This window comes from Bacillus sp. RC252 (assembly GCF_044909215.1).
GTDB classification, from domain to species: Bacteria; Bacillota; Bacilli; order Bacillales; family Bacillaceae_G; genus Bacillus_A; species Bacillus_A mycoides.
In genome coordinates, this window is the sequence record NZ_JBIYDV010000007.1 from 230,687 (window position 1) to 285,928 (window position 55,242).

Sequence of the window (55,242 nt, forward strand, 5' to 3'; positions counted from 1 at the left end):
GTACTTCTTTCATGAAGAAGCTCGATACTATTAACAAACATAGCACCTACTTTTACAAGTGCCATATGTTCGCCGTCACTATTTACTTCTGTAACAGAGCGATAATTTTTTGACAATGGTTCTTTCCCATACTCCATACCCGCTGCATTTACCGGATATGATTTTCTACCGAGTACAAATCTTTCAGTCACAGAGCCAGAAAGCGGGCTATGAATACGATGATAATGACTTGGGCTCAAATAAATTACCATATATGTACCGCCTGCATATCTCTTTGCACGCTCTTCATTACCTAGCATATCCACAATTGAATAACGCTTTCCTTTTATATCGAATGTTTTTGTATCCTCAATAGGACCTTTATCAGCAAAAACACCATCAACAGGACTAACGATACTCGATGCATCAGTATCAATACTACGCTTTCCTTCTTTTAGCCTACGTGTAAATAAATCATGCAATGTTCGATATTCCTTCAAACCCTTTTCCATCTCATCTTGATTAATTTGAAAAACTTTCACATACGATGGAATAATGATAGAGCTCAAACGAGATTGTGCAAATTTACGTAATATATAAGAAGTAAAACGACCATTTGTAAGTTCGATCATAAGTCGATATAATGTCCGTCGCAAATTACGAAACCTCCTAATCAGCCTATAACTTTAGTTTCCCCTTCTTTTCTCTCTATATCATATGTAAAATTGGTTCTTATTCCCACATATAGAATGGAGCCGTCTCGTTATACACGAAGAAAAACTAAGTATAATTTTTATTCTTAAATTGTTTAGCACCTTCTAATATTACAGATAGAACCCGCCATTTTCAACAGTGAACATGTATTTCTTCTTAGAACAGCTCGTTTTCTTTCCGTTTTCCCGAAAGAAAAGCAGCCACTTTTAAAGTGTAGCTGCTTACAATACACATTATTCTTTTGCTTTTTTCTCTTTCTCAGCCCGCACAAATTCATGGAACATTTTCATTAAAGCACGCTTTTCAATTCGCGATACGTAGCTTCTTGAAATACCGAGTGCCTTCGCAATCTCCCTCTGTGTTTTCTCTTTATCAAGCCCAAGTCCAAAACGCTTCACAATTACTTCTTTCTCTCGTTCGTCCAAAATATCGATATACTCTTTAATTTTTTCTAACTCCATACTAAGCTGAATCATATCAATTACATCTTCAGATTCTGATTTTAATATATCAATAAGTGATATTTCATTACCCTCTTTATCTTGCCCAATCGGATCATGAAGTGAAACGTCTTTTTTCGTTTTCTTCAGCACACGTAAATGCATCAAAATTTCATTTTCGATACAGCGTGCTGCATATGTTGCAAGCTTAGTTCCTTTCCCTGCTGAATAGCTTTCAATCGCTTTAATAAGCCCAATGGTACCAATTGAAATTAAATCTTCTGCATCTTCACCAGTGTTTTCGAATTTCTTAACAATATGAGCTACAAGCCGTAAATTATGTTCAATTAAAAGATTTCTCGCTTGAGCATCACCTTGCTCCATTAACTCTAAGTACTTTCTCTCATCATCTGATGATAACGGCTGCGGGAACGCATTGTTCTTCACATAAGAAACAAATACAAACACTTCTCGAACCATATATCCAATTGCGGCGAATAGACTCAAACCTTTCACCTCCGCCAAAATAGTGGTCTTTACTATGTGTATGTGGGCATGAGGTTGTTTGTGTCTGTACGATGTAAATATGGAACTCTTAACTTAATGGCATTCTTAAACCACTCAACGCTAATCATTAAATTTTTCTATAAACATAGTAAAAGCCAATCGAAACGTATCGATTGGCTTTTACTAATATTCACTCCAAATTTTCTCTCCAGTATGCGCATCTATGTAACGAATTTTCCGACTACAATCGACGGATTCTTTATGATTTTCACTCATCGTTTGTTTATACAGCAGTTTATATTTCATTTCCTCTGCATCATGATCTATACACCATTCTAATTTTACTCGAATGACCTCTTTATATATTTCTAACGCTTTTTCTTTTGTTACTTTTGGTGTTGTTTCATATGCAAGTAATTCTTTTATAAAGTTGCTAGATTCTCCTGAGTAGTGCATCACAGCACCATTTTCTGTATTGATGTTGATCATAAATTGCATATAGTCTATTGGAATCCCATTCACATATACGGAAAAGGTAAATCTTTCAATCCCATCTTCTGCTTCTTCACGTTCTTCCCAAAGACGAAGATATTGTGTGATATCTGGAATAACTCGTTCTAAAAATTGAAGTGCTTTTTGTAAACATTCCTCGCTAGACAGTATTTGTTTTACTTCTTTATCGTCTGCCAGTTTTATAAAACCAATTAATTCATTGGTTGATTTATCAATCGTAATGCCAACTAAATTATTATATTTTAACATCGGTAAATGCTTTTTAAAGAATTCATTCATTATTACAATTTAAGGTAATTATAACAAACAAAACCAAAAATCATTAGCAAAAAGACAAAAAGCTGAAACAATTAGTTCATACGAATTTCACATGAATCTATTACTATAAGAATTGTACATAGTGAAATTACTAACAATGACGTTTATTCATATATAATTTCATTTGAAAGGGGGTTGAAAAGATGAAAACTAAATATCGCTTTATGATCTCATCATTTGCTGCTTGCGCCTACATGATTTGGTGTTTAGTATAATAACAACTTCACTTGTAAATAAGAAAAGGTGTGTATATAAATGGAATATAACCAATCAACCGTTAACTACTGGAAAGCTTTTGTATTACCTTATACATTTGCTTTAGAAGAGTTAAAAACTAAATTTGAAATTATGAACCGGGAAGCTCAATTTTTAGAAGACTACAACCCGTTTGAACATATAAAAACAAGACTTAAACAACCCGAAAGTATCATCAGGAAGCTTGAGCGTAAAAACTTATCACCAACAGTTGAAAATGCTCAAACACAATTACAGGATATTATTGGCATCCGTATTACATGTTGCTTTGTAGAAGATATTTATCATTTAAAAGAAGTTATTGAAAATCGTGGAGATATGGAAATTGTAGAAGTAAAAGATTATATTGCTAATCCAAAAGGAAATGGCTATAAAAGTTTGCATATGATTATTAAATATCCATTGTCACTAAATTCTGGTACGAAAGATGTCTTTGCAGAAATTCAATTACGTACACTTGCGATGGACTTTTGGGCAAGTTTAGAACATAAACTTTACTACAAATATGAAGGAAATATACCTGATTATTTGAAGGATGAACTACATGACGCTGCTATGAAAGCTGAAGATCTCGATAATAAGATGGCAACAATCCGTCAAGATATTGATGACATTGAAGCATGTTCAAACCAAATTTTATTACCACTATAACAAGGTTCTCTCCTATGAGAACCTTGTTTATCCCGATTGGTGATGGCTAATAATCAGTGGGGGATGGACAAAACCCCCACTGATTAAAGTTTCACTTTATTTCTTCTCTATCGTACGAACCTCTTCAATCTTCCACCCTTCGTCTTCTTTTCCAAGTGCATACCGCATTTTCTTTTGAAGAGTAACCCCTCCATCTACTTCTTTTTCCTCCGTTTCAACAATAACAAGCCCACCTTTAAGAGCTTTCATATTCATACGTTCTAACTCTATTTTCTTATTTCCCTTTTGAAATGCCGCTTCCTTTTGTGTTTTTAAGTCTTCAGCACCAGGCATCTTCTTTGAAAATAACTCCATATGTTCAGCAAGATTTTTTTCATTCGTCGTCCGTACAAATGCCTCAATAACATCTTGAATGAATTTCTCTTCTTCTTTCGTTATATGTACCTTTCCCTCAGTTTTTCCAGCAGATTTTTGTTCTATATTATTCTCTTGAGATTGACATCCAACTAGCAATAATACAAATACTAGAAGGAATCTTAATTTCCCTAAAAAAACGCTCATCTTTCCATCTCCTAAAAAGAAAAGTGAGGCATTTCGCCTCACTTTCATTTATAATTAGCGTCTTCCTTTATTTGGATCGCCGCCGCCAATAATGTCAAAGACACGTTTAGCTATATTTGTATTCTCTTGAACGCCAGAGAATAAGTATTTACCTGGTCCGAATGCATATACGTTCACATCTTCACCTGTATGTCCACCCGTTGTCCAACCTGTAACCGAACGCTTATTGAAGATATCTTCAATTGCATTATCAATCTTTGTTACATCTTTTGATGGAGCTATATCATTTACAGCTTTAATTTCTTCTGGTGTTAATTGTAGATCAATATACTTTTTCAATGTTTCTTCTACATTTGCACCTTTTACAATCTCACTTGCCATAAAGTCTGGCGTACGTTTCGCAGCTTTAATCGGATCTACTTTAAAATTATACTCACCATTCGCACCTAAAGATAATCCGCCAGTAGAATGATCTGCAGTTGCAACAACTAATGTGTTCTTATCTTTTTTCGCAAACTCAATTGCTGCTTTAAACGCTTTTTCGAAGTCTTCCATTTCACTCATTGCACCGACAATATCATTATCATGTCCAGCCCAATCAATTTGACTACCTTCGACCATTAAGAAGAAACCGTCTTTATTTTTGTTCAAGCGCTCAATCGCTGCATTTGTCATCTCTTCTAATGAAGGTGTTTTGTCAGTACGGTCAATCATTTTGTCTAAACCGCCTGGTGCAAATAAGCCAAGAACTTGATCGCTTTTATCATTTAATAATTGATTACGATCTGTTACATAACTATAACCAGACTTCTTAAATTCTTCTGTAAGATTGCGGTCTTTTCTAACAAAGTTATTTACACCACCGCCAAGCATAACATCTATTTTATGCTTACCTTTAATTTTCTCATCAAAGTAATCATTTGCAATTGCGTCCATATTTTTACGACTAATATCATGTGCACCGAATGCAGCTGGTGTTGCATGCGTAATTTCAGAAGTTGCAACGAGTCCCGTTGACTTCCCTTTTTCTTTCGCTTGCTCCAATACTGTTTTCACTTCAGCTTTATCATTATCTACTGCAATAGCTGCGTTATATGTTTTTATACCTGCTGACATCGCAGTAGCTGCCGATGCAGAGTCTGTAATATTTTCATGTTCATCTTCTGGATATGTTTTTTGTGTTCCTACAAGATGCTTATCAAATTCTGTAGATTCCATCTCAAATGTTTTTGGATTATCTTTCATATAACGATGAGCTGTCATATATGAAGGCCCCATACCGTCCCCAATTAATACAATGACATTTTTAATTTTTGCATTGTTTCCGTTCTCATCTGCATTAACCTCACTAGAACGCGTAAAATTCCATGTTGCTACTGAAGTAACTGCTAACGACGCCACAACTGCAAATGGCCATGCTTTTTTTACAAACTTTTTCACTGTCTTGTCCCCCTAATTAGGTTATTCATTTCCCACTATCAAATTTAATAGAAGACTGTTAAGAGAAAATGAGTTATATGTAAATTTTTTGTTAACTTATGTAAATTTAAGTTATAATTTGTATAAGTTTGTCTTTTCATATCAAGCATACTCCCCTTTACAAAGATAAATATAAACATGTTGGATTTCTTTTAATACGAACCTATTATTTTACATTTCGTAATATTATTCTTATTTTTTCTAATTTAAATAGAAATATGGTGAACTTTATGAAAACAGTAAAACTAGACGAATCTTCCATTCCAGCCTTACTCTCTCTTTGCAAATCAGTCGGGTGGTTACAGCATGAGAGTTTTATGAAAGAGCAATTCCATATGTACCTTTCCATTGGCACAATTTTTGGCTATGTACATGAGAATAAACTTATTGCAGCGGGCGGGGTCTTTTCGTTTGCCCCTGGATATTCTTCTATCGGTATGTTAATCGTGCATCCTGATTTTCAAAGAAAAGGAATTGGCCGTATTTTGTTAAACAATAGCTTAAAAGTAACTTATCCATCGCTCCCTATTACGCTCATTGCAACAAAAGCTGGTGAATCCTTATATGAATCTTATGGATTTCAATCAATAACAACAATTCATCGTTTCGAAAAACAAGCGGCTCATATAAGTATAAATTCTTTTCCCATAAAACAAATTCAGCAAGCCGATCTTCAATCTCTCATTTTTCTTGATCAAACTGCGACTGGTGCAGATCGTTCTAATCTTTATTTATCACTACTATCGAGAGCAACTTACTCCTTTAAAATAGAGCGGGATAATCAAATAGATGCTTTTGCTTTATGCATACAAAAAGGAGATGTACTATGTATCACTCCACTTATTTCAAAAAAAGAAAAAGACGCTATTCAGTTATTAGAAATAATTTGTAACTCGTGGAATGGGTCAATACGCATTGATGTTCCGCACTCACAATTCATTTTCCGTCAATTTCTTCAAACAGAAAATTTCCAGGAAACGCTCCTTTCACCTCTTATGATAAAGAATGGTAATCAACTTCCTGGAAATCGTAATATACTATTTGCTATGATAGATGCAGCATTATGTTAGAAAGGAGACACCTAATTGAAGCAATTTAGCTATTTTATGGTAGGTTGTCTTACTCTTACACTATTAGTAGGATGTAGTGCAGCAGAAAAGCCAGTAGAACAAGTAAAACAAGTTAAAAATACAATTACAGCGAAACTAGCTACCGAGGAAAAAATGGTAGAGATAGATGGTCAAACGATTTACTTTAAAAAGATTGGTGATGAAAAACCACCTTTACTTATGATCCATGGATTTGGAGGATCATCCGATGGTTTTCAAAAGGTTTACTCAGATTTAGCAAAAGATCATACGATTATTTCTGTTGATGCTTTAGGATTCGGACGTTCCTCTAAACCGATGGATTTTTATTATTCTTTCCCAACTCATGCAAATTTGTATTATAAGTTAATGAAAAAACTAGGGTATGACTCATTCGCAATACTGGGACATTCTATGGGCGGAGAAATTTCTCTTAATTTAACATATTTATACCCCGAAGCGGTTACCCACCTTATTTTAACTGATGCTACAGGCGGCCCTCATACGTTCGTTAATAAACAAGGTTCACCAAAACCAAAGTTGTCGACTGATTTAAGTACCGTTTCTTCTATTGCAGATTATGATGAGAGCAAAGTTAAATTCAAGCGTAATGATGAAGAGCATTATAATAAAATGAAATTATGGCCTAGGCGTCTTCAAATCAATGCAACTGAAATCAAGCAACCAACTTTAATTATATGGGGAAGAAATGATAATAGCGTTTCTTGGAAAGAAGGAGAAACTTATCATCAATTCTTAAAAAATAGCAATTTCCATATTATTGAAAAAGGTTATCATGCTCCATTTCGTCAAGAGCCACAAGAATTTGTAGGGTATGTAAAAGATTTCTTCGAGAAAAATCCTATAAGTGCTGAAAAATAAACGGGTATCTCATTTTGAGATACCCGTTTTCATATATTAAGCAGCTTGCTTTTGGCGTTTTTGAATTTTTGATCCTAGTACTTTTGGAATAACTAAGCCATCAATTCCAAGTTTTCCAGCATTCATACCAGAAACAAGAACGAACATGGATAAGATAACCATTTCAGGGTTTACACCAATTGACCCACTAAACATATAGGAAAAGTTCATTAAAAGACCGAAAAAGACCGCTGTTTTTGTTAAACAGCCTACAATTAAACCAATTCCGACTAAAATTTCTCCCCACGTCACAAGTGTATTAAATAAGTCAACGTTTGGAATTGCAAAATCTTGTAAGAATGATGCCCACCAAGATTGAACAGCTGGTTGTGCTCCTTTAGATTTTTCAATTGCACCTTGTAAATAACCAGTTGCATCGAAGCCTTTTCCTTGTAGTTTACCGATTCCAGCCATTACCCATGTGTAACCAAGATACACTCGAATTATCGCTAATACAAAAGAAACTGCTTTGTTTTCTCTTAAAAATTGAATAATCATATCTTCCTCCTAAAGTTGTAATTAAGTCAGTTACAGATAATATAATAACATTAGTTACTTACTTTTAAAATGTTAATTGTGAATAATTCGTGACATGTGTACAAAACATTAAATACTAACGTATATATAGTAACTTTTATTACCTGTAAAAACTTGAACATATCATACCACAGGTGATAATCATTTTCATTGAATAAAGTGTAAAAAAACTGTGAGTTAAATGTGAAAAACATTTATTCGAATATAGAATAAATGTTTTTCACGCTATTTATATAATCGAAATGTATGTGTCTCCTCATCGATTAATCTAGCTTCTTGAACAGCTTCTTCTAACATTTTGTCATGGTTAATAAGCCTGTAAAATAAGCGTATTGTAAACATAAGTGCTACATTTCCATCTACATAATCTATCAATCCAACATATGATTTTACACCACTATGTAAAAAGGATTCTACTAGTTTCAACTCCCCAAACTTATACCAACCATTTACAATATGTGTAATATGCAATTTTGCATATTACTTAATTTCCGCTACGCTAAAGTATACTCTCGGCCCATTTAAGTCGTACACATCTTCTCCTAACTCTTCCATTACAAATTTTCTCTCCTATAAGTCCATTTCATATATACCCGTTTCTTTCAAAAAATCAGCTCTAGTTAAAGCGACTTTCTGTAAATATTGCCTATACGCTGTAATTGTTCCATCGTGTGCAACGATACAAATTTTTTCTGCTTTTAACTGATAGCACCAATGCAGAAATTCATCTACTATTTGCTGAAATTCCTTCTCTGAGATGATATTGATTCCCTCATTCCATAACAATTCATTTGTACTTTCTTCTAATGAAAAATGTGAAAATAAATTTTTCATTATCTTTCGATCTAACAATTGATCGCATGGCAATGTTTTGGCGGATTCCCGATAAGGAAAAATACGCGGGGATACATATGGATGAACAATTTTTTGACAAGCGACTTCCGCACTCCATATTGTCGCAGTTTGTAAAGTTCGAAGTGTAGGACTAACGATTAATATATCCTTTTCTTGTAATGGTACATCGCACTGAAGCAATTTAGCCTGCTTCTTTCCCACACCCGTCAATGACGGATTCGCCGCTTGTAAACTTAATGGTAAATCTTTCGTATGCTCACCTTCACCATGCCGAACAAAGACAAGTTTCATTCTCCTCTTCCTCTCACTAGAAAATGGTCTCACATATTTCTTCCCTATTTTTTTCTTTACTCCTGCTATTTTTAAAAGAAGAATGTAAAAAGTGTTTGACATCAACATTTGGAAAACATTACAATTATATATGTAAAAAACTTTTTACAACAAGGGGAGGAATACAAATATGAAATGGATTATCATCTTTATCGGAATAATCATATGGGGATACATAAATGGCTTTTTTATTAGTGATAAAACTGCTAATCCTTGGATTACAGATGATGAACGTAAAACGAAAATTAAGCAAAAAGCAATTATCGCAAGCTGGTCCGGTGTTTTCATATTTTGTATCATGAACCTCTTAAACAAATGGTTAGGTTTAGGAACGAGCGATACATCACCTTATTTACCAGATCCTGTCGCAACTATTTTTAAAGAAAATGTAGAGTTACAAATTTTATTCATGTTATTCATTACGTATGGACTATTTTACTTATACTACCGAAGAAAACTAAGCGCTTAACTTTTATCTCATGATTATCCTCCTAAATGGTTATAGTAATTAGGACGCAATGAAAAAAGGAGAGATATAAAAATGAGTAACTCAAATGACTTTTTAGATACATTACATGAAAAACAAGCAAAAGATGAACAAAATAGAAAGCGCCAAGGGAACGGAAACCCTGCGAAAAAAAAGCCAAATAAAACACATAAATAACATTAAAAAACCTGCCTAAAAATTATATTTTAGGCAGGTTTTTTACTCATCTTTAACCGAAAGGACATCTTCCCAATTCCATTTCTCATAATACCACTCTGGCACATCTATATTTTCAATCCACTTCTTTTCATATTTCCCATCGCTATGAGCAAGCCATGCATCAGCTTTCTTACGATTCGAACGGATCCACATTAATTGGTTACTCTTCTTAATAAAAATAGGATTATAATCACCTTGGCTATTAGGTGGCTTTGTAATTCGATGTTGTTCATCATTTATACTATTTATCTCATATAAAGATGGTAGTGGTCTTTTTTCTAGAGGTAAAGATAAATCTGCTTCCTTTGCCCTTGAAATGATAATTACATTATCGTTCTTCCATGTGAAATCCCAATCAACATATCCTTTTGGAGTAAATGTGTTCTGCTGTAATGCCGGCAGTTCTTTTACTTTTAAATGTTTATTCTCTAATGCAACTCTCCCGCTTCCTTCAATATATGCTAATATATTTTTTGATGGCGCCCATTTGAACCATTGTGTGTTTAACAGCATTTGATCTATATTTTCAAAACGACTGCCATCTGCTCGTATTAAACAAAGTGTATTACTATCAGCTGACCGTGAAGCTGTTGGCACCGCTAAAAATGAGATCCATTTTTGATTTGGTGACCACTTAAATCCACTTGCGACTAACGCTAAAAAATCATCGTGCTCATTTGGTAATGCATATATATGTTTCATTTTGTGCGGATTCATATTTGCATCCTTTTGTATTTCATATAACTGAGCACCTGTCCACCCTGTTGGAAGCAAGTACGCTTCAGAGGAAACAAAAAACCTCTGTCCGTCTGGGTACCAAGCATAATCCCCTACACCATTGGCTACATTTTCAAAATCGGCAATCTTTTTTTCTGCATCAAATATGTTTAATGTACCTGTAAATATAAATGCAATTATATTCTCTGTTGGTGACCATCGATAATTCGATGCTTCTGATTGAGATGGTGTAACTTTCTTTCCATCTTTCAGCCGATACAGTTCAAAATGATTTCGCTCCTTTCCTTTTGCATATGCAAGCCATTCTCCATTATGGGACCATTTCGGCCCTGTTATGTACTCTCCTTTTGTAATTTGTTTTTCTTTCTCACCGACTTTAATTCATAGATTATGATTACGAATAAAGGCAACTTTCACTTCATTATTTTCTGCGCTAGTAATAGTAACTAAGCATAAAAAAATGAACAACAATACGCTACCACTTACTATGAGCCTTTTCATAACACCCCTCCATTTCCCTCATAGCATTCCTCACTTCCCACCTACAATATGTGAAAAATATCCATTCGACATAATCCCAAAAAATTTCCCAAGAAATTTTCAATTCAAAGAGGATTGGTATGAATTATGTCGAAAATATAGTTTAGCCAACATTCGTTTTTATATTTAATGATAAAAATGTAAGATAACTTTTCGGAATATTAGCACTTTTTATTAGGGGGATTTTCAATGAAAAAAACTACATCTACACTATTAAGTATGGCGCTCGTCTTTTCGAGTTTTGGAGCTTTAAGCGCCCATGCTGAGTCACTGCAAAAAGAGAAGCAATTTAGTCCACAGTTAAAAGCGAATATTGAACAATGGGGCGAAAACAAAATCGCGCAAAATGTTGAAACAAAAACATCAAAAGAAATTTCAGTCATTGTAGAATTACAACATGCTCCACTCGCTTCACAAAGTAACATTCAGCATGCTCCGGACCTAAAAAATAGCAATGTGCAATCATACCATGCACAACTAAAAAAGGCACAAGAGGATACAACAAAAAAAATTAAAGAAAAAGCACCGAAGGCAACGATAAAAGAAACATATAGTACATTATTTTCTGGGTTTTCTATTTCTATCCCAGGAGATCAAATTGCTGCTTTAGCTTCTTTACCTGAAGTAAAAGCAATTTATCCGAACTTAACATATAAATTACATGAGACATCAAAAAGCGCTACTAACGAAGAAGCACCAAATATCGGTGGACCGACAATTGGTGCACCTGAAGCATGGAATTTAAAAGATCCAACTGGCAAACCCCTTGATGGAAAAGGAATGAAAGTCGCTATTATCGATTCAGGTGTAGACTATACCCACCCTGATTTACAAGCAAATTATATTGGTGGCTACGATACAGTCGATGAAGATAACGATCCGATGGATGGAAACGTCCACGGTACCCATGTTGCTGGAATTATCGCTGGTAACGGAAAAATAAAGGGAGTCGCTCCTAATGCTTCTATACTCGCTTACCGTGTCATGAATGATGGTGGTACTGGTACGACCGAAGATATTATTCAAGGTATTGAGCGCGCTATTCAAGATGGTGCTGATGTTTTAAATCTATCTCTTGGTCAAGATTTGAATGTACCTGATCAACCTGTAACAATGACGTTAGAACGCGCAGCAAAACTTGGTGTTACTGCAGTCGTCTCAAATGGGAATGATGGACCAAAGCCTTGGTCTGTTGACGCTCCTGGTAACGCAAGTAGTGTCATCTCTGTTGGAGCATCTACAGTTTCTATTCCATTTCCAACATTCCAAGTAGCTGGTTCCAATAAATCTTACCAAGGATTACCGTTATCAAAATCAGATTTCCAAGTAGGCAACGATGCTCAGCTTGTATATGTTGGCTACGGTAATTCAAGTGATTACGCTAAACAAGATGTGAAAGGTAAGTTCGCCCTTGTTTTACAAGGAACTTCAAGCACGTTAGTAAAAGCAGAACAAGCGAAACAAGCTGGCGCTCTTGGCGTGCTACTAATTTCTAACGAAAAAGAAATTAATCTTATGCCCGAATATTTTGTACGTGAAGATGTAGCTCTTCCAGTTATGCAACTATCAAATACAAATGGCGAAGAGTTAAAAACTTTAATTACAAAACGAAAGAAAAATATAAAAATTGGACAACCAAAGCAAACAGAACTTATTGGTAACTTTAGTTCAAGAGGACCATCACAAGGTAGTTGGCTAATAAAGCCTGATATCGTTGCACCTGGAGTACAAATTACTAGTACAGTGCCGATAGGTGGCTATGAATCTCACAACGGAACAAGTATGGCTGCGCCACAAGTGGCGGGAGCCGTTGCCCTGCTGCGTCAAATGTATCCTGATTGGACGACAGAACAATTGAAAGCAGCTCTTGCCAACACTGCAAAAACATTAAAGGATGTCAATGAAAATACATATCCTGTCATGGCACAAGGATCTGGTTTAATTAACATTCCAAAAGCAGCCCAAACAGATGCATTAGTGAAACCTAACAATGTAAGTTTCGGTCTTATTAAACCTAATAGCGGCAAAGTGAAGTTAACACAAAATATTACATTACAAAATCTTTCTAACAAAAAGAAAAACTTTTCAACTCGCATTGAATTACTAGATACAAAAACAAAAGTCCAGACTTCTTTCTCTTCTTCTATTAGTGTGAAACCTAATAGTAACATCGAAAAGCCTTTTACTATTAATGTAGATAGCTCCTTACCACAAGGTGTATATACGGGAAATCTATATGTGAAAGAGCAAGGTAAGACTGAAGAAATGCGTATTCCATTTACGTTTAGCATTGATCCGAAAGAATACAAACGTATTGATGGTCTTGAAATCGTTAATTCTACTTTTAGTCCAAATAATGATGGAATACTAGATGACAACCTGATCAATTACTATTTAGTTACACCAGTGGAGGATGTAACATTTCACGCTAATTTAATTACGAAAGACCGTGTAACATATCAAGGCATGATACATCAAGGTAAAAACGAAACACCTGGTTATAAATCTTTCAAATGGAATGGTACGAAAACCGACGGATCTCCTCTACCTGATGGCTTATACCAAATCGAAGCTGTTGCTTCTAACTCTGGTGGAGAAACGAAACAGACAGGAGCTGTGTTTGTCGATCGTACTGCACCGAAATTATCGTCTGAAGTAGATCAAGAAAACCTCGTAATTAGAGGTAAAGTAGATGATATACTTTTGGATTGGATGGCAGAATCCGGATGGGTTGCTCCAGGACATCCCGTAACGATACAGTATGAAATTAACGGAAATGGAGCATGGGAAAGTGCATACCTAAATCCTTGGGAGAAAAACTATGAAATTTATTTCGATCGTAGTCAATTACAACAAGGAAAGAATACAATTCATATTGTAGCAACCGATGCAGCTGGAAATAAGTCTAATTTAAACGTCGATTTAGAAGTGAGATAATAAAATTATTGTTGACAAGCTTTTAAATATAGTTTTATAATACAAAACATAGTTTAGTTGAACGAATTATATATCGGCTTTGAAGGAATACTAGTAGCGACTTATATCCCTGTCTCAGAGAACTGATGGTTGGTGCGAATCAGTACATATACAAGCGTGAATTACAATTCTGGAGCTTCTTTCCCGTAATGCTTTTTATGCATGAAGAGAAAGACGGATCTTTCCGTTATCTTAAAGCAAGTGGTAAACAATTAATTGTTTACAAATAGGGTGGTACCGCGATTTTTATCGTCCCTATCGGATTTTCCGATAGGGGATTTTTTGCGTCCTTCCCTTTTAAATAACTTCATATATACGCGTTGAAAGAATCGCAGTAGTATCTTGTATCCCTGTTTCAGAGAGCTAATGGTCGGTGGGAATTAGCACATATATAAGTACGAATTACAATTCTGGAGCTTCTTTTTCGTAGTGCTTTTATGCATGAAGGAAAAGACGGGATTTTTCCGTTATCATTAGTTGAGATGTAAGTATATTTTCACTTACAAATAGGGTGGTACCGCGATTTTTTCGCCCCTATCGGACTTTCCGATAGGGGATTTTTCTATTTCTCACGCAAACAGTTGTTAAAGAATTTCGAATGTTATGATAAAATTTTATAAGCGCTTACAATTCTGAAAGGAGGTGGTACAAGCTATACAAAACTGGTATTCATTTTTATAGAGAAAAAGGAGGACGTCTAAATGACAAAGAAAAAAGAAATTCCATCACATTTAAAACCATTCGTATCCACACAGCATTATGATCAATACACACCGGTGAATCACGCTGTTTGGCGTTACATTATGAGACAAAACCATAGCTTCTTAAAAGATGTTGCTCATCCATCCTATGTTAACGGACTACAATCATCTGGTATTAATATAGATGCAATTCCAAAAGTAGAAGAAATGAATGACTGTTTAGCACCAAGCGGCTGGGGTGCCGTAACGATTGACGGACTTATTCCCGGCGTCGCATTCTTCGATTTTCAGGGGCATGGATTACTACCAATCGCAACAGATATTCGTAAAGTAGAAAATATCGAGTATACACCCGCTCCTGATATCGTTCATGAAGCTGCAGGCCACGCACCGATTTTGCTTGATTCTACATATGCAAAATATGTGAAACGCTTTGGACAAATTGGAGCGAAAGCTTTCTCCACAAAAGAAGAACATGATGCTTTTGAAGCCGTTCGTACATTAACGATCGTAAAAGAAAGCCCTACTTCTACACCTGAAGAAGTTGCAGTTGCTGAAAATGCTGTAATCGAAAAACAAAACTTAGTTTCTGGTTTATCAGAAGCAGAACAAATTTCACGTTTATTCTGGTGGACAGTGGAATACGGCTTAATCGGCAATATAAATGATCCGAAAATTTACGGTGCTGGTCTCCTTTCCTCTGTCGGTGAAAGTAAGCATTGCTTAACAAACGCTGTAAAGAAAGTCCCATTCTCAATTGAAGCTTGCACCGGGACAACTTATGATGTAACAAAAATGCAACCACAGCTATTTGTTTGTGAATCATTTGAAGAATTGACTGAGGCCCTTGAGCAGTTCTCTACAACGATGGCATTTAAAACAGGTGGAACAGAAGGATTAGAAAAAGCAATCCGCTCCGAAAATCATGCTACAACTGAGCTAAGTAGTGGATTACAAATTACGGGTACATTTACAGAGACAATTAAAAATGATACTGGTGAAGTTATTTACACACGAACAAGCTCACCAACTGCATTAGCAATTCATAATAAACAACTAGCAAATCATTCTACATCTGTGCACAGCGATGGATTCGGGACACCAATCGGATTACTAGATGGAGATATTGCATTAGAAAATTGTACAGAAGAACAATTACAATCATTAGGCATTACAATTGGAAGCAGTGCAGAGTTTACTTTTGCAAGTGGCATTCATGTAAAAGGAACAGTAACAGACATTGTAAAGAATGATAAAAAAATTGCTCTTATCTCCTTTATAAATTGTGCAGTTACTCATAAAGATCGCTTATTATTTGATCCTTCATGGGGAGCATTTGATATGGCTGTCGGCTCACAAATCACTTCTGTATTCCCAGGAGCGGCAGATGCGGCTGCATTTTTCCCGATGAATGAAGAAGTACAAGAAACGCCTGATCCACTTGTACTGAATAAGCTTGAACGTATGTATCAAACAGTTCGAGATATACGTAACGATAGTATTTTACACGATACTCATACTGATCAATTAATAGCTATTCAAGAAGTATTAAATAAATTTCATCCGAAAGAATGGTTGCTTCGTCTTGAAATTTTAGAATTGCTTTTAGAACATAACAAAGGACACGAAGCATCAGCAGCATTATTACAACAACTTTCTACTTTCACAACTGAAGAATCTGTAACACGTCTTATTAACAATGGTCTTGCGTTACTGCAGGTAAAGGATGTGAAAAATGATGCTACGATTAACTAATGAAGAAGTACAAGAGGAATTAACAAAGCTGGATAAATGGACAGTGAAAGATGAAAAATGGATTGAAAGAAAATATATGTTTTCCGACTACTTAAAAGGAGTCGAATTTGTCTCTGAAGCCGCCAAACTATCAGAAGAACATAATCACCACCCATTTATCCTTATCCAGTATAAAGCAGTCATTATTACTTTGTCATCATGGAATGCAAAAGGTTTAACGAAACTAGATTTTGACCTTGCAAAGCAATTTGATGAACTATTTTTACAAAATGAAAAAGCTATTATAAGAAAGTGAAAAAAGAGAAGCCTTTTTAGGCTTCTCCTTTCACTTTAAAATGTATACAATGTCCAAACGGATCCTTGACCTGTAATATTCCATCTTTATACGTAGCAACTACGCCAATATATTTTAAACTTTCACACACTTGCTCTTTTTGTTTTTCATCTGCTAGTACAATTGTGAAATATTTCAAACCAACGGAATTTGGCATTTGTGGTGGTATACCTTCACCCTGCCATGTATTTAAACCGATATGGTGATGATAACCACCTGCTGATACGAACAACGCTCCATTACGAGCTGGAATCGTTACATCAAAACCAAGGCCATCAACATAGAAATGTTTCGCTTCTTCTAAGTCAGCTACATGTAAATGAATGTGCCCCATCACAGTACCAGCCGGGAACCCATTCCATGTACTTCCTTGCTGTAATAATCCTTCGCCGTCTAACGGGTTACTAACAAATGGTAGCTCTCCATTTTCATCATGCCAAACTTCTTTTTGGCGATCATGATAAATTTCAATCCCGTTTCCATCTGGATCAGCTAAATAAAGAGCTTCACTAAAGTAATGGTCAGCCCCACCATGTAATGGGTGTACTCTCTCAACAAAATGACGAAGAATATTTGCTAAGTCTTGTCTGGTTGGTAATAAAATTGCATAGTGATATAAACCAGTTCGACCTCTTTGCTTCGGAAGAGCGTCTTCCTTTTCTTCTATTATGAGAAGTAGCTCATTGTCCTCATTACCAAACGTAACGATTGTACTTTTTTCTTCCAGTACCTTCATACGCAATACTTCTGTATAAAACTCTAGCGATTTCTTTAAATTTGATACATATAAATGAACAACCCCAAGTGTTGTTTCGGGATGAAGTGGAAAGCCCATTTTGTTATACCCCCATTTTAATTAATTCTTCTTTAACATTTTCTCTTTTAAGAAATTATCTACAAAACCATTAGCTTTCGCAACAAATAAGTAAGCACCCATCGCTAATAATGCAAGTTCTAACTCAAATCCAGGATTTTTCCCGTCTCCTAACAAACCAGCTGACCATTTTACTTTCACAATCGCTCCAACCATAACAAGTGCAAATAATAAGCCAATATACCTTACGCCTAAACCTAGAATTAACAATAGACCTCCAACTAATTCAACTGTTGCTACACCGTATGCAAGTCCTCCTGGTAAACCAATGCTTGTAAACCACCCTGCAATATTGTCAATTCCTGATTGGAATTTTGTTAAACCGTGCATAAAGAACGTTACCCCTAACACGATACGAATAATTAAGTTACCAATATGTTGATTCATTTCTTTCTCTCCTTTATAGTTTTGTTATACAAAACTTTTGTTTACATTACAAAACATACACTAATTATTTTTATTCGTCAATTCATTTTTCATGAGAAAAAATATTTTTTTTTTGCTATGATACAAATAGTTGTTTACAAAAAGGAGCATGATTTTATGAATATCGGTTCTGCGATTCGTGAAATTCGTCAACGTAGAGGAATTACGATTGCCCAAATTTGTGAAGGAACAGGTCTTTCTAAAGGCTTTATGAGTCAGGTTGAAAACAATAAAACATCACCATCTATCTCAACTTTAGAAATGATCGCTAATTTTTTAAATGTCCCCCTTCCATATTTATTGTTAGAACAAAAAGATCGTTTGAAAATTGTAAAAAAAGAAGAGCGTAAATACAGTGTGTATGGAAAAGATGAACAAAGAATTGAGCATGTTGCGGAGCAAGGTGGTCTCCGCCTATCTCTAGTAGAAATTTCTGCCGGATTCCCGAAAGAAAACTCACCAAATGCTCATGAAGGTGAAGAGTGTCATCTTGTATTACGCGGAAAACTAGAAGTTCAACATGGAGAAGATATTGCGATTGTAGAAGAAGGTGATTCTTTCTCTTGGAATGCATGCGTTCCTCATATTGTTCGCAATATAGGTGAAGAATCTGCATTATTACTTATCTCTAGTCATGCGGAAAATCGAAAACGTGTTTACTAAACGATAAAAAAGAAGCCTGTTTCGTAACAGGCTTCTTTTTTATCCCCTTATAATTCCATAACTCGTCCCAACTAGTACGGTCTTTTCATGTTGATTGCGATAAACTGACTCAATTGAAACTTTTTTATATCCTTCCATTTGCTCAATATTTGTTAAAGTTAATTCACAAGTAACCGTATCCCCTGTAAAAACTGGTCTAATAAACTCACTTACTAATTCCCTCGCTATGTAATGTAACTCTTCGCCTACTTTCGTCCCAATGCTAGCAGTCAATAAACCATGGACCATTAATCGTCCATTCTCATCATATTCCATATGATGTCTACCTTTATCGCCTGTAATATTTGCAAATTCAAAAACTTCTTCCTCGGTAAATCTTCTTTCGTATTTAAATATATCCCCAACTTTTACATTCATTTTTATCCCCCGTTTAATAAACTGAATTTTCTTTTATTTTATCACAAAATGAGTCTCAGTTCAGTTTATATTATTAAAATAGCAATCCTTTTTCTTTATTACCTTATAAGTTATCGATGCCCTTCCTCTTTGGCCACTTGATACCCATAGTACGCACATGTTCCATTTCTTGATAACTCTCTTACTTCAAAATCACAACTTCTATAAAAATCAAAATTGTTAGCGGACGTATGCGCAAACCAATCGCCATGCGGAAGCTTTTGTAAACAAAGAGCTACAAGTTTCTTACCTAACCCTTTCCCCCTATACTCACACTTCACAACTAAATTTACTATGTTAGCAACCATGATTTGATCAGAAATCACTCTAACCATCGCGACCATTTCTTCTTCATCCCAAATTGTGAAAGCCCATGTTGAATTTTCAAATGCAATCGTAAACTTTTCAATTTGCCAAGAAGGGATATTATCATTACTCCAGCCAGCATCTTCAAATAATGTCTTAATCGCATATGCTGGCACTCCATTCGTTCCTTCACGAATAATTAATCCATTATGATAAATATACATGTAATCCCTCCCTTTATTTTTTATATACCATTCTCCAAAAAATGCAATTCACCTTTTTTCATCCAACCCGCTTAATGGAATAAACGAGAACTTCCATCTCATGAAATGAAGTTGTTTTCTCATAACTAAGCCCTGTTTTTCTAGCAACAAATATTGAAGCTGGGTGGTTCGGATTAATAAGTGAAATTAATTTATTCATTTGTAATGCTTGAAAACCATAGTCTCGAAAAGCCGCCGCAGCCTCTTTCGCATACCCTTTCCCCCAATATTTAGGAAGTAGCCAATAGCCAATCTCAATTTCCTCTTTTCCATCTACCTTCTGCTTGACAAGTCCTGCATGACCAATTCTTATCCCTGTTTCCTTTTCAATCATTACAAATAAACCGAGACCATTTTTATAATTTGGAAGTACCCTCTCCTCCAAACTTTTTTTACATTGCATAAATGTTTTTAACGTTCCATTTCCAATATAGCGCATTACCTTCTCATCCCCCCATAAAGAAGCATAAAATGGTAAATCATCCATTGTATATTTGCGAAATTGTAAGCGATCTGTATGGAACACTCTTTTATTCACTCCCATCATTTTGAACCTCATTACATAACAACATATTTCAAACTACGTAAGTGTTGAATAATTCATATCAAGAAAGTTACCAAAAAGAAAGAAAATTCAATCTTATAAAAGTGTATTATATCAAAAAAAAGCAGTAGACAAAAGAGTGTCTACTGCATCCATATCATAACTAGTATAAAGAAAACTACAATTGAGGGGGTGTAGGATTTTCAAATATACTAGATACTTATCCCGTTCTAACGGGCGGTAAACCTTCCAATCCTTTGAGTGGAAAGTTTACCGCACATAAGAACTTTGCGGTCATTAAGAAAGCACTGTTAAGTACTCAAATACACGCTGAGCTTTTTCTCCACCCATTCGTGCATGTTGAAGAAGAGAGATGCCATGTGGGCCAGATGCACGTAATGCTTCTGGTTGTGCTACTAAAATGGCTTGTACGACTTCAAGTTCACCCAGCATAGCTGCTGCAAAAATATCCATCCGAGCTCCCTTTTCCAGTAAATAAAGAGCAATATCTTTACGGCCTACATGGGCCGCTGCTCCTAAGGCACTTTCCCAATCTGAGCCACCCCAATTATAAGAAGCATGAAGTAAGCTCGGTGATTCGGCCAAAAGCTCCTGTACTCTTTCTAGATCTCCGTGAGCTGCCATAACAAATTCCCTTACTAACTCAGTGGTAATACGCTCGTCTGTTTGCATCTCTCTTCTCCCTTTTCACAAATTCGTTTCGGTGTAAAAAATGGCTTGTCACTCCCTTGGAATATATCAACTTCAATTCCAAATACACGCTGAAACATTTGATGACATAGTACTTCTTCTGGTACGCCATCATACTGAATCTTCCCTTGTTTTAATACGAGTAAACGATCGCTATATTGAGCCGCTTGATTAATATCATGTAAAACCATTACAATCGTCATACCAAACTCTTCGTTTAATCGTTTAACAAGTTCCATTACTTCTAACTGATGGACGATATCTAAAAAGGTTGTTGGTTCATCTAATAGTAAGACATTTGTGCGTTGTGCAAGCGTCATTGCAATCCAAGCACGTTGCCTTTCTCCTCCTGATAAGGATTGTAAAAGACGATATTCATACCCTTCAAGCTTTGTAACAGACAATGCCCAATCAACAATTTCTTCATCTTCTTTATTTAAGCGACTACTCCATGATTTATGAGGACCTCTTCCGAACTCTATTAGTTCTTTCACTGTTAAATCTAATTGATGATCGTGCATTTGTGGTAACATCGCTAATTGCTTCGCTACATCTGCACTCTTCATCGTATAAATATTTTCCCCATCTAAAATGATGTCTCCTTCGCTTTGTTTAAGTAGCCGTGCTATTAAACGAAGCAAAGTAGATTTCCCCGATCCATTCGGGCCGATTAAACTAACGATTTCTCCAGCTTTAATATGTACATTCATATTTTGCATTTGAAATCTTTCAGAATGTGCGTAAAACACTTTGTTAACGGAAATCACGTTGTTTTCCTCCTCTATGGATTAAATATAAGAAGAACGGACCACCTAAGAAGGACAATAAAATACCAACAGGCAATTCGATTGGATCGAACCAACTTCGAGCTATCGCATCCGCAAAAACAAGTAATATCCCACCGCCAAGGCATGATAATGGCAGTAAATATTTATAGTCATTTCCAACTAATAAACGTAACATATGCGGTACAACAAGACCGACAAATCCAATAAGACCAGAAACACTAACTGCTATTCCAGCTAACATTGTACTTACTACTATTAAATAAAACCGACTTCTTTCCACGTTATACCCTAATAATTTTGCCATTTCATCCCCAAGCATTAATACTCGAATATGTTTAATACCGAAGAAAGCTAATATAATAGCGAATATCGCATAGTAAATAATCATATTTAAATGTGCCCAACTAACACCACCAATACCACCAGCTAACCACGGTAAAACTGATTGTACTTTGTCGCTATGTAATAACATTAGCGCTGAAGTCGCTGCACCAATTAATGCGTTTATTGAAACACCTACTAATACAATTCGTGAAGGTGGCGCCCCCTTTTGCCATGATAGTGCGTAAATGACCATTGCTGTAATAAAAGCTCCTAAAAACGCTCCTAGTGGTAAGAATGCCATATGTTGAGGAAATAAAATCATGATTATAATTGCTACAAGACCTGCTCCTGATGAAACTCCGATAATTCCAGGATCTGCAAGAGGATTTCTCATAACCCCTTGCAATAATGCTCCTGATGCAGCTAAACACGTTCCTACTATAAAACCAACGAGCACTCTCGGTATACGAAGATCCCATACAATTCGATGAACTGTCGAACCTTCATCTTGTATACCTTCTATAATGTCTCGTAAAGAAAAAGATAAGCTCCCTGCAAAAAGGCCATAAAAAAGACCTAGAACAGTTAATACGACTAAAGTAACTGTTATTATCCACCTTTTTCTCGCAAAAGGATGTTCCTTTTCTCTTACTATTTCACTACTCTCCATACTTATCATTTCCTTACATCTTGTATACTTTTATACATAAAGTCCATCGCTTCTGTAACTTTTGTCCCAGGATTTGATCCAAATAAATCTGGTGGTAAAATAACTACACGATTTTGTTTTACTGCATCTAAATTTTTCCATGCTTCATTTTTCATCATTTCGCCTTCAAATGCTTTTTTCACATTATTGGGATCTCCATGTGTAATTAAATAAATCACATCTGGATTTGCTTCAATAATACGTTCTACACTTAGCTGTGCATATTGCGGATACTCTTTCATTTCTGGAAAACTAGCTGCGATATTTTTCCCGCCTGTTTTTTCTAAAATATCCCCTGATAGAGATGTTGGTAATGCCGCTAAATAAGTGCCTGGTGCTCCATAAACTAGCAACGCTTTAACGTCACTCTTTTTCTCATATTTCTTCATTTGATCATTAATTTTTTGGTTAAGCTCTTTTGCTTTATCTTCTTTCTTCATTACTGTTCCATACATTTCAATACCCTTTTGAATATCTTTTACAGAGTTGGCTGAAGAAATGATTACTTTTGTTCCTTGTCCTTCGACCGTTGGAATGTTCTTTTGGAATCCATTGTTAGCAACAAGTACATCCGGTTTTAAACTAGCAATTTGCTCAAAATTCGGTTGATGTGCATTCCCGATTACTTGTGCTTTCTTTAATTCCTCTGGGAGAGTTAATTTTGTATCCGGACGACCTACTATTTTTCCACCTAAAGCATGAATAATATCCATGTCTCCCATACTCAACGTAGCAAAACTTTCAGGAACTTTACTGAATGTTATCTTTCTGTCTGAGAGATCGGTAATTTCGATTTTGTCTGTTCCTTTGTCTGTTTTTGTTGCGGATGCTTTTTCGTTTTCTTTTGCACTGCAACCTATTAATAAGAAAAAAATAGATAAGATCGCTGTGAACAGCGTAATAGATTTGTTCATTCTTTCACCTCTAATTGATAATAATAATCATTAACTACTATTCTACTTTAATTGATAAGGATTATCATTGTCAATATGAAACGCATACATTTTCTACAAAAATGAAAAAACGCTACAAAAAGATTTCTTCTTTTCGTAGCGCCCTATTTAACAATTTTCTTCATATTCGCTCTCCTCTAATTGATCACGCATCGTTCTAACACGCTTAAAGAAGAAAAAAGCAAGAACTAAAAATACAATAATACTCCCCATCATAACAAAAGACTGTACCATACTTTTTATTCCACTTGGAATTAATAAACCGATCATTAAAAATGTACTTATAGCTAAAAGTACTTGTGCAAACCGGGTATAATCTGCTATTTTTTCTTGTAATTCTTTCATCTGCTTATCACTCCCATCCTCACTTTATCACATTCTATCAAGCTTAAAGACAAGTAAATAGAACCAATCTGGGAGATGTTTTCCAAAGTAAAAAAGAGCCGCTTACTCGCGGCTCTTTTTTATCTATTATACGCCTTTATATGCTTCTATATAGATTTCTTTCAGCTCTGAAATGAGCGGTAATTTTGGATTAGCTGTTGTACATTGATCTTCAAAAGCTCTTTCTGCTAATAATCCAACAACCCCTTCAAATTGGTCTTTAGCAACTCCTTGTCCTGCAATACTCATATTTATATTTAAGCTTTTTCCAAGCTCAATAATTGCTTGGACGAGTGATTCCACACCTTCCGCTGTTGAGCTTGCTGGAAGCCCGAGCATTCTCGCAATATGTGCATAGCGTTCATCAGCCACAAAGTGCTCATATTTTGGGAACAATGCGTGTTTTCTTGGCTTAATAGCATTATAGCGAACTACGTGCGGCATAAGAATTGCATTCGCACGTCCATGCGGAATATGGAATTCCGGTCCAATTTTATGCGCTAAACTATGATTAATACCTAGGAAAGCATTTGCAAATGCCATCCCTGCGATTGCGGAAGCATTATGCATTTTTTCTCGTGCTTCTTCATCATTTCCATCTTTATATGCTCTCGGCAAATATTTAAATACGAGATCAATTGCTTTTAATGCTAAACCATCAGTATAGTCATTTGCCAGAACAGACACATACGCTTCAATTGCATGTGTTAATACGTCCATACCAGTATCTGCCGTCACATGAGGTGGTACTGTCATTACAAATTGCGGATCAACAATCGCTACATCTGGTGTTAATTCATAATCCGCAAGCGGGTATTTAATATTATTTTTCTTATCTGTAATAACCGCAAATGGCGTCACTTCTGATCCCGTCCCTGATGTTGTTGGAATGGCAACAAATTGTGCTTTATTTCCCAAGTTCGGATACTTACATGTACGTTTTCTTATATCTAAAAACTTCTGTTTTATTCCATAGAATGTCGTTTCTGGGTGCTCATAGAATAGCCACATCCCTTTTGCTGCATCCATAGCTGAACCGCCACCAAGCGCGATAATTACATCTGGTTTAAAGCTTTTCATCATGTCCGCACCTTTAAATACAGTTTCATCTGATGGATCTGGCTCAACTTCAAAGAAAACTTCAACTTTCACATCATTTGTATGCTTACGTAAATAGTGCGTAACTGTATCTACATAACCGTGCTCAACCATCCCTGGATCCGTTACAATAAATGCGCGGGAAATGTTAGGCATGTTTGCTAAATATGCTGTCGCATGTTTTTCAAAATAAATTTTGGGTGGTAATTTGAACCACTGCATATTCTTTTTTCTATTTGCCAACCTTTTTATATTTAATAAATGAGTCGCCGTTACGTTTTGGGAAACTGAGTTTTTCCCGTAGGAGCCACAACCAAGCGTAAGTGATGGAATAAATCCATTATATATATCACCAATTCCACCTTGTGATGAAGGTGCATTTACAATGAGACGGCAGGCTTTCATACGTAACCCAAATTGTTTTTGTACTTCTTTATTTGTAGAATGGATAACCGCTGAATGCCCTAGGCCACCAAGCTCTAACATTTCTTCGCAATATGTAAATCCTTCTTCTAATGAATTTGCTTTTACACAAGCTAACACTGGGCTCAGTTTCTCACGAGATAGTGGATACGCTGCTCCGATGCCTTTAATTTCAGCTACAAGCATTTTTGTATGTTCAGGTACAGTAATTCCTACTAATTCAGCAATATACTGTGCTGATTTCCCAACAATATCACTATTTACTGCACATGTATTTTCATTAATAACAAGATTTTCTAATTTCTTTCTCTCTTCCTCTGTTACAAAATAACAATTATTTGCAATCATTTCTGCTTTAACATCATTATAGATTTCCTTATCTACAATGATGGCTTGTTCTGACGCACAAATCATACCGTTATCAAATGTTTTCGATAAAATCAAATCATTAACAGCACGTTTTACATGTGCCGATTTCTCTATATAACATGGTACATTACCTGGCCCTACACCTAGCGCGGGTTTACCAGTAGAATAAGCCGATTTCACCATACCAGCCCCTCCAGTTGCTAGAACGAGTGCGACACCATCATGGTTCATTAATTGTTTCGTTGCTTCCACAGAAGGTCTTTCAATCCATTGAATACAATGCTTTGGTGCACCAGCTTTCACTGCTGCATCATATACTGTTTTTGCCGCTGCAACGGAACAGTTTTGTGCAGAAGGATGAAATGCGAAAATAATTGGATTTCTCGTTTTTATCGCGATTAATGCTTTAAACATTGTTGTCGATGTTGGGTTCGTTACTGGCGTTACCCCAGCTACTACACCGACAGGTTCTGCGATTTCTATTATTTCTTCATGAGGATCTTCATGAATAATCCCTACCGTTTTATCTTTCTTTATACTATGCCAAATATATTCAGTGGCAAAAATATTTTTAATGCATTTATCTTCATATACGCCACGGCCCGTTTCTTCAACAGCCAACTTCGCAAGCGGCATATGTTGATCGACACCCGCAAGCGCCATTTCATGAACAATGTTGTCAATTTGCTCTTGTGTAAAACTTTCTAATGCTTGTAAAGCTTTTTGACCGTTATTTACTAACGTATCAATCATCTCTTTTACCTCTTGCATTTCATTTACAACTTTCTCTTTGACTACCATGTAAATTTCCTCCTATTCTGTTATCACGGTCTTTATAAGTCCCTATAGGTCATAACAAGTCCCGATTAGCGAAAAAAAATAGAGTTACCGTCCTACATGAATCTCATTATTTGTGAAATATTTCACAAGTTTATTCGTGAATAACATTTCATGAATTCAATATACATGAAATCATTTCATTTGTGTATGTCTAATTTGTGAAACGTTTCACAAATTAATATAATAAAAATGCACTGCTCTACATTAGCAGTGCATTTTTATTATGCTAGCGCTTGTGCTAAATCTTCAATTAAATCTTCACCATCTTCAATTCCGACAGAGATACGAATTAATGTATCTGTAATTCCTAATTCTTTACGGCGATCTGCTGGGATTGATGCATGTGTCATTTGAGATGGGATAGAAATTAAACTTTCTACTGCTCCTAAGCTTTCAGCAAGTGTAAAGTATTGCAGTTTCTCAAGAACTTTATTCAACGTTTCCGCACTATCTACATCAAATGAGATGATAGCACCAAATCCATTTGCTTGTTCTGTTGCTAGTTCATGGTTTTGATGGGATTCAAGACCTGGATAATATACTTTATTTACTTTTGGATGGTTATTTAAAAACTCGGCAATCGCACGTGAATTCGTTTCATGTTCTTCCATACGAATTCCTAATGTTTTTAAACCACGAAGTAGTAAGAAGCTATCTTGTGGGCCAAGAATACCTCCTGTTGAGTTTTGTACAAAGTGAAGGTCTTCTGCTAATTGCGGGCTATTTACAACTACTAGGCCTGCAACTACATCACTATGTCCTCCTAAATATTTCGTTGCACTATGAAGCACAATGTCTGCTCCTAAAGAAATTGGCGACTGCCAATATGGCGTCATGAATGTGTTATCAATAATTGTTAATAAATCTTTCTCTTTAGCAAGAGCAGATATTTTCTTAATATCAGTAATTTTTAGTAATGGGTTCGTTGGTGTTTCTACATAAATCGCTTTCGTATTTGGACGAATCGCTTCTACAACTTCCTCTAGGTTTGTTGTATCTACAAATGTATGCTCAATGCCGAAGCGGTTTAATACTTTTGTAATAACACGGTACGTTCCGCCATAAACATCATCTGTTAAAATGACGTGATCTCCTTTTGAGAATAGCATAATAGTTGCTGTAATAGCTGCCATCCCTGAACCAAATGCAAATCCAGCATGACCATTTTCTAAGACTGCAATCATTTCTTCTAAAGCTGCACGTGTTGGGTTGCCTGTACGTGAATATTCATATCCTTGATGCTTACCAACTGCTTCTTGTTTATACGTACTTGTTTGATAAATCGGTACGTTTACAGATCCAGTTGAAGGTTCTCCTATGCGAATACCATGAATTAATTTTGTCTTTGCTCTCATTTTTTTATTCCCATCCTTTGTATATGTCTTTACTTAAATAGCGCTCACTACTATCAGGAAAAATCGTTACAATATTCGTACCTGGTGCTGCTTTCTCTGCCTCAAGTAAGCTTGCATGAAACGCTGCTCCTGAAGAGCTCCCAACGAGAAGGCCTTCTTTTTGCGCTAACTCTTTCACTCGTAAAAATGCATGTCGATCAGAAATTGTATGAATTTCATCAAAATAAGATGTTTTTAAAAATGGCGGGATGAATTCAAGACCAATCCCTTCTGTTTCATGTGAACCAGCTTTACCACCATTTAAAATAGATCCTTCTGGTTCTACAATAACCGTCTTAATATCAATGTTTTTCTCTTTTAAATAAGACGCAGTTCCCATAAACGTACCGCCAGTTCCTGCCCCTGCAACAAATATGTTAATTTCTCCATTCAATGCATCCCAAAGTTCAGGACCTAATGTTTTGAAATAAGCACGAGGGTTTGCTTCATTCGCAAACTGACTTGGAGAGTATGAATTCGGTATTTCATTTACTAATTCTTTTGCCTTTGCAATTGCGCCGGTCATTCCTTGCTCAGTCGGTGTATGCACGACCTTTGCACCTAGTGCTTTCATTATTTCTTGTTTTTCAATACTAAATTTCTCTGGTACACAAACAATAACGCGTAAATCATGTTCTAACGCTGCAAGTGCCAGTCCAATGCCGGTATTTCCAGCCGTCGGTTCAATAATTGTTCCGCCCTCTGCAACAAGCCCTTTTTCTAGCGCATCTTCAATTAATTCTCTTCCTAAACGATCCTTAACGCTTCCGCCTGGGTTGTAAAATTCAAGCTTTGCAAATAAACGGACTCCTTTCGGAAGTGAAAAACGAGTAATTTCTACGATTGGTGTATGGCCAATCAACTCATGAACTCCACGATATACATTCATCGTGTTCTCCCCCTTATTTGCCAATAAAGAAAAGGCAACTGTATGTATTTTCTTTATATGAGACAGTTGCCTTTTTGTTACATTACTTTAACTCTTCTAGTACTTTTACGATAAAGTTTGTAGAATGAAGAGCTGCTTGATCTAAAAATTGATCAAATGAAACATTTGATTCTTTACCAGCAATATCAGAAAGTGCACGAATAATAACAAACGGAACTTCATATTGGTGGCATACTTGCGCAACAGCTGCTGCTTCCATTTCTACTGCATAAAGGTCTTCAAATTTATCACGAATTGCTGCAACGCGGTTCGGATCACTCATAAATGAATCACCTGTTGCAATCATACCTTTTACAACTTGAATATTTTCTTCTGCCTGCATACATTTCTCAGCTAATGCAACTAATGCCTCATCAGCTTTAAATCCAGGTGGCATTCCTGGCACTTGACCATATTCGTAGTTAAATGCTGTTACATCTACGTCATGGTGACGAACTTCTGTTGAAATAACTACATCTCCAACATTTAAAGAATGATGGAATCCACCAGCTGAACCAGTATTAATTACTTTTTCAGGCTTATATTTTTCTAATAAAATTGTCGTTGACATCGCTGCATTTACTTTACCAATACCAGACTTTAGCAAGATTACTTCATGTCCTGCCAATAGCCCTTTCGTAAATTCACAACCTGCAACAGTTTCTGTTTCTGCTTGTTTTAGTTTGTCACGTAAAATACGTACTTCTTCTTCCATTGCTCCAATTACAGCAATTCTCAATCTAATCCCTCTTTCTATTGCTTAGTTGCCTCCATTACCCAAACGAAATGATTTAATCTCGTAAACGTTACGTGGAAGCCATTGTTTTCAAAAATAGATTGCATGATCGGAATACGTGTATAGTATTCTGTTTGCAAATCGTTTGCTAACTGATGAAAACCTCTTTGTTTTGCTACTTCGACAGTTTTATCATATGCATCTTGATCTGCAAATATCGTATCAGCAAACACTATTTTACCACCTTTGTTTAGCAATTGACTATACTTCGCAATTGCTACGTCTTTTTCTTCATCTATTAAATGATGAAATGCGTAAGTGCTCACAATAGTATCGATTGAATTTGGGACTTCAAATGAAAGAAAATCACCCTCTGTAATTGAAAATTCTTTTGGTAATTTCTCTTTTGCAATAGTACGCATTTCGCGTGACGGTTCTATACCGTAAACTGTGCGACCAGCAAGTAATAATTTATTTGTTAAATTGCCAGTACCAACACCAAATTCTAATACGTTGCCAAATGACTTGTTAACTACATCCTCTAAAATGTCCTCATAATGGGCGAAAACTTCTTTATATTGTATATCTTCGCCTTGTACAAATGAGTCGTACGTATGAGCCCATTCATCAAATAAACCATTAAATTCTGTTCCCATAAAAATTCCCCTTTTTCTTATCGGTTTTATCAGTATGATATTCTCTCTTTCTAAAAATGTCAATTGAAATGTACGTAGTATTTCCTTCTTTTCTTTGTTACACTATAGGTGATTATCATAGGAGAGGGGGCATCTTCGTGTCATTTACCTTTGAAATGTTAGAAGATAAAGTAGAATTTTTCGAGGCTGCAAACTTAGTTTCTCTAGAAAAAAAAATTAACGAACAAATTGATAATAATAAAGCACTTATGCTCGAAGTTCATCATATTTCTCACCAAATGATTATGGATCCTGAAAGCAAAAGACCTTATTATAGTGCGGTTGTTCATTTTAAATTAAAGAAATTACGCTAACTAAAAAAAGAGAGGCTCTTAAGAGCCTCTCTTTTTTTAGTTTAGAGTTTGAACGAGTACTGGTTTCCAGCCCTCATTGTCTACCCAATCAATATTCACATAATATTTTTTACCTGATTGTTTATCTTGTACGTTACCGTAAGCTTTATTCTTACCGTTATTTCCAATTCTATGGATAACTAATTGATTTACTGGAACGTCAATTGCAGCTGAAATCGCTTGATTCATCTCATTCCAATCTGCTGTACCTTTTTTAAACGTCATCGCAGGTGTTGCACCTTGCTCTGTACCTACTGGCTTCCAAGAAGATTTCGTATAAGCATCTGTTGCCTGTGACTGTGTTTTTTCAGCTGGTGCTTTCTCGTTAGCTTTCGCTTCTTCTTCAGCTTTTTTCTTTTCTTCCTCAGCCTTTTGCTTCTCTTCTTCTTCCTTCTTCTTAGCCTCTGTCTTATCTTGCTCATTCTTCTTCGGCTCTTCTTTACCTTTAGCTTTCTCAGCTTTATTCTCTTTTGTTGTTTGCTGAGCTACCTTTTTATCATTAGAAGACGCTTGCTCTTTTGTGTCAGGAACAAACAATTGATATGCTACAATAGCTACTGCTACTAATACAATAGCGATTGCAATATTTAAAACACCGTTTTGACGACGTTTTTGTTGTTTCTGTTGGAATCTAGATCCTCCTGCCATTCTTCAAACCTCCATGCAGTTTTTCATACTTGCTATTGTAACATTAAATCTAGAAAGGTTGAACATTTACAATAATATTTTCACGAAATGAAAACATTTCATAAATAATTGCAAGATTACTTTTCAATTTCTAATTGATGAATTGCCTCTACCATTTCTGCAAAAACTGGTGTGACTACATTTTCATTACTATCTGTTTCTATATCAACTACAACTAAAGCATATCTTGGGTTTTCATATGGAAAATAACCTGCAAACCAGCGATTCACCCTCTCTCCTTTTCCTGTTTGTGCCGTCCCAGATTTTCCAGCGACAGTTAGTGGCAACGAACGGAATGCGGTTCCCGTTCCTTTCTCCATCGTTACAACGGCTCTTAACAACTGTTGTAATTTTTTCATCGTTTCATAAGAAAGCTGTTTCCCATTTAATTTATGATTTTCAAATGCAAAAAAGTCGGTTCCATTTTTATACACTATTTTTTTCACAGCTTTCACTTCCATCTTCTCTCCACCTCTAGCAATTGTCGCCATCATATTCGCTATAGCTAGAGGTGACACACGTACATCTTTTTGTCCGACCATCGTTTGAGCAATCGCTTTTCTACTATCTTTATTTTCTTCGCTTCCCCAAATAATAGCACTCTTTTCTTCTGGCAATTGCTCAAATTCTGGTGTATGAAACACTGAACCTTTCCAACCTACCTTCTCACTTGCTCCTAAGGCCTCTAAATACGTTTCTAATACTTCCCTATCCTTTTGCATTAGTTCATCACCTAATACGGCAAACGTTCGATTACAGCTTCTAGCAAAGCTTTCCTTAAAGTTTAATGACCCCATCATAACTTGTGGAAGATTTTCACCGTATAAATCCGTATTACAGTTAAATGTACGATTAAACCGCACCAAATTCTCATCAATTACTGCTGCTGCAACTACTGTTTTAAAAACAGACCCCGGAAAATGAGGAGTTAACATTTGATTTTCAAGTGTAGATTTATATATCCTCCTATCATTCATCTGTAAAGAAGGCCTACTTACCATTGCTAAAACTTCCCTATTCTTTATGTCTAGTAATACTAACCCACCTTTTTTTATTCCGTTTTCATCTATAATCTTCTTTGCTCGTCGTTGCAACGTTTTATGTATTGTTGTTTGAATAGTAACTGGATAAAATGGATTTCCTGGTGAAGTGTATTTCGCCTGCTTCCCAAAAATCGGTTCTCCTTGTCGATCCACTTGATATAGTACTTTCGCTTCTCCATCAGTCAGTAAAAATTCATCAAATGATTGTTGCAATCCAGAAATACCAATTGGCGTTTGTTTCGAAGTTTTTTTCATTTCTCCATAACGCTTTTGAAATTCCTGTTCATTCTCTCCCACATCACCAATTAAATGATTTGCCTCCCCCATTTGCTTCAGTCGAACTTTTGCTGCTACAATACCTAAAATATCTAATTGATTTACCTTCTTCATCTGCTCGAACGTTAATTGAAATGGGGTATTCTCCTTTCGTAATATAAATGCTTGATTCTTATTTTTCATTTGCAGTCTTATCTCTTGTCTCGACACACCAATGATATGCGCAATTTTCTCTAACATGTCATTTTTTATTTGTAAAAATGGAAAAACAATTAAGACTGGATATTTCTCTTCACCAATTTCCTTACCATTTCGATCTGTAAAATGCCCTCTTCCATTATCTACTGTAAGTGATTGTGTTCGTTGCGTAACACTTTTTTCAATCAGATTGATATTTCGGTCAGTAAATGATTCCGTATCTATAATCTGTATTTGGATTAAACGACAAAGTAATAAAAAAATCACACCCATAAAACAAATTAAAACAATTATAATTCTCCGTTTCATTTTCATAAAAAACACCTCGTCTATTGTAGTTTAGACGAGGTGTTTCACCTTTTATACAAATAAAAAATCACTCGTTTTTACACGAGTGATTTTTTACGTTATTTTACAGAGATAATCTCTACTTGCATTTCTCCACCTGGTGTTTGGATTGCTACCTTCTCACCAATTTGCTTACCTAATAAGCTTTTTGCGATTGGAGAATCGTTAGAAATTCTTCCTTCAAATGGATCGGCTTCTGCGCTACCTACGATTATGTACGCTTCTTCGTCTCCACCTGGTAACTCTTTAAATATTACTGTTTTACCTAATGTTACAACTGTAGACTCTTCACCATTGTCTTCAATGATAACCGCATTACGAATCATGTTTTCAAGTTGTGTAATACGTCCTTCTACGAATGCTTGCTCATCTTTCGCTGCATCATACTCAGAGTTCTCTGAAAGATCTCCGAAGCTACGTGCGATCTTAATACGCTCTACAACTTCTTTACGTCTTACTGTTTTTAATTGTTCAACTTCGTTCTCTAGTTTTTGCTTACCCTCTTGCGTCATAGGGTATGTTTTTTCTGTTGCCATGTTTTCCACTCCTTTTATATACCAATCCCCCGAAAAAAAGAGGAGTTCCATATGAAAACTCCTCCGCTTATATAGCGGAGGTTTCTAGCACACGTAGCACTAGTGGAGTTGTCACATACAACCCCTTATTCTCCAATTCTTCCTTATATAAAGAAGGTATGTATGGAAAGTTGATATAAATATGCCCTCACCTATTGGTAGGTGAGGTTTCATGTTTCATTGTATTCGATAAGAAGGGAAAAAATCCCTTCCTATCGTATATCTTTTACTATGCTATTACAAATTTACTTTTTGTTCAAGAATTGTTGCAATTTTTGTAACCATAATATCAATTGCAACATGGTTTTGTCCACCTTCAGGGATAATAATATCCGCGAATTTCTTAGAAGGCTCAATAAATTGATTATGCATTGGACGTACAACGTTTACGTATTGGTCGATAACTGAATCCATTGTACGACCGCGCTCTTCAATATCGCGCTGCATGCGGCGTAAAATACGAAGGTCTGCATCTGTATCAACGAACACCTTAATATCCATTAACTCACAAAGACGTGGGTCTTCTAAAATAAGAATTCCTTCTAAAATGATTACATCTTTCGGCTCAACTGGAATAATTTTTTCTGAACGCGTATGCAATGTATAGTCATATATAGGCTTTTCCACTTGCTCATATGCAAGCAACTGCTGCAAATGGTCAATTAACAAATCATTATCAAACGCTAACGGATGATCGTAATTTGTTTTTAAACGTTCTTCCATTGGTAAATGGCTTTGATCTTTGTAATAATAATCTTGCTCCAAGATTAAAATGGAATGACCTTTAAAATGGTCAAAAATCGCTTTCGTTACACTTGTTTTTCCTGATCCTGAACCACCAGCGATTCCAATTACAACAGGCTTATTCGTCCCCATTCGACTACCACTCTTTCTTATTGAAGTATGTTTTTGCGCATCATATTATTCACATACACTGGTTGATCCACTTTGAATTTCACGATTTGCAACGGATGTCTCGCTGCATCTAATTCGTTTCCATCCTCATCCCAAATTTTCTCCACCGTCTGCGTAAAGTTTTCTATTTCTGGCCCAAAGAACTCCACTTCATGTCCTGGTTTGAAGTGATTACGTTGCTCAAGCGTTACGATGCCCGTTTCTTCATTATAATCTAACACTAAACCAGCAAAATCATACGTTGTTTTCTTACTATGATTTCCAAACATTTGCTCTTGATGTCCTGGAACCCCTTCAAAGAATGCAGGAGCTGTATCACGATTTGCACATTTATCAAGTTCATCTAACCATTCTTGTTTAAACTCAAAGTTATCCGGATCCGCACAATACGCATCAATTACTTTACGATATACAGTTGCTACAGTCGCTACGTAATGGATAGATTTCATACGTCCTTCAACTTTTAAGCTATCAATTCCAATTTCAATCATTTTCGGAATTGATAAGATTAAATTTAAATCTTTTGGGCTCATCGCAAAGTGAGCATCTTCTTCTTGGAATAGAGGAAGCTCTTTTGCATCTTTATGTTGTGATACCGTTTGAACTAAATCATAATCCCAGCGGCAAGATTGACAACAACCACCACGGTTAGAGTCACGCGCTGTCATATGGTTACTTAATGTACATCTCCCTGAATACGCGATACACATTGCACCATGGACGAATGCTTCAATTTCAACATCAACTTTTTCTTTAATTTCTTTCATTTCTTCATAGCTTGCTTCACGAGCTAATACAAGACGATGTAAACCTTCTTCTTTCCAATACTGTGCTGCTTTCCAGTTGGATAGTGATTGTTGTGTACTTAAATGCACCTCAACAGAAGGAGCTACACGTTTACATGTCTCAATAATAAGCGGATCGGCAACGATAATTCCCGTTACGCCAGCTTTTTCAATCCCTTTTAAATATTCCTCTAGCCCATCCATATTTTCATTATGTGCAAAAATATTTGTTGTCACGTATATTTTTGCTCCATATTTCTTTGCAAATTCAACGCCTTCTGCCATGTCTTCCAGCGTAAAGTTACCTGCATTAGAACGAAGACCAAATTCTTGTCCACCTAAATATACAGCATCTGCCCCATAATGGATAGCTACTTTTAATTTTTCTAAGTTACCCGCAGGGATTAACAGTTCAGGTTTTTTCACAATAACGCGTTTGCCATCGATCACTCGTGAAATTTCTTGTACAGTCATTTCCTACACCCTCCTCGTTTAGTAAACCGTTTCTTTAAAGAAGAATCCTGTATCTAACGGACGATTTACCGGTTGTATTTCTTCTATCTCTTTAAATAAATCATCTTTCACGTCATAATACGCATCACGATCTTCTACACATAAATCAATCGCCTTACGATATTTCTTCGTCACCTCAATAATGTACTCAGAACTTTTTAGGACACCATCAATTTTTAAGCTATCGACTTCAGCATCGATTAGTTCCTCTAACTCATCGATGAAACAAATATCATTCGGACTCATAATGTGAGTACCATTTTCATCTTCATAAATTGGATATTTGTTATTACGTTCTGGGTCGTATAAGAACATATTCTCTTCATACTTTTTCTTTTCGATGTCGAGATTACGCCCTTGATACTCAAAGTAGTTTCCTACTAGTGAACGCTTCGATTGGAACATACAAGTCATACCGTGAATTTGCACTTCAAGTTCCACTTCAGCATTTTCTTTTAATTCAGCAATTTCATCTAAGCTAAGCTCACGAGCTAATACAGCGCGTTTCGCTCCTCTTTGCCCCCAATAGTTACAAGTAAACCAGTTTGTTGCTGTCGTTTCTGTATTCCAGTGAAGTTGCATATTTGGTGCAACTTCACGAACAGCCATTAATACCGCTGGATCTCCGAAAACAATCGCATCTACATTTACCTCATTTAAAAAGGCAACATAGTCCGTTAATTCTTCTACTTTATCATTGTGGAACATCGCATTCATTGCAACGTATACTTTCACACCATTTTCATGTGCAATGTTTACAGCTTGTTTCACATCTTCACGTGAAAACTCTCCTGCCAAACGTAAACCAAACTTTTGTTCACCAACCATTACTGCATCTGCCCCTGCTTTCGCAAGAGGTTCAATATCCGCCACCGCTCTAGGCGTTACTAACAATTCAGGTTTCTTCATACTTTTGTCACCCTCTCTTTTTACTTACAGCCACTCCATCGCCAATTGGGAAAATCGTTGTATCATATCCTTCATGATTCATAAGCCATTCATTGTACGTCTTAATACGACGAATCAAACCACGGGTACGTCTATTTTCAATTTTCTCTTTTGTCGTCACAAGACCATGGTACATAACGTTATCTGAAATAATAACGCCACCAGGATTTAATAACGGTTCGTATAAGTCAAAAAAGCGACGATACTGCCCTTTCGCTGCATCAATAAAAATAACATCAAATGTTCCATGTTCTTTCACTTGTTCGCCCGTTTCTAAAGCATCACCGTAAATAACAGAAATACGGTCTGTTACCGAGGAACATTCTATATATTCAAGTGCCTTTTCATATCGTTCACGATTGCGCTCTACTGTCACAATGCGAGAGTTCGGAATAGCTTGCATCATACGAATACTAGAATAACCGATTGCTGTTCCAAGTTCTAAAATACTTTCCGGTCCAACTAAACGTAAAAATTGCAGCATAAATTCCATTCCAAGTCGATCCATAATCGGCACATGGTTTTCAGTTGCATACTCTTCCATTTCAAGAATTAATTTATCTTTTGGATCAATAAATGATAATAGGTACTCGTTAACTGCATCCTCCATAATTGGTCCTCCTTATTTACATGGAGAAGTGCCTCTATGACGCGTCAACCTTTGTCTTTTCACACATAGAATGCAATAAAAATACAAGCCAGTTTCACCCTTAGCTTGTACGTCCCGTTTTGATATTAAAAACGATTCTTCTGCCAGTTTTTAACCCGATATATTTTACCACAAAAAAGAGGGATATGCGACCCTTTTCGCTATCCCTCCCCATTTCACTGTTTTTTCGTAATGTATTTTTGCTTTAATGCATTATGTTCTTCTAATGTTTTCGCATAATACACTTCACCACTTGGTGCAGCTAAGAAATAATAATAATCTGTTTGCGCAGGATCTAACGCTGCTTCCACTGAATGTTTACCAGAGTTTGCAATCGGCCCAACTGGCAACCCTTTCACAACATACGTATTGTACGGTGAGTTTATTTTCAAGTCTTCGTATAATACACGTTGTTTATGCTTTCCAAGCGCGTATAATACCGTCGGATCCGTTTGAAGCGGCATACCTTTCGCTAAACGATTATAGAAAACACTAGAGATTTTCTGGCGATCAGTAAAGCCAGTAGCCTCTTCTTCAATAAGTGAAGACAACGTGAGAAGTTGATGAACATCCCAGTTCTTCGCTTTCATTTTCGCCTCATTTTGAACAATAATTGCATTTGTTTTCTCAAGCATCGGGATTACAATTTCTTCTAATTTCGTATCCTTTTTATAGAAAGAATACGTTGCTGGATATAAGTATCCTTCTAGTGGATATTTAATGTTGCTATCAAAAATTTTATCCGTTAATAGCTTCGGATACTTTTGCTGCATTTTTTGAATAAATGCTTTATCGTTTAATTGACGCACAACATCATCTTTATTCCACTTTAATTCTGCCGCAATCACTTCAGCAATTTCATTTACTTGCGCTCCTTCTTTAATCGTCACTTTATAAAGAGCCGGACGATGTACGTTGCCAGATGACATTTGTTCAATGACATCGTTAGCACTCATCGAAGGATTTAATAAATATGTACCTGCTTGTAAGCTTTTCGACTTAAATTTCGTATAAAAACTAAAAACTGTACTGCTTTTCACAGCACCTTTTTCTTCTAAAATCTCACCGATTTTACTTGTAGATGACCCCTTTGGAATCTCTACCTCAATCTCTTTTTTATTTCCACTATCAACTGGCCCTAATGCAGATGAAATATACGCATAGACTGATCCACAAACTAAAAGCAGTGCGATAATCGAAATTAAAAAAATGCGTCTACGCTTCTTCTTCACTTGATTCTCTACCAAAATTCTTCCTCCTTATTTAATTGTAGACCGTATACACTTCCTCTATACAATGCCCTACAAACATAAAGCAAAACCAATCATTTCTAAATAATCGGTGACAGCTACTTATTTAAAGCCTTTTTTCATACAACCCGTCTTATTATACTATAAACAATTAAGTAGTTTCGACAAAAAATCTGTCATTTTGCATATGAATACAAAAAAGGCGAACTGTGTACACAGTTCGCCTTTTTATCCATTACTATTCTTCTTCTTGCTCATCAGCAAGAGTGTTAAACATTTCTTGTACCATTTCCCACTCTTCTTCAGATTCAATTGAAAGTAATGTTCCGCCCTCTTCTTCGCTTTGCTCGTATGCCATTGCATCGAAGATTTGGTCTCCATCTTCGTCTACTTCACCGATTGGAGAGAAGACTACGTAAGATTTTTTGCCGAATTTTTCAGCATCAAAAGTGAAAATAATTTCACATAAATGTTCGTTTCCTTTTTCGTCTACAATTGTAATTTGATTTTCTTCCATTTTGGTCACCTCTTATTTACTATCTAAAAATCCTTGTAAGATCACGACTGCAGCCATCTTATCGATTACCTGTTTTCGCTTCTTACGGCTCACATCAGCTGAAATGAGCAGACGTTCCGCTGCCATCGTCGACAAACGCTCGTCCCACATTACAACTTCTAATTGTAACAGATTTCGCAGGTTTTCTGCAAATTGCTGGCACGCTTCACCACGAGGGCCGATTGTACCATTCATATTTTTAGGTAAACCTACTACTATTTTGTCCACATTGTACTGTTTTACCAACTCAGAAATACGGTCAAAACCAAAGTGGCCTCGTTCTTCGTTAATCCTGATTGTTTCCAGCCCTTGTGCTGTCCAGCCCATCTCATCGCTCATTGCAACACCGACTGTTTTAGTACCAACATCTAAACCTAATATCCGCATAAACTACTCCTCACGATGATGTTTCAAGTAAGACTTCACAAGCTCTTCAATTATCTCATCACGTTCAAGCTTGCGAACGATGCTTCGTGCATCTTTATGGCGAGGTATGTATGCTGGATCTCCACTTAATAAATAACCGACGATTTGGTTAATCGGATTATAACCTTTTTCTTGAAGTGCATCATACACAGTTAAAAGTACATCATTTACATGGACACTCTGTTTTTCATCTTGAATGCTAAACTTCATTGTCTTATCAAAACCGTCCATTTCAAGCACCTCACTTGTAAGTAGTAAGTATAGGGAGAAGAACTTCTCCTCTCCCTACCATTGTACACTACTATCTCTTTATTTTGAAACAGATTTAACGTACTCTTGTACAAACGCTAAAGCTTCCTCTACTTGCGCTGGGTTTTTACCGCCTGCTTGTGCCATATCAGGACGGCCACCACCGCCGCCTCCACAACGAGAAGCTACTTCTTTCACAAGTTTACCCGCATGGTAACCTTGACTAATTAAATCTTTCGTTACGCCAGCTAAAATATTTACTTTATCGTCATTTACAGACGCTAATACAACAACTGCAGACTCTAATTTATTTTTAAGGTCATCCATCATTGTACGTAAGTTGTTCATATCTGCAACATTTACTTTTGCCGCTAATACGTTCACGCCATCAACTGTCATTACTGAATCAGTTAAGTTTCCAGCTTCGATATTGCTTAATTTCGCAGCAAGAGATTCGTTTTCTTTTTGAAGTTGTTTTACTTCAGCAAATAAACCATCAACTCTTGTTAAAATATCTTTCGGATTTGTTTTCATTTTTCCTGCTGCTTCTTTTAATAAACCTACTTGATCGTTCATTAATTCGTATGCAGACTTACCAGTTACCGCCTCAATACGACGAGTTCCTGCACCGATACCAGACTCAGCAACGATTTTGAAAATACCGATAGAAGCTGTGTTATCAACGTGACAACCACCGCAAAGCTCTAAGCTGTAATCGCCTACTTGTACAACGCGTACAACATCACCGTATTTTTCACCGAATAATGCCATTGCGCCCATTTCTTTCGCTTCTTCGATTGCTTTTTGAGAAATCGCAACATCAATACTTTCCCAAATTTTTTCGTTTACGATACGCTCAATTTTTTCTAATTCATCAGCTTGTACTTGACCGAAGTGAGAGAAGTCAAAACGTAAACGTTCAGATGTTACAAGAGAACCCGCTTGGTTAACATGCGTTCCAAGTATATCTTTTAATGCTTGGTGCAGTAAGTGAGTTGCTGTATGGTTTTTCACAACGCTACTACGGTTTTTCGTATCGATAAGAGCTTTTACAGCCGCTTCTTTCGTTAATGTACCCTCTTCAACAACAACTTTGTGTAAGTTTTGACCATTTGGTGCTTTTTGTACGTCTTTTACAACAACTTTCACGCCGTCAGCAAGAAGATAACCACGGTCTGCAATTTGCCCACCGCTCTCAGCGTAGAATGGCGTTACATCAAGCATTAATTGTCCTTCTTCACCTGCTTGTAAGCTATCTGTATACTCACCATTTTTCACAAGTGCAACAACGTTACTTTCTGTTGCAACTGTACCGTAACCAACGAATTCGCTCGCTACTTTAACTTCACCAAGTACACCGCCTTGAACTTGCATAGAATCAACGTCTTGACGAGCAGCACGTGCACGCTCACGTTGTTTCTCCATTTCATTTTCAAAGCCCGCTTGATCAACTGTCATACCAGCTTCTTCTGCATATTCTTCTGTTAATTCAATTGGGAAACCGTACGTGTCGTATAGGCGGAACGCATCTACGCCAGAAATAACAGTTGTTTTTTCTTCTTTCGCTTTTGCAATTACTTCAGCTAAAATTGATTCACCATCATGAAGTGTTTCATGGAAACGCTCTTCTTCATTCTTCACAACTTTTGCGATGAAATCTTTCTTTTCAAGTACTTCTGGATAGAAGTCTTTCATTACTTCTCCAACAACCGGTACTAATTCAAACATGAACGGACGGTTGATGTTTAATTTCTTAGAATAACGAACAGCACGGCGTAATAAACGACGTAACACATAACCACGGCCTTCGTTAGATGGAAGAGCACCGTCACCAACAGCGAATGTTACTGTACGGATATGGTCAGCAATTACTTTAAACGCCATATCTTTTTCTAAATCGCCATTACGATATTTCTCACCAGAAATTGATTCTGTTGCACCAATCATCGGCATGAATAGGTCTGTATCAAAGTTCGTAGGTACATCTTGAACGATAGATGTCATACGCTCTAGACCCATTCCTGTATCGATGTTTTTCTTAGGAAGTGGCGTATATGAACCGTCTGGATTATGGTTAAATTGAGAGAATACAAGGTTCCATACTTCTAAGTAACGCTCGTTTTCTCCGCCCGGATATAATTCTGGGTCACTAAAGTCATTACCGTAAGATTCACCGCGGTCATAGAAAATTTCTGTATTCGGTCCACTTGGTCCTTCACCGATATCCCAGAAGTTTTCTTCTAAACGGATGATGCGTTCTTTTGGAACACCCATTTTCTCATTCCAAATTGTGAATGCTTCTTCATCTTCCGGATGAATTGTAACAGATAGTAATTCTTTATCGAATCCGATCCATTTGTCGCTCGTTAGAAATTCCCAAGCCCAAGTAATTGCTTCTTCTTTGAAGTAATCACCGATTGAGAAGTTCCCTAACATTTCAAAGAATGTATGGTGACGAGCCGTTTTCCCAACGTTTTCAATATCGTTTGTACGAATTGATTTTTGTGCATTTGTAATACGTGGATTTTGTGGGATTACACGACCATCAAAATATTTCTTTAATGTCGCTACACCACTATTAATCCATAGAAGAGATGGATCCTCATGAGGAACTAGTGATGCACTTGGTTCTACTGCATGTCCTTTTTCTTGGAAAAAGTCTAAAAACATTTGACGAATTTGTGCGCCTGTTAGTTGTTTCATTGTATTTTCCTCCTTAAATATAAAAAACTCCCGCCCCTAATAAAAGGGACGAGAGTTAACTCGCGATACCACCCTAATTATGAATTGATTATTATAACAATCAATTCATCACCTCATGGTGCCGTAACGTGGCAAGACGGCAGTGATTAGCTGCTCTCAGGATTAGCTTTCTGTTACCCTTCATTTAAAGCTTCTTTCAGCCAGTGGAAGCTTCTCTCTATAAATGGACTGTAACATACTTGTTCCGTCATTGATTTAATGTATTATATGACTAAATATAATAGAATTCTCTTAAGTTTGTCAATGTAGATAATAATAATTATCTTGTACTACACACATTTTCGTTAGCTACATAAGCATCTACTTTTCATTTTAAATATCTTCCCTTTTCCAAAGAGGCCTCACATGAACGATCACTGTACGAATAACAGCTAAAATTGGAACCGATATTAGCAATCCTACAATCCCGGCTATCTCTCCTCCAACTAGTAATGCGAGCATAATAATAACGGGATGCATACGAAGCGACTTACCAACGATGTAAGGCGATAAAATGTTACTTTCCAAAAATTGCAAAATAGCAATTGTAATCCCCGCCTTAATGAGTAAACTCGTTGATACCGTTGCCGCAATCATCAACGTGGGAATCGCCCCTAAAATAGGACCAAAGTACGGGATTATATCCGTTACCCCAATAATAATGCCGAGCAGCAATGGATATTTCATACCGATAAACCAAAAAGAAAGAACAGATACTCCCCCTAATACTAAGCAAACAAATAACTGTCCTCGAATATAACTTCCGAGTGACTTATCAATTTCTTTCGCAAGCATTTGACCCGTACTACGCCACTTACTCGGGACTAATTTCCAAAATATATGATAAAACTCACCGTAATCTTTTAATATGTAAAATACAATGAATGGAATTAAGAAAATAATGAGTAACGAATCCAGTACACCACGAGCTGTGCTCATGACTTTATTTAAAAGCGCTTGAATCTTCGTTTCTACACCACCAAAAATTTGTTTCACCTTTTCATGAATAAATGATGGGAAATTCGCTGTTTGTTCTGTAACTCCATCCATCCAAGAATCGTACATTTTTGTAAACTGTGGAAATTGTTCATTAATTTCTTGTAACTGTTTAATAACAACTGGCGTTCCTTTATAAATTCCATAGCCAATTCCGCCAAAGAAAAGAATATAAATGAGCAAAATAGCAAGTGTGCGTGGCATTCCTTCCTTATGGATTTTTTCAATTAAAGGGTGTAATAAATAAGCAATAAAACAAGCAATAAAGAACGGTGTGATCGCCACTTTAAATACAAAAATAATCGGTGCCCATAGTGGCTTAATTTTTAAAAAGACGAGCAAACAAAGAAAAACGAGTAACAATAATCCTAAACGATATATCCAAATGATTTTAAGATTCTTCACACGAAAAACCTCCTCCATCTTTATTTTGAAAATAAATAGGTTAGGTTATGTGCAAAAGTTTTAAAATCTTTTTATACAGACCATACTGTTTTTTAAAGACGTACATATATTTAACATAATAAGGACAACCACCCCTGAAAATACAAAATGTCAAAATATAATCAGGAGGGCTCATAATGATCTTATTTATGCTTGCATTATCCGCACTTTTTATGCTTCTTGAATGGATTTGTATCGGGTTTGGTATTTGGAAAGGCTTCTTTATTCGTTCCTCACGAAAGGAAAGAGCTAAGCACTTATGGCATTATGGAATGCTTGGTGTTGGATGCTACGGTTTATCTTATCTCTTCTCTGAAATCGGACTTTTATATTTGCATACAAGCGCATAAAAAAACTCCCTTATCATAAAGGGAGTTTTTTACGCCTTATAAATAAGACTTAATCATCTTACGTGCTTTTTTCACATTGCGTTTTGAGAATACATCTTGTTTGCGAGCATATTGATATGCTGCAGCTCCAACACCTAATGCGATTAATGAATTGCGTAGATTCAAAGTAAATCCCCCTTTTCGTTATCCGATCGTTCTTTCATTATCATCAAATAAATCATCAAGAGAGCTTAATGAACCATCTTCCTCTACTTGATGTGTATGGATTTTCCCCTTTGAAACCGATAATTCGATATAACAATTCCAGCAATAAAATTGGTTGACACCTATTTTTCCGATGTCTTTCCCTTTACAATTTGGACAACTGAACATATGGCTTTCATCTCCTTACAGTCTCCCAGATTCTATTCGCCATTATGTCCAAACTGCATTCATTTATACATTGCTAGAACCTTTCAACGTTATACGTTTGAAAGGTTCACTATATAATTTCACCTTGTTACATGAAATCATACGGTGAAATGTTTTCCACGTCCATTTCTTCACCATTAACCGTCACCATCTGCACTTCTCCTTGTGATTCTTGCAATCGGCCAGCTAAAGTCGTTTGACGCATTGCATCATCAAGGCGATTTACACCGGATTGAAACGCTGCTTCCTCCCCGCAAATAATAAGGAATTTCTTACTCCTTGTAATACCCGTGTAAATTAAATTACGACGTAACATACGGTAGTAGCTCTTTACAATTGGCATAATAACTATTGGGAATTCACTACCTTGTGATTTATGAATCGAGCAGCAATAGGCATGCGTAATTTGATTTAAATCCGGCTTTGTATATGTTACTTCAATTCCATCAAATGAAACGATAATCATATCTTGTTGCTCGACATTTTCTTTCGCATAAAATACTGAAACAATTTCTCCAATATCACCATTAAACACTTGGCTTTCCGGCTGATTGACTAATTGAAGTACTTTATCACCTCGCCGGTATACAACGTCACCGTAGGCAATTTCTTTACTCTTTTCTTTTTTCGGATTAAACACTTCTTGAAGAGCTTCATTTAACACATTAATACCTGCTGGTCCGCGGTACATTGGTGCCAACACTTGTACATCTCTTGCACTAAAGCCTTTTGTCTTAGCATTTTCACAAACCTTTTTAACAACCTCAACAATTTGAGCACCTGCACAGCTGATAAATGAACGATCTTTTTTATTTTGTGCTAAATCTGACGGAAGTGTTCCGTCTTTTATCGCATGGGCAAGCTGAATAACAGACGAACCTTCTGCCTGACGATAAATTTCTGTGAGTTTTACCGTTGGAATGGCACCTGCATTTAATAAATCTTTCAACACTTGTCCAGGTCCTACCGATGGTAATTGGTCTTCATCACCTACAACGATTACTTGGATGTTCGTCGGCAAGGATTTAAACAATTGATTTGCCAGCCAAATATCTACCATCGAAAACTCATCAATAATAAGGAGCTTCCCTTGAACAGGGTCTGTTTCATTGCGCTGGAAAGACCCTTCTGGCGTCCATCCAAGCAGGCGATGAATTGTGCACGCCGGAAGCCCCGTCGATTCACTCATTCGCTTCGCTGCTCTTCCTGTTGGAGCCGTTAATAGTATTGGAAATGGATTGTCATCACTATATTCATTTAGATTTAGTGATAGCCCGTGAAGCGACGCATACATTTCAACAATTCCTTTAATAACTGTAGTTTTCCCCGTTCCTGGTCCACCTGTTAATAACATCATCGGCTTATGAAGTGCAGTTTGAACTGCTTCTTGCTGAAGCGGTGCATACTGTACCTTTAGCTGTTCTTCAATTTCACCTAATGTCTTTAACACTTCTGCTTCAGGAAATGCAGGGGTTTCCTCTTGATTCATAAGCCTGCGAATGGACTTTACAACGCCTTTTTCAGAGTAAAATAACGAAGCTAAATACACACGCTCTTCTTCTATGATGACTTTCCCTTCACTTTGCATCATTTCAACGCAGCCTACAATATCTTCCTCAGTCACTCCGCCTTCTTGATTATTTAAAAGTGACATCGTTTCTCTTACAAGCTGACCTTTTTCCATATACACGTGACCGAGTTGTAATGAAATATTCTCTAACGTATAAAAACACCCTGCACGTACACGGTCATCGTGATTGCCCGTTATTCCGATTGCACGCCCTATATCATCTGCTCTTCCAAATCCAATTCCGTCCACTTCTTCAATAAGTTTATACGGATTATTACGAATCACTTCTAATGTCATCTCTTTATATTGCTGATAAATTTTAATAGAAAGTTTTGTTCCAAAACCGTAACCATTTAAAAAACTCATCACTTTCTCGAGCCCTTGATGCTCAATAATCGTCTCATATATTTCCTGCGCTTTTTGCTTGTTTACAACACCACTTAACGCATCCGGATCATCCATAATTTTAGAAATCGCATGCTCACCAAGATGGTCCACGATTTTTTCGGCTGTACGCTTTCCAATCCCTTTAAATAAATCGCTCGCTAAATATTGCACCATACCTGCTTTTGTTTGTGGCAATTCTTTTTTAAACGTTTCAACTAAATATTGTTTTCCATACTTTGGGTGGTCTTTAAAATGACCTGTTAATGTAAACACTTCATCTTCATGCATACGGGGAAAATGACCGTTTATCATTACTTTTTTTTCGTCGTATGTTTCATTCGTTTCAATGACTTTCATACTGACAACGGAATAGAGGTTTTCTTCGTTGTGGAAAATGGTATGAAGAACTTGCGCTTTTATAAATCTTTTTTCTTCCTCAAACAAATCCATTGCATGTTGATTTCCCATATTTCCTCTCCTTTCCGAGTTCTTTTCACTTTAATGAGCAGTACATCCCCCACCTCTTTCACAATCTTTAGATGAGGGGTAACTGCGCATTAAACTATAATTTCACTTTATTCAGCTTCTTGCTCTAATAAACGAATACCATTACCAGCTAAAAAGTGGTCTGCTTGAATTTCAGTCGCTTTCTTAAATAAAGTAAGAGCTTTCTCGTTATTCTCCTCGAATACGTACGCAACACCTAAATTATAATACGCATCTGCATACTCTTCATCCATTTCTAACACCTTTTCAAAATAAGGTTTTGCCTCTTGAATATGTTCTAGTCGTGCGAAGCAAAGTCCGCATTGGAAAACAGCTTCTACATCGCCTTCATCTAATTCCGTCGCTCTTTGTAAAAATGGAAGTGCAAGACGATCATTTCCAAGTTGCACATGTGTGATACCTAACATAAATGTTACGTCAGCTGATTGTAATCCCACTTGCATCGCTTGTTCAAATACAGCCTTCGCCTCTGCAAATTGCTCTTGACCGTAATATACATTTCCTAAGCCATAATAAGCAGCCGCAGATTTACCATCTAATTCTAATGCACGTTTATAAAATACAATTGCTCGCTCACTATCACCTAATACATCTAATAAATTCGCAAAGTTAATGTATCCAAGCGCATCTTTCGGATTTTCTTCGATTGCTTCTGTGAAATTTTTAGCTGCTTCTTCCCAGTTTCCTTCTTGCATATATTTAATACCTGTTTCAAGTTTGTTTGACATATCCTTCACCTCTACAACAAATTATAACAAAGAATGTATTTTCCAAGCGAACGAAAATTCGCTTTATGTAAAAGAAACCTCTAACCGCTAATCGGCAGAGGCTTCTCGTGTTATCCTAAATAATCTAATTTCTTACCACTATGATATACTTCATCAATTGTAGCGCCGCCTAAGCACTCATCTCCATCATAGAAAACAACTGCTTGGCCTGGCGTAATCGCACGAATTGGCTCATCACAAAGAATACGAACTGTATTTTCATCAACGATTTGAACCGTTACTTTATTGTCTGCTTGACGATAACGGAATTTCGCTGTACACGTAAATTCTTTTTCCTTCGCTTTATTACTTACCCAGCCTACATTCGTAGCAATAACTTCATCACCATATAGAAGTTCGTTATGGAATCCTTGGTCAACATATAAAATGTTTTCTTTCAAGTTTTTCCCAACAGCAAACCACGGATCACCATTACCACCAATACCAAGGCCATGACGTTGTCCAATTGTATAATACATTAAACCATCATGTGTCCCTTTCACTTCACCAGATAATGTTTGCATCACACCTGGTTGCGCCGGTAAATAGTTACTTAAGAAATCTTTAAAGTTACGCTCACCAATGAAGCAAATACCAGTACTATCTTTCTTCGCCGCTGTCGCTAAACCAGCTTCTGTCGCCATTTCGCGAATTTGTGGTTTCTTTAATTCACCTAATGGGAACATTGTTTTTGATAGTTGCTCTTGGCTTAATTGATTTAAGAAATATGTTTGATCTTTATTGTCATCAACGCCGCGAAGCATTTTATATTCGCCGTCCATATAAGCAACGCGTGCATAATGACCTGTTGCTACATAATCAGCACCAAGTGCAATTGCATGCTCTAAAAATGCTTTAAATTTAATTTCTTTGTTACACATTACATCTGGGTTTGGTGTACGACCAGCTCGGTACTCATCTAAAAAGTACGTAAATACTTTATCCCAGTATTGTTTTTCAAAGTTTACTGCATAATACGGAATGCCGATTTGGTTACACACTTCAATTACATCATTGTAATCTTCTGTTGCTGTGCAGACACCATTTGCATCTGTATCATCCCAGTTTTTCATAAAAATTCCGATTACATCATAACCTTGCTCTTTTAATAAAAGAGCTGCTACAGATGAATCGACGCCACCGGACATCCCGATGACAACGCGTGTTTCTTGAGGTAGTTTGTTCATCATGTCACCTCCCATGCTAATTTTGTGTTAATCGCTTCACGATTTTCACTGTTTCGTACGCCGCTTTTTCAATTTGCTCTTTCGTATTTCCAAGTCCGAAACTAAAGCGTACGGATGAACGTATTTGATCGGAGTCTTTTCCGAACATCGCCACTAATACATGTGATGGGTCAATCGAACCAGCTGTACAAGCAGAACCACTTGATACTGCAATACCAGCTAAGTCTAGGTTTACAAGAAACGGTTCAATATTCATTCCTGTAAAACTTATATTAAACACATGTGGTAAGCGATATTCCAAGTCTCCGTTTACCTCGAAATGAATGTCCTCATTTTTGAAGACAGATACCATTATATCTTTAAACTCTTCATATTGGGCATTTTTTTGCTCACGAGTTTTTTCAGCTAGCGAAACTGCATGTTGAAGTCCAACAATACTAGGTACATTTTCAGTACCAGCACGACGTTTTCTTTCTTGCTCTCCGCCTATTAATAACGGTTCAAATTTCACATTTGCACCAGCATATAGGAACCCTACACCTTTTGGGCCGTTAATTTTGTGAGCGGAAATCGATAATAAATCAATACCAAACTCTTTCACATCTATTTCTATTAAACCGTAAGCTTGTACAGCATCTGTGTGGAAATAAGCTTGATGCTCTTTTAACAACTTTCCTATTTCCACAATTGGTTGTATTGTCCCTACTTCATTATTCCCGAACATAATAGATACAAGAATCGTTTCTTCCGTTAGTGCCTTTTGTATGTCAGAAACTTGAACACGCCCTGTTTCATCAACAGGTAAATACGTCACTTCAAATCCTTCACGCTCTAACAATTCACACGTATGCAAAATCGCATGATGTTCAATTTGCGTTGTAATAATGTGGTTACCTTTATGACGATTCGCACGCGCTACACCTATAAGTGCTAAATTATCAGCTTCTGTACCACCGCTCGTGAATATAATTTCATTTGGACTCGCGTGAATGCTACGTGCACACACACGTCTCGCCTCATCTACCGCATGGCGCGTTTGACGCCCATAAAAGTGAATACTAGACGGGTTTCCAAATGTTTCTGTCATATATGGAATCATCTTTTCGACCACTTCTGGGTGAGTCGGAGATGTCGCAGCATGATCTAAGTAAATGCGTTCCATTAAATCTCCTTCTTTCCAAATCGTTTCACAAGGAATTAAATGTAAAACATATAGCCCCCGTGATTTTCTTCCTCATAACGTACTAAATCTTCTAAAGTTGTACTATCTAATACTTCTTGCACCGCATCACGAACACGCATCCATAATTGGCGTTGTGCTGGTTCTTCTTCTTCTATCATTTCTACAACACTAATTGGACCCTCTAGTACACGGATTACATCTCCAGCTGTAATGTTGACTGGCTGATCAGATAATACATATCCGCCATATGCCCCGCGCGTACTCTTTACAAGACGAGCGTTACGAAGTGGTGAAATTAATTGCTCTAAGTAATGCTCAGATAGGTCATGTGCCTGTGCAATTGATTTTAATGAAATTGGGCCTTCACCAAACTTTTTTGCAAGGTCGATCATAATTGTTAAGCCGTAGCGGCCTTTTGTTGAAATCTTCATCTATTTTGCACCTCTTTTCAAATTTTCACTTCTATTGGTTATATCTTATTTATCCCGCTATTTGCGGGCAGTAAAACTCCCACCTCACAATTCGGCTGGAGCAAAGAAGTTAGGTGGGGGATGAACAAAACCCCCACTAATTAAAGTTTCACTTTATAAAAGAACACAATTTAAAATCCTATGAAATTATAGCATAATATAGTATTATAAGAAATTTCAACTTGTGTATCAAAATGATAACATAAAATCACATTGAAAAACTCGGAAATTATTACAATTGAAAGAAAAATAGGAATATTCGTATTCATTTTCCCCACAAAACAGCATCCTATTTCAAATTTCATCAAAAAAAATGATACGATAGAATGAGATTATACATTAAGGGAGAGGGTCAAATGAAACAACCACTCGCACATCGAATGCGCCCTACAAATATTCAAGAAATTATCGGACAACAGCATTTAGTTGGTGAAGGCAAGATTTTATGGCGTATGGTCCAAGCAAATCATTTTCAATCAATGATTTTATACGGTCCTCCAGGCACAGGAAAAACATCAATCGCTAGCGCAATTGCAGGAAGTACTGGAACCCTGTTTCGCCTCTTAAACGCTGTTACTCATAATAAAAAAGATATGGAAGTTGTCGTACAAGAAGCGAAGATGCATCGGCACCTCGTTTTAATTTTGGATGAAGTTCATAGGCTAGATAAAGCGAAGCAAGACTTTCTATTACCCCATTTAGAAAGCGGACTTCTTACTTTAATTGGTGCAACGACAAGCAATCCGTTCCATGCTATTAATTCTGCTATTCGAAGCCGTTGTCAAATCTTCGAATTACACGCATTAACAGAAGATGATATTTTAATTGGCTTAAAACGAGCGCTTGAAGATAAAGAAAAAGGGCTTGGGGAATATGATGTGACTGTTACGGATGAAGCATTACATCACTTTGCAAATGCGTCAGGCGGAGATATGCGCTCAGCTTATAATGCACTTGAACTAGCTGTTTTATCTAGCTTTACAACTGACGACAAAGCCGCGGAAATTACACTTGAAATCGCGGAAGAATGCTTACAGAAAAAGAGTTTTGTTCACGACAAAGGTGGCGATGCTCACTATGACGTTTTATCTGCTTTTCAAAAATCAGTACGCGGAAGTGATGTGAACGCCGCGCTTCATTATTTAGCACGTCTTATTGAAGCTGGTGACTTACAAAGCATCGGTAGACGTCTGCTTATTATGGCATATGAAGATATCGGACTTGCTAGCCCACAAGCTGGACAACGTACACTTGCAGCGATTGAATCAGCTGAACGGGTCGGCTTCCCAGAGGCACGCATACCACTTGCAAATGCTGTTATTGAACTTTGTCTATCACCGAAATCAAACTCGGCCTATAAAGCACTCGATGCCGCACTACACGATTTACGTAATGGCCAAACAGGCGATATTCCAAGTCATTTAAAAGATAGTCATTATAAAGGAGCCGAATCGTTAGGAAGAGGCATCGGATACTTATATCCACACGATCACCCAAACGGTTGGGTACAACAACAATACTTACCTGATAAAATTAAAAACAAGCAATATTATAAACCGAAAACGACAGGGAAATTTGAACAAGCACTTTCTACTGTTTATGAAAGATTACAAAGTTCGCATAAAACGAAGAATAAAGGGTAATATAAGCGAAAACGTCACCATTACGGAGGGTTCGCTTATGAAAACACGTCAAGATGCATGGACAAAAGAAGACGATCTCCTTTTAGCAGAAACTGTTTTACGACATATTCGCAGCGGAAGTACACAAATAAAAGCATTCGATGAAGTCGGTGATACATTAAACCGAACTTCAGCAGCTTGTGGCTTTAGATGGAATGCTGAAGTAAGACCATATTATGAAGATGCGGTGCAAATCGCAAAAAAACAACGTAAAGAATTAAAGCGTTCGGAAGCTAAAATAGAAAAAGAGCAGTTCACACAAACTCGGCAGCTCGTAATCGATGCCGAGTTTTCAGAAGATATTGTCCCAAATAAACAAGGTCTTACAATGCAAAATGTCATCTCATTTTTGCAAAACTTGGAGCACAATAACCCTTCACTCGCAAAGTTACAAACTGAAAATGACGTATTACAAGATCAGCTCACTTCCCTGCAAAAAATGAATAATGAACTTGAAGCAAAATTAGCTGTTCTCACAAAAAAACAACAAGCAATCGAAGAAGATTATGCAATGCTTGTTAGAATTATGGATCGTGCTCGAAAACTTGTTTCGGTCGAAGAACAAGAAGAGCAAATTGCTCCGATTTTCAAAACCGATCAAAATGGAAATTTAGATATTATATATTCTGCAGAAAACTAAAAACAGGGATGCCACTTTTTCAACTAAGTGACATCCCTGTTTATTTTCCCTTAGTAAAAAAGCACCACAGTAAATGTAATTATATTAACGATTCGACATCGATATTTCTTTAAAACATACAAAAAGCATATATCCTAAACGATATATGCTTCCTTTTTATTCTTGCCCTACACGCTTCACTTCTACGTTTTTAATACGCTCACGTACAACGTGACTTGCCATAATTAAACCAGCCACAGATGGTACGAACGCATTTGAAGAAGGTGGTAATTTCGCTTTACGAATTTTTGCATTTTCGTCTGGTACGATTTCTTTACGTACTTCTTCACGAATTACGATTGGGTTTTCGTCAGAGAAGACAACTTTTACACCTTTTTTAATACCATCTTTACGAAGCTTCGTACGAATTACTTTCGCAATTGGATCTGTATGCGTTTTAGAAATGTCCGCAATACGGAAACGAGTTGGGTCCATTTTATTTGCCGCACCCATACATGAGATAATTTTGATTTTACGACGTAAACATTGTTTAATTAAATGAATTTTGAACGTAATCGTATCAGATGCATCTACTACGAAATCTAAACCGTGTTTAAAGAACTCTTCATATGTTTCATCTGTATAAAACATCTCTAGTCCAATTACTTCACACTCTGGATTAATATCTGCAATACGCTCTTTCATTAATTCTACTTTTGAACGTCCTACAGTAGATACTAACGCGTGAATTTGACGGTTTACGTTTGTAATATCTACAACATCTTTGTCAACTAATACAAGACGTCCTACGCCAGAACGTGCTAACGCTTCTGCCGAAAATGATCCTACACCGCCAATACCTAAAATACCGACTGTACTATTTTTTAATATTTCAAGGCCTTCTTTTCCAAAGGCTAATTCATTACGTGAAAATTGATGTAACATTCAGCTCTACACTCCTATTACAAAAATGGTCTACCATGTATTCTAGCGTTTTTCCGACTATTTGTATAGAAAAAGTTATAGAATCCTTAAAAATACATATTTTAAAAATGAAAACATAGTGTAAACCGGGCTTTTACTTCTTCCTAAATGCAAGTTTACAAAGGAGGATTCAGATGGCCGAGCAGATCGAGGCACTTATGCTAGGAGGAGCACAGTGTAGCTTTACTACTCGAGCACCGGACTAGCATAAGCAACGATGAGATGCGACGGTTATCTGAACCGGACTTTTTAAACAACCTCTTCAATATACGTTTAAAAAGGAGGATTTAGAGAACCGAGCAGATCGAGGCACTTATGCTAGGAGGAGCACAGTGTAGCTTTACTACTCGAGCACCGGACTAGCATAAGCAACGATGAGATGCGACGGTT

Annotated in this window: 55 protein-coding genes, 3 pseudogenes and 3 other annotated features (1 of these 61 running past the window's edge); of the genes and pseudogenes, 13 read left to right on the plus strand and 45 right to left on the minus strand. The window is 36.6% G+C overall.

Annotated elements, in window-relative coordinates:
* The 3 genes and pseudogenes from ABH960_RS12725 to ABH960_RS12735 all read right to left on the minus strand — a co-directional run.
* Window positions 1–635 carry the 5' portion of a phosphatidylserine decarboxylase gene (locus tag ABH960_RS12725; RefSeq protein WP_113935604.1) on the minus strand. 154 nt of this gene lie to the left of the window's left edge, so only the first 635 of its 789 coding nucleotides appear in the window; it begins with the start codon at window positions 633–635; the stop codon falls past the left edge of the window.
* Between the two features lie 291 nt (window positions 636–926).
* Window positions 927–1,640 carry an RNA polymerase sporulation sigma factor SigK gene (gene sigK / locus ABH960_RS12730; protein WP_000051382.1) on the minus strand — a complete coding sequence of 238 codons (714 nt, stop codon included), beginning with the start codon at window positions 1,638–1,640 and terminating at the stop codon, window positions 927–929.
* A gap of 183 nt (window positions 1,641–1,823) precedes the next feature.
* Window positions 1,824–2,435, minus strand: a pseudogene (locus tag ABH960_RS12735) (YcdB/YcdC domain-containing protein); the annotation flags it as partial.
* Between the two features lie 291 nt (window positions 2,436–2,726).
* Between ABH960_RS12735 and ABH960_RS12740 the strand changes: the two are divergent.
* Entirely contained in the window at window positions 2,727–3,377 is a 651-nt protein-coding gene (locus ABH960_RS12740; protein WP_002015229.1) for a GTP pyrophosphokinase, read from the plus strand.
* A 96-nt stretch (window positions 3,378–3,473) separates the two neighbouring features.
* Here ABH960_RS12740 and ABH960_RS12745 read toward each other — a convergent pair whose 3' ends face one another.
* Window positions 3,474–3,938, minus strand: a complete 465-nt coding sequence (locus tag ABH960_RS12745; RefSeq protein ID WP_404445535.1) for a hypothetical protein — start codon at window positions 3,936–3,938, stop codon at window positions 3,474–3,476.
* 54 nt (window positions 3,939–3,992) lie between these two features.
* A complete protein-coding gene (locus ABH960_RS12750) occupies window positions 3,993–5,378 on the minus strand; it encodes an alkaline phosphatase (protein ID WP_113935607.1) in 1,386 nt (461 codons plus the stop codon).
* A gap of 269 nt (window positions 5,379–5,647) precedes the next feature.
* On the opposite strand from ABH960_RS12750, the gene ABH960_RS12755 reads away from it, so the two are divergent.
* Together ABH960_RS12755 and ABH960_RS12760 are read left to right on the plus strand one after the other, a co-directional pair.
* Window positions 5,648–6,487 (plus strand): GNAT family N-acetyltransferase, encoded by an 840-nt coding sequence (locus tag ABH960_RS12755; protein ID WP_404445538.1) that lies wholly within the window; start codon window positions 5,648–5,650, stop codon window positions 6,485–6,487.
* A gap of 15 nt (window positions 6,488–6,502) precedes the next feature.
* Complete coding sequence (locus tag ABH960_RS12760) at window positions 6,503–7,387, plus strand: alpha/beta fold hydrolase (protein WP_404445541.1); 885 nt, start codon at window positions 6,503–6,505, stop codon at window positions 7,385–7,387.
* A gap of 36 nt (window positions 7,388–7,423) precedes the next feature.
* Here the strand turns inward: ABH960_RS12760 and ABH960_RS12765 are convergent, their stop codons facing one another.
* The 3 genes and pseudogenes from ABH960_RS12765 to ABH960_RS12775 all read right to left on the minus strand — a co-directional run bounded on the left by ABH960_RS12765 (window position 7,424) and on the right by ABH960_RS12775 (window position 9,109).
* A complete protein-coding gene (locus ABH960_RS12765) occupies window positions 7,424–7,924 on the minus strand; it encodes a DoxX family protein (protein WP_113935610.1) in 501 nt (166 codons plus the stop codon).
* Between the two features lie 264 nt (window positions 7,925–8,188).
* Window positions 8,189–8,533 (minus strand): annotated as a pseudogene (locus tag ABH960_RS12770) (delta-aminolevulinic acid dehydratase); the annotation flags it as partial.
* Entirely contained in the window at window positions 8,534–9,109 is a 576-nt protein-coding gene (locus ABH960_RS12775; RefSeq protein WP_404445544.1) for a histidine phosphatase family protein, read from the minus strand. It abuts the pseudogene before it with no gap.
* Window positions 9,110–9,278: 169 nt separating this feature from the next.
* On the opposite strand from ABH960_RS12775, the gene ABH960_RS12780 reads away from it, so the two are divergent.
* Together ABH960_RS12780 and ABH960_RS12785 are read left to right on the plus strand one after the other, a co-directional pair.
* Window positions 9,279–9,617, plus strand: coding sequence for a phosphoglycerate mutase (locus ABH960_RS12780; RefSeq protein ID WP_404445547.1), 339 nt, complete (start codon window positions 9,279–9,281; stop codon window positions 9,615–9,617).
* Window positions 9,618–9,689: 72 nt separating this feature from the next.
* Entirely contained in the window at window positions 9,690–9,812 is a 123-nt protein-coding gene (locus ABH960_RS12785; RefSeq protein WP_000071861.1) for a DUF4023 domain-containing protein, read from the plus strand.
* 42 nt (window positions 9,813–9,854) lie between these two features.
* Here ABH960_RS12785 and ABH960_RS12790 read toward each other — a convergent pair.
* Window positions 9,855–11,093: pseudogene (locus ABH960_RS12790) on the minus strand (TolB family protein).
* Window positions 11,094–11,321: 228 nt separating this feature from the next.
* Between ABH960_RS12790 and ABH960_RS12795 the strand changes: the two are divergent.
* The 3 genes from ABH960_RS12795 (at window position 11,322) to ABH960_RS12805 (ending at window position 16,859) form a co-directional block, all read left to right on the plus strand.
* Window positions 11,322–14,069, plus strand: coding sequence for a S8 family peptidase (locus tag ABH960_RS12795; protein ID WP_404445552.1), 2,748 nt, complete (start codon window positions 11,322–11,324; stop codon window positions 14,067–14,069).
* Between the two features lie 70 nt (window positions 14,070–14,139).
* Window positions 14,140–14,368 (plus strand) — a binding site (T-box leader).
* A 51-nt stretch (window positions 14,369–14,419) separates the two neighbouring features.
* Window positions 14,420–14,647 (plus strand) — a binding site (T-box leader).
* Window positions 14,648–14,809: 162 nt separating this feature from the next.
* Complete coding sequence (locus ABH960_RS12800; protein WP_002167645.1) at window positions 14,810–16,564, plus strand: aromatic amino acid hydroxylase; 1,755 nt, start codon at window positions 14,810–14,812, stop codon at window positions 16,562–16,564.
* On the plus strand, window positions 16,545–16,859 hold the full coding sequence (locus ABH960_RS12805; protein WP_002167644.1) for a 4a-hydroxytetrahydrobiopterin dehydratase: 315 nt from the start codon (window positions 16,545–16,547) through the stop codon (window positions 16,857–16,859). Before ABH960_RS12800 ends, ABH960_RS12805 begins: the two co-directional genes overlap by 20 nt.
* A gap of 16 nt (window positions 16,860–16,875) precedes the next feature.
* Here the strand turns inward: ABH960_RS12805 and ABH960_RS12810 are convergent, their stop codons facing one another.
* The gene (locus ABH960_RS12810) at window positions 16,876–17,733 is read right to left on the minus strand and encodes a VOC family protein (RefSeq protein WP_404445555.1); all 858 of its coding nucleotides are present in this window, start codon (window positions 17,731–17,733) and stop codon (window positions 16,876–16,878) included.
* A gap of 21 nt (window positions 17,734–17,754) precedes the next feature.
* Window positions 17,755–18,159 carry a DoxX family protein gene (locus ABH960_RS12815; protein ID WP_002015248.1) on the minus strand — a complete coding sequence of 135 codons (405 nt, stop codon included), beginning with the start codon at window positions 18,157–18,159 and terminating at the stop codon, window positions 17,755–17,757.
* Window positions 18,160–18,315: 156 nt separating this feature from the next.
* Between ABH960_RS12815 and ABH960_RS12820 the strand changes: the two genes are divergently transcribed.
* A complete protein-coding gene (locus ABH960_RS12820; RefSeq protein ID WP_002015249.1) occupies window positions 18,316–18,861 on the plus strand; it encodes a helix-turn-helix domain-containing protein in 546 nt (181 codons plus the stop codon).
* Window positions 18,862–18,900: 39 nt separating this feature from the next.
* On the opposite strand, the gene ABH960_RS12825 is transcribed toward ABH960_RS12820, so the two are convergent.
* The 13 genes from ABH960_RS12825 to ABH960_RS12885 form a co-directional block, all read right to left on the minus strand.
* Window positions 18,901–19,278, minus strand: a complete 378-nt coding sequence (locus ABH960_RS12825; protein WP_002129189.1) for a hotdog family protein — start codon at window positions 19,276–19,278, stop codon at window positions 18,901–18,903.
* 110 nt (window positions 19,279–19,388) lie between these two features.
* Complete coding sequence (locus ABH960_RS12830) at window positions 19,389–19,847, minus strand: GNAT family N-acetyltransferase (RefSeq protein ID WP_002129190.1); 459 nt, start codon at window positions 19,845–19,847, stop codon at window positions 19,389–19,391.
* Window positions 19,848–19,905: 58 nt separating this feature from the next.
* Entirely contained in the window at window positions 19,906–20,433 is a 528-nt protein-coding gene (locus ABH960_RS12835; RefSeq protein ID WP_002129191.1) for a GNAT family N-acetyltransferase, read from the minus strand.
* Window positions 20,434–20,727: 294 nt separating this feature from the next.
* Window positions 20,728–21,123 (minus strand): ankyrin repeat domain-containing protein, encoded by a 396-nt coding sequence (locus ABH960_RS12840; protein WP_002129192.1) that lies wholly within the window; start codon window positions 21,121–21,123, stop codon window positions 20,728–20,730.
* Complete coding sequence (locus tag ABH960_RS12845) at window positions 21,090–21,908, minus strand: ABC transporter ATP-binding protein (RefSeq protein WP_002129193.1); 819 nt, start codon at window positions 21,906–21,908, stop codon at window positions 21,090–21,092. Before ABH960_RS12845 ends, ABH960_RS12840 begins: the two co-directional genes overlap by 34 nt.
* The gene (locus tag ABH960_RS12850; protein WP_002015259.1) at window positions 21,895–22,923 is read right to left on the minus strand and encodes a FecCD family ABC transporter permease; all 1,029 of its coding nucleotides are present in this window, start codon (window positions 22,921–22,923) and stop codon (window positions 21,895–21,897) included. Before ABH960_RS12850 ends, ABH960_RS12845 begins: the two co-directional genes overlap by 14 nt.
* A gap of 5 nt (window positions 22,924–22,928) precedes the next feature.
* Window positions 22,929–23,876, minus strand: coding sequence for an ABC transporter substrate-binding protein (locus ABH960_RS12855; protein WP_404445562.1), 948 nt, complete (start codon window positions 23,874–23,876; stop codon window positions 22,929–22,931).
* 147 nt (window positions 23,877–24,023) lie between these two features.
* Entirely contained in the window at window positions 24,024–24,260 is a 237-nt protein-coding gene (locus ABH960_RS12860; RefSeq protein WP_002034123.1) for a YrhC family protein, read from the minus strand.
* A 126-nt stretch (window positions 24,261–24,386) separates the two neighbouring features.
* Window positions 24,387–26,990, minus strand: coding sequence for a bifunctional acetaldehyde-CoA/alcohol dehydrogenase (adhE, locus tag ABH960_RS12865; protein ID WP_404445566.1), 2,604 nt, complete (start codon window positions 26,988–26,990; stop codon window positions 24,387–24,389).
* A 260-nt stretch (window positions 26,991–27,250) separates the two neighbouring features.
* Window positions 27,251–28,384, minus strand: coding sequence for a bifunctional cystathionine gamma-lyase/homocysteine desulfhydrase (locus tag ABH960_RS12870; RefSeq protein ID WP_002067265.1), 1,134 nt, complete (start codon window positions 28,382–28,384; stop codon window positions 27,251–27,253).
* 4 nt (window positions 28,385–28,388) lie between these two features.
* Window positions 28,389–29,312, minus strand: a complete 924-nt coding sequence (locus ABH960_RS12875; protein ID WP_002129198.1) for an O-acetylserine dependent cystathionine beta-synthase — start codon at window positions 29,310–29,312, stop codon at window positions 28,389–28,391.
* Window positions 29,313–29,394: 82 nt separating this feature from the next.
* On the minus strand, window positions 29,395–30,090 hold the full coding sequence (mtnN, locus tag ABH960_RS12880; protein WP_404445571.1) for a 5'-methylthioadenosine/S-adenosylhomocysteine nucleosidase: 696 nt from the start codon (window positions 30,088–30,090) through the stop codon (window positions 29,395–29,397).
* Window positions 30,091–30,104: 14 nt separating this feature from the next.
* On the minus strand, window positions 30,105–30,743 hold the full coding sequence (locus tag ABH960_RS12885; RefSeq protein WP_002015267.1) for a class I SAM-dependent DNA methyltransferase: 639 nt from the start codon (window positions 30,741–30,743) through the stop codon (window positions 30,105–30,107).
* A gap of 137 nt (window positions 30,744–30,880) precedes the next feature.
* On the opposite strand from ABH960_RS12885, the gene ABH960_RS12890 reads away from it, so the two are divergent.
* A complete protein-coding gene (locus ABH960_RS12890; protein WP_002015268.1) occupies window positions 30,881–31,096 on the plus strand; it encodes a YrzA family protein in 216 nt (71 codons plus the stop codon).
* A gap of 36 nt (window positions 31,097–31,132) precedes the next feature.
* Here the strand turns inward: ABH960_RS12890 and ABH960_RS12895 are convergent, their stop codons facing one another.
* The 13 genes from ABH960_RS12895 to ABH960_RS12955 all read right to left on the minus strand — a co-directional run bounded on the left by ABH960_RS12895 (window position 31,133) and on the right by ABH960_RS12955 (window position 44,714).
* Entirely contained in the window at window positions 31,133–31,783 is a 651-nt protein-coding gene (locus ABH960_RS12895) for a YrrS family protein (protein WP_002138429.1), read from the minus strand.
* A gap of 116 nt (window positions 31,784–31,899) precedes the next feature.
* Complete coding sequence (locus ABH960_RS12900) at window positions 31,900–33,654, minus strand: peptidoglycan D,D-transpeptidase FtsI family protein (RefSeq protein WP_404445576.1); 1,755 nt, start codon at window positions 33,652–33,654, stop codon at window positions 31,900–31,902.
* 92 nt (window positions 33,655–33,746) lie between these two features.
* Window positions 33,747–34,223 carry a transcription elongation factor GreA gene (greA, locus tag ABH960_RS12905; protein WP_078213491.1) on the minus strand — a complete coding sequence of 159 codons (477 nt, stop codon included), beginning with the start codon at window positions 34,221–34,223 and terminating at the stop codon, window positions 33,747–33,749.
* A 276-nt stretch (window positions 34,224–34,499) separates the two neighbouring features.
* A complete protein-coding gene (gene udk / locus ABH960_RS12910; protein ID WP_002015274.1) occupies window positions 34,500–35,138 on the minus strand; it encodes a uridine kinase in 639 nt (212 codons plus the stop codon).
* A 17-nt stretch (window positions 35,139–35,155) separates the two neighbouring features.
* Window positions 35,156–36,436 (minus strand): peptidase U32 family protein, encoded by a 1,281-nt coding sequence (locus tag ABH960_RS12915; RefSeq protein ID WP_002015275.1) that lies wholly within the window; start codon window positions 36,434–36,436, stop codon window positions 35,156–35,158.
* An 18-nt stretch (window positions 36,437–36,454) separates the two neighbouring features.
* Window positions 36,455–37,384: a peptidase U32 family protein gene (locus tag ABH960_RS12920; RefSeq protein ID WP_002015276.1), complete on the minus strand. Its 930-nt coding sequence runs from the start codon at window positions 37,382–37,384 to the stop codon at window positions 36,455–36,457.
* 7 nt (window positions 37,385–37,391) lie between these two features.
* Window positions 37,392–38,033: an O-methyltransferase gene (locus tag ABH960_RS12925; RefSeq protein ID WP_012261742.1), complete on the minus strand. Its 642-nt coding sequence runs from the start codon at window positions 38,031–38,033 to the stop codon at window positions 37,392–37,394.
* A gap of 215 nt (window positions 38,034–38,248) precedes the next feature.
* Window positions 38,249–39,319: an endolytic transglycosylase MltG gene (gene mltG, locus ABH960_RS12930; RefSeq protein WP_113935629.1), complete on the minus strand. Its 1,071-nt coding sequence runs from the start codon at window positions 39,317–39,319 to the stop codon at window positions 38,249–38,251.
* 241 nt (window positions 39,320–39,560) lie between these two features.
* Complete coding sequence (locus ABH960_RS12935; RefSeq protein WP_002034112.1) at window positions 39,561–39,839, minus strand: DUF1292 domain-containing protein; 279 nt, start codon at window positions 39,837–39,839, stop codon at window positions 39,561–39,563.
* 12 nt (window positions 39,840–39,851) lie between these two features.
* On the minus strand, window positions 39,852–40,265 hold the full coding sequence (gene ruvX, locus ABH960_RS12940; RefSeq protein WP_001221204.1) for a Holliday junction resolvase RuvX: 414 nt from the start codon (window positions 40,263–40,265) through the stop codon (window positions 39,852–39,854).
* Between the two features lie 3 nt (window positions 40,266–40,268).
* Complete coding sequence (locus ABH960_RS12945) at window positions 40,269–40,535, minus strand: IreB family regulatory phosphoprotein (protein ID WP_000348591.1); 267 nt, start codon at window positions 40,533–40,535, stop codon at window positions 40,269–40,271.
* Window positions 40,536–40,613: 78 nt separating this feature from the next.
* The gene (gene alaS, locus ABH960_RS12950) at window positions 40,614–43,256 is read right to left on the minus strand and encodes an alanine--tRNA ligase (RefSeq protein ID WP_016100592.1); all 2,643 of its coding nucleotides are present in this window, start codon (window positions 43,254–43,256) and stop codon (window positions 40,614–40,616) included.
* A gap of 41 nt (window positions 43,257–43,297) precedes the next feature.
* Window positions 43,298–43,516, minus strand: a binding site (T-box leader).
* A gap of 112 nt (window positions 43,517–43,628) precedes the next feature.
* On the minus strand, window positions 43,629–44,714 hold the full coding sequence (locus tag ABH960_RS12955) for an AI-2E family transporter (protein WP_219303574.1): 1,086 nt from the start codon (window positions 44,712–44,714) through the stop codon (window positions 43,629–43,631).
* A 158-nt stretch (window positions 44,715–44,872) separates the two neighbouring features.
* On the opposite strand from ABH960_RS12955, the gene ABH960_RS12960 reads away from it, so the two are divergent.
* Entirely contained in the window at window positions 44,873–45,085 is a 213-nt protein-coding gene (locus ABH960_RS12960; protein ID WP_002015285.1) for a hypothetical protein, read from the plus strand.
* Between the two features lie 36 nt (window positions 45,086–45,121).
* Here the strand turns inward: ABH960_RS12960 and ABH960_RS12965 are convergent, their stop codons facing one another.
* The 7 genes from ABH960_RS12965 to cymR all read right to left on the minus strand — a co-directional run bounded on the left by ABH960_RS12965 (window position 45,122) and on the right by cymR (window position 51,528).
* Entirely contained in the window at window positions 45,122–45,250 is a 129-nt protein-coding gene (locus tag ABH960_RS12965) for a YrzQ family protein (protein ID WP_002015286.1), read from the minus strand.
* An 18-nt stretch (window positions 45,251–45,268) separates the two neighbouring features.
* On the minus strand, window positions 45,269–45,457 hold the full coding sequence (locus ABH960_RS12970) for a hypothetical protein (protein ID WP_002015288.1): 189 nt from the start codon (window positions 45,455–45,457) through the stop codon (window positions 45,269–45,271).
* A 127-nt stretch (window positions 45,458–45,584) separates the two neighbouring features.
* Complete coding sequence (gene recD2 / locus ABH960_RS12975; protein WP_404445588.1) at window positions 45,585–47,921, minus strand: SF1B family DNA helicase RecD2; 2,337 nt, start codon at window positions 47,919–47,921, stop codon at window positions 45,585–45,587.
* A gap of 107 nt (window positions 47,922–48,028) precedes the next feature.
* A complete protein-coding gene (locus tag ABH960_RS12980; protein WP_404445591.1) occupies window positions 48,029–48,688 on the minus strand; it encodes a tetratricopeptide repeat protein in 660 nt (219 codons plus the stop codon).
* A 110-nt stretch (window positions 48,689–48,798) separates the two neighbouring features.
* Entirely contained in the window at window positions 48,799–49,914 is a 1,116-nt protein-coding gene (gene mnmA, locus ABH960_RS12985) for a tRNA 2-thiouridine(34) synthase MnmA (RefSeq protein ID WP_404445594.1), read from the minus strand.
* A 16-nt stretch (window positions 49,915–49,930) separates the two neighbouring features.
* Window positions 49,931–51,076: a cysteine desulfurase family protein gene (locus tag ABH960_RS12990; protein ID WP_061689583.1), complete on the minus strand. Its 1,146-nt coding sequence runs from the start codon at window positions 51,074–51,076 to the stop codon at window positions 49,931–49,933.
* A gap of 35 nt (window positions 51,077–51,111) precedes the next feature.
* A complete protein-coding gene (gene cymR / locus ABH960_RS12995; protein WP_000704117.1) occupies window positions 51,112–51,528 on the minus strand; it encodes a cysteine metabolism transcriptional regulator CymR in 417 nt (138 codons plus the stop codon).
* Between the two features lie 395 nt (window positions 51,529–51,923).
* Between cymR and ABH960_RS13000 the strand changes: the two genes are divergently transcribed.
* The gene (locus tag ABH960_RS13000; protein ID WP_002067244.1) at window positions 51,924–53,210 is read left to right on the plus strand and encodes a replication-associated recombination protein A; all 1,287 of its coding nucleotides are present in this window, start codon (window positions 51,924–51,926) and stop codon (window positions 53,208–53,210) included.
* Between the two features lie 37 nt (window positions 53,211–53,247).
* Window positions 53,248–53,889: an RsfA family transcriptional regulator gene (locus tag ABH960_RS13005; protein ID WP_113935634.1), complete on the plus strand. Its 642-nt coding sequence runs from the start codon at window positions 53,248–53,250 to the stop codon at window positions 53,887–53,889.
* A 156-nt stretch (window positions 53,890–54,045) separates the two neighbouring features.
* On the opposite strand, the gene ABH960_RS13010 is transcribed toward ABH960_RS13005, so the two are convergent.
* Window positions 54,046–54,813, minus strand: coding sequence for a tRNA threonylcarbamoyladenosine dehydratase (locus tag ABH960_RS13010; protein ID WP_000903181.1), 768 nt, complete (start codon window positions 54,811–54,813; stop codon window positions 54,046–54,048).
* Window positions 54,814–55,242 lie beyond the last annotated feature (429 nt).

Bases quoted from the DNA above. Each gene is read 5' to 3' on its own strand.
- ABH960_RS12740 (WP_002015229.1), top strand. From the start codon at position 2,727: ATGGAATATAACCAATCAACCGTTAACTACTGGAAAGCTTTTGTATTA.
- ABH960_RS12745 (WP_404445535.1), bottom strand. From the start codon at position 3,938: ATGAGCGTTTTTTTAGGGAAATTAAGATTCCTTCTAGTATTTGTATTA.
- ABH960_RS12755 (WP_404445538.1), top strand. From the start codon at position 5,648: ATGAAAACAGTAAAACTAGACGAATCTTCCATTCCAGCCTTACTCTCT.
- ABH960_RS12765 (WP_113935610.1), bottom strand. From the start codon at position 7,924: ATGATTATTCAATTTTTAAGAGAAAACAAAGCAGTTTCTTTTGTATTA.
- ABH960_RS12775 (WP_404445544.1), bottom strand. From the start codon at position 9,109: ATGAAACTTGTCTTTGTTCGGCATGGTGAAGGTGAGCATACGAAAGAT.
- ABH960_RS12780 (WP_404445547.1), top strand. From the start codon at position 9,279: ATGAAATGGATTATCATCTTTATCGGAATAATCATATGGGGATACATA.
- ABH960_RS12785 (WP_000071861.1), top strand. From the start codon at position 9,690: ATGAGTAACTCAAATGACTTTTTAGATACATTACATGAAAAACAAGCA.
- ABH960_RS12795 (WP_404445552.1), top strand. From the start codon at position 11,322: ATGAAAAAAACTACATCTACACTATTAAGTATGGCGCTCGTCTTTTCG.
- ABH960_RS12800 (WP_002167645.1), top strand. From the start codon at position 14,810: ATGACAAAGAAAAAAGAAATTCCATCACATTTAAAACCATTCGTATCC.
- ABH960_RS12805 (WP_002167644.1), top strand. From the start codon at position 16,545: ATGATGCTACGATTAACTAATGAAGAAGTACAAGAGGAATTAACAAAG.
- ABH960_RS12810 (WP_404445555.1), bottom strand. From the start codon at position 17,733: ATGGGCTTTCCACTTCATCCCGAAACAACACTTGGGGTTGTTCATTTA.
- ABH960_RS12815 (WP_002015248.1), bottom strand. From the start codon at position 18,159: ATGAATCAACATATTGGTAACTTAATTATTCGTATCGTGTTAGGGGTA.
- ABH960_RS12820 (WP_002015249.1), top strand. From the start codon at position 18,316: ATGAATATCGGTTCTGCGATTCGTGAAATTCGTCAACGTAGAGGAATT.
- ABH960_RS12825 (WP_002129189.1), bottom strand. From the start codon at position 19,278: ATGAATGTAAAAGTTGGGGATATATTTAAATACGAAAGAAGATTTACC.
- ABH960_RS12830 (WP_002129190.1), bottom strand. From the start codon at position 19,847: ATGTATATTTATCATAATGGATTAATTATTCGTGAAGGAACGAATGGA.
- ABH960_RS12835 (WP_002129191.1), bottom strand. From the start codon at position 20,433: ATGATGGGAGTGAATAAAAGAGTGTTCCATACAGATCGCTTACAATTT.
- ABH960_RS12840 (WP_002129192.1), bottom strand. From the start codon at position 21,123: ATGCAAACAGACGAGCGTATTACCACTGAGTTAGTAAGGGAATTTGTT.
- ABH960_RS12850 (WP_002015259.1), bottom strand. From the start codon at position 22,923: ATGGAGAGTAGTGAAATAGTAAGAGAAAAGGAACATCCTTTTGCGAGA.
- ABH960_RS12855 (WP_404445562.1), bottom strand. From the start codon at position 23,876: ATGAACAAATCTATTACGCTGTTCACAGCGATCTTATCTATTTTTTTC.
- ABH960_RS12860 (WP_002034123.1), bottom strand. From the start codon at position 24,260: ATGAAAGAATTACAAGAAAAAATAGCAGATTATACCCGGTTTGCACAA.
- adhE (WP_404445566.1), bottom strand. From the start codon at position 26,990: ATGGTAGTCAAAGAGAAAGTTGTAAATGAAATGCAAGAGGTAAAAGAG.
- ABH960_RS12870 (WP_002067265.1), bottom strand. From the start codon at position 28,384: ATGAGAGCAAAGACAAAATTAATTCATGGTATTCGCATAGGAGAACCT.
- ABH960_RS12875 (WP_002129198.1), bottom strand. From the start codon at position 29,312: ATGAATGTATATCGTGGAGTTCATGAGTTGATTGGCCATACACCAATC.
- ABH960_RS12885 (WP_002015267.1), bottom strand. From the start codon at position 30,743: ATGGGAACAGAATTTAATGGTTTATTTGATGAATGGGCTCATACGTAC.
- ABH960_RS12895 (WP_002138429.1), bottom strand. From the start codon at position 31,783: ATGGCAGGAGGATCTAGATTCCAACAGAAACAACAAAAACGTCGTCAA.
- ABH960_RS12900 (WP_404445576.1), bottom strand. From the start codon at position 33,654: ATGAAAATGAAACGGAGAATTATAATTGTTTTAATTTGTTTTATGGGT.
- greA (WP_078213491.1), bottom strand. From the start codon at position 34,223: ATGGCAACAGAAAAAACATACCCTATGACGCAAGAGGGTAAGCAAAAA.
- udk (WP_002015274.1), bottom strand. From the start codon at position 35,138: ATGGGGACGAATAAGCCTGTTGTAATTGGAATCGCTGGTGGTTCAGGA.
- ABH960_RS12915 (WP_002015275.1), bottom strand. From the start codon at position 36,436: ATGACTGTACAAGAAATTTCACGAGTGATCGATGGCAAACGCGTTATT.
- ABH960_RS12920 (WP_002015276.1), bottom strand. From the start codon at position 37,384: ATGAAGAAACCTGAATTGTTAGTAACGCCTAGAGCGGTGGCGGATATT.
- ABH960_RS12925 (WP_012261742.1), bottom strand. From the start codon at position 38,033: ATGGAGGATGCAGTTAACGAGTACCTATTATCATTTATTGATCCAAAA.
- ABH960_RS12935 (WP_002034112.1), bottom strand. From the start codon at position 39,839: ATGGAAGAAAATCAAATTACAATTGTAGACGAAAAAGGAAACGAACAT.
- ruvX (WP_001221204.1), bottom strand. From the start codon at position 40,265: ATGCGGATATTAGGTTTAGATGTTGGTACTAAAACAGTCGGTGTTGCA.
- ABH960_RS12945 (WP_000348591.1), bottom strand. From the start codon at position 40,535: ATGGACGGTTTTGATAAGACAATGAAGTTTAGCATTCAAGATGAAAAA.
- alaS (WP_016100592.1), bottom strand. From the start codon at position 43,256: ATGAAACAACTAACAGGCGCACAAATTCGTCAAATGTTTTTAGACTTT.
- ABH960_RS12955 (WP_219303574.1), bottom strand. From the start codon at position 44,714: ATGGAGGAGGTTTTTCGTGTGAAGAATCTTAAAATCATTTGGATATAT.
- ABH960_RS12960 (WP_002015285.1), top strand. From the start codon at position 44,873: ATGATCTTATTTATGCTTGCATTATCCGCACTTTTTATGCTTCTTGAA.
- ABH960_RS12970 (WP_002015288.1), bottom strand. From the start codon at position 45,457: ATGTTCAGTTGTCCAAATTGTAAAGGGAAAGACATCGGAAAAATAGGT.
- recD2 (WP_404445588.1), bottom strand. From the start codon at position 47,921: ATGGGAAATCAACATGCAATGGATTTGTTTGAGGAAGAAAAAAGATTT.
- ABH960_RS12980 (WP_404445591.1), bottom strand. From the start codon at position 48,688: ATGTCAAACAAACTTGAAACAGGTATTAAATATATGCAAGAAGGAAAC.
- mnmA (WP_404445594.1), bottom strand. From the start codon at position 49,914: ATGAACAAACTACCTCAAGAAACACGCGTTGTCATCGGGATGTCCGGT.
- ABH960_RS12990 (WP_061689583.1), bottom strand. From the start codon at position 51,076: ATGGAACGCATTTACTTAGATCATGCTGCGACATCTCCGACTCACCCA.
- cymR (WP_000704117.1), bottom strand. From the start codon at position 51,528: ATGAAGATTTCAACAAAAGGCCGCTACGGCTTAACAATTATGATCGAC.
- ABH960_RS13000 (WP_002067244.1), top strand. From the start codon at position 51,924: ATGAAACAACCACTCGCACATCGAATGCGCCCTACAAATATTCAAGAA.
- ABH960_RS13005 (WP_113935634.1), top strand. From the start codon at position 53,248: ATGAAAACACGTCAAGATGCATGGACAAAAGAAGACGATCTCCTTTTA.
- ABH960_RS13010 (WP_000903181.1), bottom strand. From the start codon at position 54,813: ATGTTACATCAATTTTCACGTAATGAATTAGCCTTTGGAAAAGAAGGC.